At 65.4% G+C, this 57,671-nt stretch carries 50 protein-coding genes, 1 tRNA gene and 1 pseudogene (2 of these 52 running past the window's edge); 19 read left to right on the forward strand and 33 right to left on the reverse strand.

Features of this window, described 5'->3' with window-relative positions; all coding sequences use genetic code 11:
* The 3 genes from argS to ASE13_RS10260 form a co-directional block, all read right to left on the reverse strand.
* Window positions 1-1,676, reverse strand: partial view of an arginine--tRNA ligase gene (gene argS, locus ASE13_RS10250; protein ID WP_056614252.1) — the 5' portion only. 49 nt of this gene lie to the left of the window's left edge; only the first 1,676 of its 1,725 coding nucleotides appear in the window; it begins with the start codon at window positions 1,674-1,676; its stop codon lies off the left edge, out of view.
* Window positions 1,677-2,206: 530 nt separating this feature from the next.
* On the reverse strand, window positions 2,207-3,358 hold the full coding sequence (locus tag ASE13_RS10255) for a DUF1501 domain-containing protein (RefSeq protein WP_056614255.1): 1,152 nt from the start codon (window positions 3,356-3,358) through the stop codon (window positions 2,207-2,209).
* Window positions 3,359-3,361: 3 nt separating this feature from the next.
* On the reverse strand, window positions 3,362-4,846 hold the full coding sequence (locus tag ASE13_RS10260) for a DUF1800 domain-containing protein (RefSeq protein ID WP_056614257.1): 1,485 nt from the start codon (window positions 4,844-4,846) through the stop codon (window positions 3,362-3,364).
* A 220-nt stretch (window positions 4,847-5,066) separates the two neighbouring features.
* Here ASE13_RS10260 and ASE13_RS10265 point away from each other — a divergent pair, with 220 nt between their 5' ends.
* Window positions 5,067-5,345: a hypothetical protein gene (locus ASE13_RS10265; protein WP_056614260.1), complete on the forward strand. Its 279-nt coding sequence runs from the start codon at window positions 5,067-5,069 to the stop codon at window positions 5,343-5,345.
* Window positions 5,346-5,394: 49 nt separating this feature from the next.
* On the opposite strand, the gene ASE13_RS10270 is transcribed toward ASE13_RS10265, so the two are convergent.
* Window positions 5,395-6,561 (reverse strand): deoxyguanosinetriphosphate triphosphohydrolase, encoded by a 1,167-nt coding sequence (locus ASE13_RS10270; protein ID WP_056614262.1) that lies wholly within the window; start codon window positions 6,559-6,561, stop codon window positions 5,395-5,397.
* Between the two features lie 139 nt (window positions 6,562-6,700).
* Between ASE13_RS10270 and ASE13_RS10275 the strand changes: the two genes are divergently transcribed.
* Together ASE13_RS10275 and ASE13_RS10280 are read left to right on the forward strand one after the other, a co-directional pair.
* Entirely contained in the window at window positions 6,701-6,907 is a 207-nt protein-coding gene (locus tag ASE13_RS10275; protein ID WP_056614265.1) for a helix-turn-helix transcriptional regulator, read from the forward strand.
* 5 nt (window positions 6,908-6,912) lie between these two features.
* A complete protein-coding gene (locus ASE13_RS10280) occupies window positions 6,913-7,746 on the forward strand; it encodes a hypothetical protein (RefSeq protein ID WP_235536911.1) in 834 nt (277 codons plus the stop codon).
* A gap of 40 nt (window positions 7,747-7,786) precedes the next feature.
* Here the strand turns inward: ASE13_RS10280 and ASE13_RS10285 are convergent, their stop codons facing one another.
* The 20 genes from ASE13_RS10285 to ASE13_RS10380 all read right to left on the reverse strand — a co-directional run bounded on the left by ASE13_RS10285 (window position 7,787) and on the right by ASE13_RS10380 (window position 30,320).
* Window positions 7,787-9,721, reverse strand: a complete 1,935-nt coding sequence (locus tag ASE13_RS10285; protein WP_056614271.1) for an SPOR domain-containing protein — start codon at window positions 9,719-9,721, stop codon at window positions 7,787-7,789.
* Between the two features lie 91 nt (window positions 9,722-9,812).
* Window positions 9,813-11,288: a cell division protein FtsZ gene (gene ftsZ / locus ASE13_RS10290; protein WP_056614273.1), complete on the reverse strand. Its 1,476-nt coding sequence runs from the start codon at window positions 11,286-11,288 to the stop codon at window positions 9,813-9,815.
* 111 nt (window positions 11,289-11,399) lie between these two features.
* Window positions 11,400-12,662 (reverse strand): cell division protein FtsA, encoded by a 1,263-nt coding sequence (gene ftsA, locus ASE13_RS10295; RefSeq protein ID WP_056614276.1) that lies wholly within the window; start codon window positions 12,660-12,662, stop codon window positions 11,400-11,402.
* 4 nt (window positions 12,663-12,666) lie between these two features.
* Entirely contained in the window at window positions 12,667-13,563 is an 897-nt protein-coding gene (locus ASE13_RS10300; RefSeq protein WP_056614279.1) for a cell division protein FtsQ/DivIB, read from the reverse strand.
* Window positions 13,560-14,468 carry a D-alanine--D-alanine ligase gene (locus ASE13_RS10305; protein ID WP_056615095.1) on the reverse strand — a complete coding sequence of 303 codons (909 nt, stop codon included), beginning with the start codon at window positions 14,466-14,468 and terminating at the stop codon, window positions 13,560-13,562. Before ASE13_RS10305 ends, ASE13_RS10300 begins: the two co-directional genes overlap by 4 nt.
* A 5-nt stretch (window positions 14,469-14,473) precedes the next feature.
* Window positions 14,474-15,409 (reverse strand): UDP-N-acetylmuramate dehydrogenase, encoded by a 936-nt coding sequence (gene murB / locus ASE13_RS10310; protein WP_056614282.1) that lies wholly within the window; start codon window positions 15,407-15,409, stop codon window positions 14,474-14,476.
* Window positions 15,410-16,828, reverse strand: coding sequence for a UDP-N-acetylmuramate--L-alanine ligase (gene murC, locus ASE13_RS10315; RefSeq protein WP_056614287.1), 1,419 nt, complete (start codon window positions 16,826-16,828; stop codon window positions 15,410-15,412). It abuts the gene before it with no gap.
* Window positions 16,829-16,841: 13 nt separating this feature from the next.
* Window positions 16,842-17,993, reverse strand: coding sequence for an undecaprenyldiphospho-muramoylpentapeptide beta-N-acetylglucosaminyltransferase (murG, locus tag ASE13_RS10320; RefSeq protein ID WP_056614291.1), 1,152 nt, complete (start codon window positions 17,991-17,993; stop codon window positions 16,842-16,844).
* Complete coding sequence (locus ASE13_RS10325; RefSeq protein WP_056614295.1) at window positions 17,990-19,219, reverse strand: FtsW/RodA/SpoVE family cell cycle protein; 1,230 nt, start codon at window positions 19,217-19,219, stop codon at window positions 17,990-17,992. The genes murG and ASE13_RS10325 overlap by 4 nt, the downstream gene beginning before the upstream one ends.
* Window positions 19,216-20,628, reverse strand: a complete 1,413-nt coding sequence (gene murD, locus ASE13_RS10330; RefSeq protein WP_056614298.1) for a UDP-N-acetylmuramoyl-L-alanine--D-glutamate ligase — start codon at window positions 20,626-20,628, stop codon at window positions 19,216-19,218. Before murD ends, ASE13_RS10325 begins: the two co-directional genes overlap by 4 nt.
* Window positions 20,625-21,695: a phospho-N-acetylmuramoyl-pentapeptide-transferase gene (gene mraY, locus ASE13_RS10335; RefSeq protein ID WP_056614303.1), complete on the reverse strand. Its 1,071-nt coding sequence runs from the start codon at window positions 21,693-21,695 to the stop codon at window positions 20,625-20,627. Before mraY ends, murD begins: the two co-directional genes overlap by 4 nt.
* A complete protein-coding gene (locus ASE13_RS10340; RefSeq protein ID WP_056614306.1) occupies window positions 21,695-23,077 on the reverse strand; it encodes a UDP-N-acetylmuramoyl-tripeptide--D-alanyl-D-alanine ligase in 1,383 nt (460 codons plus the stop codon). The genes mraY and ASE13_RS10340 overlap by 1 nt, the downstream gene beginning before the upstream one ends.
* Entirely contained in the window at window positions 23,065-24,480 is a 1,416-nt protein-coding gene (locus tag ASE13_RS10345; protein WP_056614308.1) for a UDP-N-acetylmuramoyl-L-alanyl-D-glutamate--2,6-diaminopimelate ligase, read from the reverse strand. Before ASE13_RS10345 ends, ASE13_RS10340 begins: the two co-directional genes overlap by 13 nt.
* Entirely contained in the window at window positions 24,477-26,186 is a 1,710-nt protein-coding gene (locus ASE13_RS10350) for a peptidoglycan D,D-transpeptidase FtsI family protein (protein ID WP_056614311.1), read from the reverse strand. Before ASE13_RS10350 ends, ASE13_RS10345 begins: the two co-directional genes overlap by 4 nt.
* Window positions 26,183-26,746: a hypothetical protein gene (locus ASE13_RS10355; protein ID WP_056614313.1), complete on the reverse strand. Its 564-nt coding sequence runs from the start codon at window positions 26,744-26,746 to the stop codon at window positions 26,183-26,185. The genes ASE13_RS10350 and ASE13_RS10355 overlap by 4 nt, the downstream gene beginning before the upstream one ends.
* A complete protein-coding gene (rsmH, locus tag ASE13_RS10360; protein ID WP_235536912.1) occupies window positions 26,746-27,690 on the reverse strand; it encodes a 16S rRNA (cytosine(1402)-N(4))-methyltransferase RsmH in 945 nt (314 codons plus the stop codon). Before rsmH ends, ASE13_RS10355 begins: the two co-directional genes overlap by 1 nt.
* Entirely contained in the window at window positions 27,687-28,172 is a 486-nt protein-coding gene (locus tag ASE13_RS19830; RefSeq protein WP_056615100.1) for a division/cell wall cluster transcriptional repressor MraZ, read from the reverse strand. The genes rsmH and ASE13_RS19830 overlap by 4 nt, the downstream gene beginning before the upstream one ends.
* A gap of 435 nt (window positions 28,173-28,607) precedes the next feature.
* Entirely contained in the window at window positions 28,608-28,925 is a 318-nt protein-coding gene (locus ASE13_RS10370; RefSeq protein WP_235536913.1) for a hypothetical protein, read from the reverse strand.
* Between the two features lie 26 nt (window positions 28,926-28,951).
* Window positions 28,952-29,944, reverse strand: coding sequence for a cysteine synthase A (locus tag ASE13_RS10375; protein ID WP_056614315.1), 993 nt, complete (start codon window positions 29,942-29,944; stop codon window positions 28,952-28,954).
* 46 nt (window positions 29,945-29,990) lie between these two features.
* Window positions 29,991-30,320 carry a DUF962 domain-containing protein gene (locus ASE13_RS10380; RefSeq protein ID WP_056614317.1) on the reverse strand — a complete coding sequence of 110 codons (330 nt, stop codon included), beginning with the start codon at window positions 30,318-30,320 and terminating at the stop codon, window positions 29,991-29,993.
* 68 nt (window positions 30,321-30,388) lie between these two features.
* Between ASE13_RS10380 and ASE13_RS10385 the strand changes: the two genes are divergently transcribed.
* From ASE13_RS10385 to ASE13_RS10405, 5 genes are all read left to right on the forward strand, one after another.
* A complete protein-coding gene (locus ASE13_RS10385; RefSeq protein ID WP_056614318.1) occupies window positions 30,389-30,658 on the forward strand; it encodes a type II toxin-antitoxin system VapB family antitoxin in 270 nt (89 codons plus the stop codon).
* Window positions 30,655-31,044, forward strand: coding sequence for a type II toxin-antitoxin system VapC family toxin (locus ASE13_RS10390; protein WP_056614321.1), 390 nt, complete (start codon window positions 30,655-30,657; stop codon window positions 31,042-31,044). Before ASE13_RS10385 ends, ASE13_RS10390 begins: the two co-directional genes overlap by 4 nt.
* Window positions 31,041-31,571, forward strand: a complete 531-nt coding sequence (locus ASE13_RS10395) for a DNA-deoxyinosine glycosylase (RefSeq protein ID WP_056614324.1) — start codon at window positions 31,041-31,043, stop codon at window positions 31,569-31,571. Before ASE13_RS10390 ends, ASE13_RS10395 begins: the two co-directional genes overlap by 4 nt.
* Before the next feature lie 117 nt (window positions 31,572-31,688).
* Window positions 31,689-34,187: a TonB-dependent receptor gene (locus ASE13_RS10400; RefSeq protein ID WP_082596543.1), complete on the forward strand. Its 2,499-nt coding sequence runs from the start codon at window positions 31,689-31,691 to the stop codon at window positions 34,185-34,187.
* Complete coding sequence (locus ASE13_RS10405) at window positions 34,187-35,629, forward strand: CehA/McbA family metallohydrolase (protein WP_082596545.1); 1,443 nt, start codon at window positions 34,187-34,189, stop codon at window positions 35,627-35,629. Before ASE13_RS10400 ends, ASE13_RS10405 begins: the two co-directional genes overlap by 1 nt.
* A 202-nt stretch (window positions 35,630-35,831) precedes the next feature.
* Here the strand turns inward: ASE13_RS10405 and ASE13_RS10410 are convergent, their stop codons facing one another.
* Complete coding sequence (locus ASE13_RS10410; protein WP_056614326.1) at window positions 35,832-36,326, reverse strand: hypothetical protein; 495 nt, start codon at window positions 36,324-36,326, stop codon at window positions 35,832-35,834.
* Window positions 36,327-36,575: 249 nt separating this feature from the next.
* Between ASE13_RS10410 and ASE13_RS10415 the strand changes: the two genes are divergently transcribed.
* The 4 genes from ASE13_RS10415 to aat all read left to right on the forward strand — a co-directional run bounded on the left by ASE13_RS10415 (window position 36,576) and on the right by aat (window position 39,898).
* Window positions 36,576-37,820 (forward strand): Y-family DNA polymerase, encoded by a 1,245-nt coding sequence (locus ASE13_RS10415; protein ID WP_235536914.1) that lies wholly within the window; start codon window positions 36,576-36,578, stop codon window positions 37,818-37,820.
* Window positions 37,821-37,934: 114 nt separating this feature from the next.
* Window positions 37,935-38,321, forward strand: a complete 387-nt coding sequence (locus ASE13_RS10420) for a hypothetical protein (RefSeq protein WP_056614329.1) — start codon at window positions 37,935-37,937, stop codon at window positions 38,319-38,321.
* 91 nt (window positions 38,322-38,412) lie between these two features.
* Window positions 38,413-39,138: a ParA family protein gene (locus ASE13_RS10425; protein ID WP_056614332.1), complete on the forward strand. Its 726-nt coding sequence runs from the start codon at window positions 38,413-38,415 to the stop codon at window positions 39,136-39,138.
* Window positions 39,139-39,145: 7 nt separating this feature from the next.
* A complete protein-coding gene (gene aat / locus ASE13_RS10430; RefSeq protein ID WP_056614337.1) occupies window positions 39,146-39,898 on the forward strand; it encodes a leucyl/phenylalanyl-tRNA--protein transferase in 753 nt (250 codons plus the stop codon).
* A gap of 35 nt (window positions 39,899-39,933) precedes the next feature.
* On the opposite strand, the pseudogene ASE13_RS20410 reads toward aat, so the two are convergent.
* The 5 genes and pseudogenes from ASE13_RS20410 to ASE13_RS10455 form a co-directional block, all read right to left on the reverse strand.
* Window positions 39,934-40,365 (reverse strand): annotated as a pseudogene (locus tag ASE13_RS20410) (DUF2155 domain-containing protein); the annotation flags it as partial.
* Window positions 40,362-40,754, reverse strand: a complete 393-nt coding sequence (locus tag ASE13_RS10440; RefSeq protein WP_056614339.1) for an NADH:ubiquinone oxidoreductase subunit NDUFA12 — start codon at window positions 40,752-40,754, stop codon at window positions 40,362-40,364. The pseudogene ASE13_RS20410 and the gene ASE13_RS10440, both read right to left, overlap by 4 nt.
* Window positions 40,755-40,813: 59 nt before the next feature.
* Window positions 40,814-41,293 (reverse strand): DUF192 domain-containing protein, encoded by a 480-nt coding sequence (locus tag ASE13_RS10445; protein ID WP_056614341.1) that lies wholly within the window; start codon window positions 41,291-41,293, stop codon window positions 40,814-40,816.
* A gap of 22 nt (window positions 41,294-41,315) precedes the next feature.
* On the reverse strand, window positions 41,316-41,900 hold the full coding sequence (locus ASE13_RS10450; protein ID WP_056614343.1) for a cold-shock protein: 585 nt from the start codon (window positions 41,898-41,900) through the stop codon (window positions 41,316-41,318).
* An 80-nt stretch (window positions 41,901-41,980) separates the two neighbouring features.
* Window positions 41,981-42,532, reverse strand: a complete 552-nt coding sequence (locus ASE13_RS10455; protein WP_056614345.1) for a regulatory protein RecX — start codon at window positions 42,530-42,532, stop codon at window positions 41,981-41,983.
* A gap of 121 nt (window positions 42,533-42,653) precedes the next feature.
* Here ASE13_RS10455 and ASE13_RS10460 point away from each other — a divergent pair, with 121 nt between their 5' ends.
* From ASE13_RS10460 to ASE13_RS10470, 3 genes are all read left to right on the forward strand, one after another.
* Window positions 42,654-44,426 carry a fatty acyl-AMP ligase gene (locus ASE13_RS10460; protein ID WP_056614348.1) on the forward strand — a complete coding sequence of 591 codons (1,773 nt, stop codon included), beginning with the start codon at window positions 42,654-42,656 and terminating at the stop codon, window positions 44,424-44,426.
* A gap of 138 nt (window positions 44,427-44,564) precedes the next feature.
* Window positions 44,565-46,922 (forward strand): putative bifunctional diguanylate cyclase/phosphodiesterase, encoded by a 2,358-nt coding sequence (locus ASE13_RS10465; RefSeq protein WP_056614353.1) that lies wholly within the window; start codon window positions 44,565-44,567, stop codon window positions 46,920-46,922.
* Between the two features lie 47 nt (window positions 46,923-46,969).
* Window positions 46,970-47,046, forward strand: a tRNA-Trp gene (locus ASE13_RS10470).
* Between the two features lie 440 nt (window positions 47,047-47,486).
* On the opposite strand, the gene ASE13_RS20340 is transcribed toward ASE13_RS10470, so the two are convergent.
* The 3 genes from ASE13_RS20340 to ASE13_RS10480 all read right to left on the reverse strand — a co-directional run bounded on the left by ASE13_RS20340 (window position 47,487) and on the right by ASE13_RS10480 (window position 52,725).
* Window positions 47,487-47,609 (reverse strand): hypothetical protein, encoded by a 123-nt coding sequence (locus tag ASE13_RS20340; RefSeq protein ID WP_268801292.1) that lies wholly within the window; start codon window positions 47,607-47,609, stop codon window positions 47,487-47,489.
* Window positions 47,606-49,153: a tryptophan halogenase family protein gene (locus tag ASE13_RS10475; protein WP_056614356.1), complete on the reverse strand. Its 1,548-nt coding sequence runs from the start codon at window positions 49,151-49,153 to the stop codon at window positions 47,606-47,608. Before ASE13_RS10475 ends, ASE13_RS20340 begins: the two co-directional genes overlap by 4 nt.
* Before the next feature lie 194 nt (window positions 49,154-49,347).
* On the reverse strand, window positions 49,348-52,725 hold the full coding sequence (locus tag ASE13_RS10480) for a TonB-dependent receptor (RefSeq protein WP_200955625.1): 3,378 nt from the start codon (window positions 52,723-52,725) through the stop codon (window positions 49,348-49,350).
* Window positions 52,726-53,616: 891 nt separating this feature from the next.
* Between ASE13_RS10480 and ASE13_RS10485 the strand changes: the two genes are divergently transcribed.
* From ASE13_RS10485 to ASE13_RS19460, 4 genes are all read left to right on the forward strand, one after another.
* Window positions 53,617-54,768, forward strand: coding sequence for a sensor histidine kinase (locus ASE13_RS10485; RefSeq protein WP_082596547.1), 1,152 nt, complete (start codon window positions 53,617-53,619; stop codon window positions 54,766-54,768).
* Window positions 54,765-55,565 carry a LytR/AlgR family response regulator transcription factor gene (locus ASE13_RS10490; RefSeq protein WP_056614358.1) on the forward strand — a complete coding sequence of 267 codons (801 nt, stop codon included), beginning with the start codon at window positions 54,765-54,767 and terminating at the stop codon, window positions 55,563-55,565. Before ASE13_RS10485 ends, ASE13_RS10490 begins: the two co-directional genes overlap by 4 nt.
* A gap of 218 nt (window positions 55,566-55,783) precedes the next feature.
* On the forward strand, window positions 55,784-56,965 hold the full coding sequence (locus ASE13_RS10495) for a glycoside hydrolase family 5 protein (RefSeq protein WP_200955627.1): 1,182 nt from the start codon (window positions 55,784-55,786) through the stop codon (window positions 56,963-56,965).
* Window positions 56,966-57,671, forward strand: the beginning of a protein-coding gene (locus ASE13_RS19460; RefSeq protein WP_235536916.1) for a glycoside hydrolase family 43 protein. The gene runs 1,073 nt beyond the window's last position; only the first 706 of its 1,779 coding nucleotides appear in the window; the start codon lies at window positions 56,966-56,968; its stop codon lies beyond the right edge, outside the window.

A 57,671-nucleotide genomic window follows, 5' to 3' on the forward strand; every position in this document is an offset into this window, starting at 1 on the left:
CGGATAATCTGTCCGACGCCGCGCGCCAAGAAGAGCCGCGCGCAGGTCAGGCCCGGTTGGTCGGCAAGCAGGAAACGGCGCTCGGGGCGGTCGTTGCCGACGTTCCACAAGGCATGCAGAGCAGCCGACAAATCATAGAGATAAAAAGCAATTCTATGCGGTTCGCGCGCCAGTGCGGCACCTTCCACGACCCGCGGAAACTGCGCCGCCAGCTTCACCAGCGCCAGCTCTTCCGTATCAAGCAGGGACAGATCGGCGTTCGGGCATTCGATCCCCGCCTCCGCCGCCTTGCGATGGAGCGAGGCGATCCGGGCATGGGCATAGTTCACATAGAAGACCGGATTGTCCTTCGAAGCCTCCACCACCTTGGCGAAATCGAAGTCCATCTGCGCATCGGCTTTCCGCGTCAGCATGGTGAACCGCACCACGTCCTTGCCGACCTCATTCACGACATCGGCAAGCGTCACGAAATTACCGGAACGCTTGGACATTTTCACCGGTTCGCCGGCGCGAAGCAGGCGGACCATCTGCACCAGCTTCACATCGAACCGCGTCTTGCCGCCGGTCAGCGCCTGTACCGCCGCGACGATCCGCTTGACCGTCCCGGCATGGTCGGCACCCCAGATGTCGATCAGCTGGTCCGCCGATTGCGCCTTCTGGAAATGATAAGCGAGATCGGCGCCGAAATAGGTCCATTGCCCGTTCGACTTCTTGATCGGGCGGTCCTGATCGTCCCCGAACTGCGTCGCGCGGAACAGCGGCAGCTCGACCGGTTCCCAATCCTCGGGCGTCTCGCCCTTGGGCGCTTCGAGCACGCCGTCATAGACGAGGCCGCGCTCGCGCAGCCACGCCTCGGCCGCCTCGGGCTTGCCCGCCGCCTGCAGCTCGGCTTCGGACGAGAACAGGTCGTGATGGATGCCGAGCAAGGCGAGATCGGCCTTGATCATCACCAGCATCGACGCGACGGCTTCCTTGCGGAACAGGTCGAGCCATTCGCTCTCCGGCTTGCCGACGAACCTGTCGCCATATTCGGCGGCGAGCTTCTCGCCCACCGGCTTCAGATATTCGCCCGGATAAAGGCCCTCGGGAATCTCGATCGTCTCGCCCAGCGCCTCGCGGTAGCGCAGGTGCGCCGAGCGCGCGAGCACGTCGACCTGCCCGCCCGCGTCGTTGACATAATATTCGCGCACGACCTTATGCCCCGCGAACTCGAGCAGCGAAGCGAGCGCATCGCCCACCACCGCCCCGCGGCAATGCCCCATATGCATCGGCCCGGTGGGGTTGGCGGAGACATACTCGACATTGACCGTCGCGCCCGCGCCGATCGTCGAGCGGCCGTAATCGCCCTCGGTCTTGAGGATCTCGTCCAGCTCGCCGCGCCAGGTGTCGTCGGTTAGCGTCAGGTTGATGAAGCCGGGTCCGGCGACCGAGACGGCGGAAACCTCGTCCAGCTTCCCCAGCTCAGCCGCGATCTTTTCCGCCAGAGCGCGCGGATTGGTCCCCGCAGGCTTGGCGAGCACCATCGCCGCATTGGTCGCAAGGTCGCCATGCGTGACGTCGCGCGGCGGCTCGACCGTGACCGCGCGTCGCTCCAGCCCCGCAGGCAGGTCGCCGGCGGCGACGAGCGCGTCGAGAGCGGCATCAAGGTGCGCGGCAAAACGGACGTAAAGAGTCATTGCGGTTCCAACAGTGAACGAGAGCGCGCGCCTTAGCGGATGGGGCGCGTGGGGACAATTGGCGCTTGGGGCTGGGATTGCGGCCCGCGGGCGGCGGCGATTGGTGGGTAGCGGCGAAAGGTCACACTAGGGTCACACTGCCTGCATGGTTCTGGCCTGCCGTGTTTCTGCGCAGGCAATCCAGGACGGTGTGGGCCAAACAGCTATATTCCCGCTTTCGCACGAGCACGGGCCCGAGGAGAGGGCATTACGATGTCAAAGAGCTGGATGAGGCTGTCAGGCGAAATCCTACATTGCAAGCATGTCTGCTACGGGTGGGTGGCAGACATTCCGTTCCTCCCCGGCACGGGGAGGGGGACCGCCGCCGAAGGCGGTGGTGGAGGGGGAGCGCCACAAGGGGATTCGCTGGTGGAGAGCCCCCTCCACCAGCCTGCGGCTGGTCCCCCTCCCCGTGCCGCACTAGTGGGCGAAATCCGTCGGCACAATCCGTGTCTAGCCGAGTAAACCAGGCAGCGCCGCGCCATCCCGGCTCAGGCGCGCACCAGATCCTTCAGCACGCCCGCGCTCTTCATGTCGGGGAACAGCTGCTGCGCCGTCCGCGTCGGCGCCAGGTCGAAGTGCGACGCCACAGCGCTGTTGATCAGCGTATCCAGCCCCGTCGTCGGCCGCAAATCGCGCCCTTCGTACAAGGCCGCGTCGCCCAGCCCCGGCCAATCGGCGACAACCCGGCCGCCCTGCACCGCGCCGCCCATCAGCATCGCCAGCGAACCAGTGCCGTGATCGGTGCCCTGGGTGCCGTTGACCTTCACCGTCCGCCCGAATTCGGTGGCGACAACCACCATCGTATCCGCCCAGAGCGGCCCCAACCCATCCCGGATCGCGCCCACCATCGCGTCGAGCCCCTTCAGCTGCCCGGTCAGGCGGCCGCGCTGCTGGGCATGCGTGTCCCAGCCGCCGGTCTCGATCATCGCGATCCGCGCTCCGCCCTCGGCGGTGAGCAGCTTGGCGGCCAGCGCGCCGGTCGCGGCGGCGTTGCGGCCATTGTCCTGGGCGAGATCGCTGGTCAGCATCCGCGTCGCGGTCGCCTGCTCCCAGATCGCGTGGAGTTGGGGATCGTCGCGGTACATGGTCGTGACGCGCGCGAGCAGATCGTCCGATGCGTCGGGCAGCGCAGACGGCGCATAGCTCGCCACTTCGACCGGACCGCGCAACGCCATCGGGATCGTCGCCGCGAGCGCGATCGCGCGATCGTCGGCGGGGAGCAGCGACAGCAGCCGGTTGAGCCAGCCGTCCTTGAGCGCATAGGCGCTGCTGCCGCCGGTCTCGAGCACGTTCTGCCCGTCGAAATGCGAGCGCTCGCGATAGGGCGAGGCGACCGCATGGACGAACAGCGCCTGCTTCGCCTGCCACAGGCCAAGGGTGTTGGTCATCGCCGGATGCAGCGCGAACGTGGAATCGAGCTTGGGCGCCGAGGCGAAATCCTGTGCCAGCACGCCGCGCTGCGCCGCAAAGGCGGGATCGCCGATCGGGGCCAGCGTGCCCAGCCCATCCGCCGCACCGCGCTGGATGATGAAGACGAAACGGCGTTCGGTTGCCGCCCGGGCGAGCGCCATCCGCGTCCCGAAGGCGGAGGTGAGGACCGCGGAGGCGCCGAGTGCCACGAAGCTGCGACGGTTGAGCATGGCCTATCTCCGCATGAATTCGGGGGCGACGAGCATCAGCGCAACGCCCTGCCCCGGGCTTTCGGCCCGCGCGATCGACTGCGCGGTGCTCTCGCTCAGCGCATCGGGAAAGAGTTCGGCGGCGCGCTGGCGGGCATCCACCGTATCGCGGGTGCGCTGCGCCAGCCGCTCGGCCGCCTCGACGCGGCGCATGATCGCGTCGGGCCCGGCCCAGCTCCCGGCGACATCGTCCCAGCCGGCAGGCGAGCCCGGCTTCCACACCGGCTGGCCGAGCTGAGTCATCAGCCCGTTCATCGCCATCGGGGGAAGCTGCTGCGCGCCGAGCCCACGGAGCGCCGAAATCGTCCACTCCCAGGGCGACTTGAACTTGACCGGCTGCGCCACCCAGCATTCGGGCGCCTCGACCAATGCACGATAGACAGTGGGCAAATCGCCGCCCGAACGCAGAAACGCGGTCTCGAGCTTGCCGACCAAAGCCGGCGGCGGCTCGTCCCCGGCGAAATGGCGCGCGAGCTTGGTGGCGAGGTGCCGCGCGGTGGCGGGATGTGTCGCGAGCAGGTCGAGCACCGCGGCCGCTTGCGCCTCGCCTTGCTGCGGCCAGCTCTTGCCGAGGATCGTCCGCGCACCCGGTTCGTGCAGCCGCGGGGCGAATACGAAGCTGCCCGGCTGGCCCTCGCCGCCGGCATAGGCCGCCCCCCTGCCGCGCCCCAGCCCCGCAACCGTCCAGCCGGTCATCGCCCGGGCGAATTCGGTGACGTCGGCCTGGCTGTAGCCGGTGCGGACGCCGAGCGTGTGGAGCTCGAGGATCTCGCGGGCGAGATTCTCGTTGAGCCCCAGCTTCCGGCCGCGCCTTCCCGTAACCTGTCCCAATGCGCTGTTGGGCCCGACCGACTGCGCCTGATCGAGATAGATCAGCATCGCCGGATGCCGCTCGACCGCGTGGAGCATGTCGCCGAACTTGCCGAGCACATGCGGCCGCACCGCTTCGAACTCCAGGCTGCCGGCGAGCCCCACCATCTCCAGCTTGTCCGCGGACACCGCGAAGTGATTGGCCCAGAAATGCACCAGCCGCTCGGCGAAGGGCGCCGGGGAATTGAGCGCGACGAGCGCCCGCGCCGAGATCGCGCCGGCATAATGGTCGCGCGCCTGCAGCCGCGCGGCGCGGCGCGCCTGCGCTACGGGATCGTCCGCCTTTTCCTGCTCGGGCATCGGTTGCATCGCCGAGCCCCGCATCGCCGGATCGGTCTCCATCTCGGGCTTCATGGGGGCAGCATTGCGCTTTTCGCGCTGGAGCAGGCGCACTTCGCGCAGATATTCGGTGAGTTCGCTCGCGATGCTGCTGCTCGGTGCGAGCGCCGCGATCGCCTGCGGCCGGGCCTCGTAACGATCGAACTGGTCGAGCACCCACCGCGCCGGATCGGGCCCCGGCGCGTCGCCCGGACGGCCGCCAAGGCCGAACCGGTTGAGTGCAATGCTTGCCTTGGCCATGGCGATCACCCTCGTTGCCCCGTCAAGGTGATACCCGCAACCTGTCGCAGAAGTTTGTCAGCCCAACGGTTCGTCGCGATTCATGCACGGATTGCAATCATGCCTGCCGCGCTTTGCGATTGCCGGTCTTGTTGCGTTGCAGCATTTTGATTTCGAGAACAGAACAAGACACAACAGGGATGCCGGTCTGGCTCTTTCGAGTTTTTGAAGGAGATAGATCGTGACCAAGCTTCTTATCGCCGCCGCCGCCGCCGTAATCGCTTTTGCGGCCCCCGCCACTGCCAAGGAACGCGTGTTCACCCACGAAGGCGTGACCTATGCCTATACCGCGCAGCCCCAGGGCGACGCGCTCGTCCTCGAGGGCAAGGCCTCGAAGGGCGGCAAGTTCCGCCTCGTCGTCAAGGGCGACTGGGTGAGCGGCTATGCCGGTGGTGCACGCGTCTCGTTCCGCGCACCGAAGCGCGAAGAGGCCGACGCGATCCTCGTCGCGCAGCGCTAAATCGAAACGGGGGCCTTCGCATCTGGCGGAGGCCCCTTTTTTTTGCGCGTCAGAACCCCTCGGGCAGCGCGATCGGCCCGACGACTTCCTCGTAGCGCGCGATCGCGTAGCGATCGGTCATCCCGGCGATGAAGTCGGCGATGTGCCGGCTCCGCCACGGCTCCTCCGCCGGCAACGCCTCGCGCCACTCCGCCGGCATTTGCGCCGGATCGGCAGCATAGGCCGCGAACAGCCCCGCCACCACGCCATGCGCCGCCTCGGCCGCCGCCATCTGGCCCGGATGGTGATAAAGATTGGCGTACATGAAGCGCTTGAGCCCGCGCTCGGCCTCGCGCATCGCATCCGAGAACGTCACGAGGCAGCGGCCCGCCGCGCGCACGTCGGCCAGCGTCTCGATCCCGCCCTCGGCCAGACGCGCCTGGGTCGATGCGATCAGGTCGTTGACCATCTCGCCGATCTGGGAACGGATCAGCTCGCCGACCAGCCGCCGCGCCGGCACGCCCGGAAACCTCGCTTCGACGCGGCGCCACCCTTCCGCGATCATCGGCACCTGCATCAGCTGGTCGAGGCTCAACAGCCCGGCACGCAGGCCATCGTCGATGTCGTGATTGTCATAGGCGATGTCGTCGGCCAGCGCCGCGACCTGCGCCTCGAGCGACGGCCAATGGTCGAGCTCGAGCGGAAATTGCGCGTCTGCCGCCGCCAGCGCCCATTGGGGCGCAGCGATCGGGCCATTGTGCTTGGCGAGCCCTTCGAGCGTCTCCCAGGTGAGGTTGAGCCCGTTCCAACTGGGATAGGGCCGGTCGAGCTCGGTCAGCGTGCGCAGCGTATGGCCGTTGTGATCGAACCCGCCCTGCCCGGCCAGCGCCGCCTCCAGCGCGTCCTCTCCGGCATGGCCGAAGGGCGGATGGCCGATATCGTGCGCCAGGCACAAAGCCTCGGTCAGGTCCTCGTTGAGCCCCAGCGTGCGCGCGATCGTCCGCCCGATTTGCGCGACTTCGAGGCTGTGGGTCAGCCGCACCCGGAAATGATCGCCGTCGGGCGCCATGAAGACCTGGGTCTTGTGGCGGAGACGCCGGAAGCTGATCGAATGGATGATCCGGTCGCGATCGCGCTGAAAGGCGTCGCGCGGGCCGCGGACAGTCCCGCTTTGTTCTTCGTGGATGCGCCCGCGGCTCTGGTCCGGTGTGCTCGCCCAGGAGGAAGTCGCTCTCACGCTGGCGGCACTAGCGGGTCGGCGCGCGCTTGTCGAAGGTTGATGCGAGTGTACGTCGGTCTCGCCTCCATGGTTGTAAAGAGCTCTTGACACTCAGGCTGACGTCTGTAAAGAACTCTTTACAGGCAGGAGAGTCGTCTTGGAAAACCGCTTGAAGGCGATGCGCGAGGGATACGGATGGAGCCAAGGCGAACTCGCCCGGCGGCTCGGGGTCTCGCGGCAGACGATCAACGCGGTTGAAACCGACAAATACGATCCCAGCCTCCCGCTGGCTCTGCGCATGGCAAAGTTGTTCGGCGTCGCCGTGCCCGAGCTGTTCATCGACCACTGGGAACCGGGGGAATGATCGAAATGGCGAATGACAAGTCTGCGCCCAGCTGGCGCAACTTTGCGGCATGGAGCGCAGTGGGTGCGGTATTCTACGTCCTCGCCCTCTGGGTCGCCATGCTGTTCCTGCATCAGGACATCATGGACGCGGTCGTCCGGCCGACCCGGGTCACTGCGCAGCTGGGGCTGGCGATGCTGTTCTCGATAGCGGTCGTCGGCTTCACCAGCCGCAAGCGATCGCTCAATCTCGGAACGCTCCGCAATTTCCTGATCCAGAACGCAGTGGCCATCCTAGCTTTCCTGCTCGTCATCTGGGGCTTCAGCGCGCTCGCTCGCACCGAGGTGGGCGCCTCGGAGTGGATCGCCGCCGTGACGGGCGCGACGCTTGTCGTCATCGCCATCCTCGGCGGCCTCGCCACCGCGAGCGTCCACACGGGCCTCCACCTCGTCGATGACGAAATGACTGCCGAGGACCTGCGCGAACGCGGCCGGCTGATGCTTTGCAGCTTCACCTGGATAGCGTGCTACGGCCTGTTGCTGATCGCGCTGGGCCTCGCTGGCGCTGGCATCCTTTCCCCGGCAGCGGCCCTGGCGGGCGCACTGGTACTCATCGCCATCCTGACGCTGCTGGCGATCGCGGCGTGGCGGCTGTCGGACGAGTTGGGGCGCACGCTGTCGCACGAGACCGGCAATATGGCCTTCTACCTGATCCTGGTGCTCGGCGGCGGCTGGGCGATGCTGGCACATCTCGGCTTCGTCGCCGCGCCCGCGCCGCTCGATTGGCTGACGATATTCACCGTGCTCCTGTTCGTGGCGAGCTTCATCGTGCTGGGGCGGAGGAAGTTGCTGACGCACTGAATGGCGAACCGGACCTCTGGCAGTGGGCTGAGGAGACAGTTCAGTCCGCCCCGAGCCTAGTCACCTTCTGTCCGGCCTCGCTGGTGAAGACGAAGCCCGAAACGCCCGACTTGCCGAGCGTGTTGACGAAGGCCTGCGCCTCGGCGGCGGTCTTGAACGGCCCCGTCAGCACGCGATTGGTGGCGCGCAGCGGCGTCCACCAGCCGGTCTTGCCTTTCAGCGCGGGTGCCTTGGCCACGACTGCCTTCCATGCCTTGGACAGGCTCGCTTGGTTTGCGCCGCCGGCGACCTGGACCCAGACGCGCGCCGGCTCGGCCTTGGTCTTCGGGTCGGGCTTCTTCGCCTTGGGATCCGGCTTGGCGAGTTCCGCCTTCTTCACATCCTTGCTTTTGGCCGGTTCGGGCTTGGCTGGTTCAGGCTTGGGCTTTGCCAGGGCGGGCTTGGCAGCCCCGGGTGTGGCCGCAGCGACGCGCGCGGGTTCGGGCGGAAGATCGACCGGAGTCGCATTGACGATCTGGAGTTCCTCGCCGGGAATGGTGATGCCCGCGACGATCGCGGCGAGCACCGAATCCTCCTGCCCCACGCGCGCCGGACCCGGCGGCGCCGGCTCGCGAGCCGCAACGGCGATAGGCTGCGGTTCGGGCCCACCTGTGGCCGGGCGCGCGCTGTCGGGTAGCGTGGTGACGGGTTGTTGCGCAGGTGTCGCGGCGACTGTGGCCGGCGCAGGCGTGGGCGACGAAGGCTCGGGTGCGGGCGCAACGGCGGCGCGCGCGGTGTCGCCGCTCGATACCGCCGCGGGGACGCCTTGTCCGGGTGCCGTGATGGCGCTGCGTTCGGGCGAGGGACTCTCGTTGCGTGCGACCCGCGTCGGCTCGGCCGCCTCGCGGATCGGGGCGTCGATCTCGTCGGCGCGCGGCGCGGGGAGCGGCTGGACCAGCGGCGTCTCCTGCCGGGGTGCAGGCGGCGGGCCGGGCAGCGGCGCGGCGGCCGCGGCATGCACCGGCGTGGCAGCGGCGGTCTGCACCGGGACGGTGCGCCGCGCGGGCGGGGCGACTTGGCGTGCATCGCGCTCACGCTCGCGGCGCGATCTGCGGTCTCTATCCTGCGGTGCCTCGGTTACCGGCGTTCGAGCCGGCTGCGCCTGCGCCGTCTGGACAGGACGCGCCGCAGGGACATAGCGCGGCAGCGGGGGCGCCAGGCGCGCATCGGCGAGCCGTGCCGCGCTGGGCGAGAATTGGCCGAAATGCACGGCGAAGGCACGATCGGCAGGCGCGAGATTGGCGAGCCGACGGAAGAAGGGCGCAAGCGACGACCCCATATTCCCCGGCATCATGCTCGTCGCGATCCGTTCGGCGCCGGGGATATCGTCGTTCATCGCGAGGATGAAGGCGCGTGCGCGCCACGCCGCGCGATCGCTCTTGCGGAGCAGCGGGTCGAGTTGACGCATCGCCTCCTCGACATCGCCCGTAATGCCCAGCGACAGCGCATAGCGGCGCACCGTCTCGTCATCGCGTTCGCTTTGCAGCGCCAGCTTGTAATCGGCTTGCGCCAGCACCGGCTGCCCGAGCAGGTCATAAGCGAAACCGCGATCGGCGGCATATTCGCGCACCGGCAGTCCGCGCGCCTCAGCCGTCTGGAACAGGCGCAGCGCCTCGCCCGGCCGCTCCATCCGGACGAGCGTCGAGCCGCGGCCGGAAAGCACGCCTGGATTGGTGGGATCAATCGCCTCGGCACGCGCAAAAAAGGCGAGCGCTGCGGCGGTGTCACCGAGGCGCGCACTCAGATTGCCGGCCTCCAGCAACGCGCGCACGTCGCGCGGATTCGCCGCAAGCACGCGCATCTCCTGCGCAAGGCTATCGGCGTCGGGATTGGTTGCGGGGACGAACCCGGTCTGGGCGAGCGCCGGCACGGCGCCCGAGCCCGCGACAAGGGTTAACGCCAGCGCGATACTGCGCAGGGAGCGAATCTGCTTCATTCGGGATCAGCTAAAGGCGCGATTGGCTGAACCGCCAATGACGCGTCGCCGGCAGCTCGCCGAAGCGAGAGCCGCCGGCGACGAACGCCCCTTACTGGTTGTTCTGGCTGCGCAGGAACCGCGGAATGTCGAGCGGATCCTTGTCATCGTCATCGGTGGGTTTGGAGGCACCACGCGAGGCCATGCGCTCGAACAGCGTGCCGCCGGCGCGGCGTGCGGGCTTGGCCTCGGGTGCGGCTTCCTCCTCGCTGCCGCCGGTCAGCCAGCGGCGGCGGCTGGTCAGCTCGGGCGCCGGCTCCTCTACGGGCTCCTCGATGGGCATTGCGCTGCCCTCGCCAAGCAACAGCTCGTCGGAATTGCCGGCATCGTCATAGCTCGCTGTCGGCTCTTCCTGGGGCTCGACTTCCGGCGCTTCCGGAGCTTCGAGAACCAGTGCCTCTTCCTCCGGCTCCTGCGCTTCCGCCTCGTAGCCGGGATCGGAGAGGCCGGCCTCCGGAGCAGCCTCGGCGGCAACGGGTTCGGCGGCAGCCGCGCTGCGGCGCGGAGTCGAGAAGGAGAAGACGCGCGGCTGTTCGGCGGCGGGCGCCGCACGCGCCTGCGCATCGGCATCGATGCCGGTCGCGACGACCGAGACGCGGATCTTGCCTTCGAGATCGGGATTGAATGCCGAGCCCCAGATGATGTTGGCGTCCTCGTCGACCAGCTCGCGGATATGGTTCGCGGCTTCGTCGACTTCGAGCAGGCGCATGTCCTCGCCGCCGGTGATCGAGACGATCACGCCCTTGGCGCCATTCATCGAGACGCCGTCGAGCAGCGGGTTGGCGATAGCCTTCTGCGCCGCGATCAGAGCGCGATCATCGCCCTCGGCCTCGCCGGTGCCCATCATCGCCTTGCCCATCTCCTGCATCACCGAGCGGACGTCGGCGAAGTCGAGGTTGATCAGGCCCGGCATGACCATCAGGTCGGTGATGCCGCGAACGCCCTGCTGGAGGACCTCGTCGGCCATCTCGAACGCCTGCTTGAAGGTCGTGTTGGCATTGGCGATCAGGAACAGGTTCTGATTGGGGATGACGATGAGCGTATCGACATATTTCTGAAGCTCTTCGATACCCGATTCCGCCGATTGCGCGCGGCGGCGGCCTTCGAAGGCGAACGGCTTGGTGACCACGCCGACGGTCAGGATGCCCATGTCGCGCGCTGCCTTCGCGATCACCGGCGCTGCGCCGGTGCCGGTGCCGCCGCCCATGCCGGCGGCGATGAAGCACATATGCGCGCCCTCGAGCGCCTTCTGGACCTGGTCGATCGTCTCTTCGGCGGCGGCACGCCCGATTTCGGGGCGCGACCCGGCACCCAGGCCCTGCGTGATCTTCGCGCCCAGCTGGATGCGATGCCCGGCAGACGACTGCTTGAGTGCCTGGGCGTCGGTGTTCGCCACGAGGAACTCGACTCCCAGCACATCGGCGCGGATCATGTTCGCGATCGCGTTGCCGCCCGCGCCGCCGACGCCGATCACCGTGATCTTGGGCGTCAGCTCATCGACGTCAGCCGGAAGAAATTCGATGCTCATTCTAGTATCTCCCCTGGCGCCGCCATCGCGCTGGGGCGGCACCGTCGAACGCTTTGATGCACTATGGATGCAACCGACTCTAGTGGAAACAGGGTCGCCGGTCGTATTTCTTTAATAATTGGACCGAAATGCCGCCATCAGGCGCTGAAGAATCGCTCCGGGGCTGGCCTTGGTGACCATCTGGTGCCCGGCGGGCTCGAGTGCGCGCAGATCGATCGGATCGGTCGCGGCGAAGCGTGCGAGTCCCGCCAGCGTGGCAAAGGCCGGGCCGGCATGCGCCTCGGGAAGCGCGATCAGGCCCTTGGGGCGGCCGACGCGAACCGCATTGCCCAGCGATTGCTGCGCATAATCGGCGATGCCCTTCAGCTCCGCGCCACCGCCGGTGAGGACGATCTGGCGGCCGATCGGATCCTGGAAGCCGAGCTTCCGCAGCTCCTTCTGGATCTCGGTCATCAGCCGTTCGAGCCGCTGGCGGATCGTCGCGTTGAGCTGTGCCTTAGTGATGCGCGGCCCTTCGGCACCCTCGTCGGGGATGGCGGGCTGGACGTCGATCATCTCATGATTGTCGCGCGGGCTGAGATTGGCCGAGCCGTGGAAGCATTTGGTGCGCTCGGCCCAGGTCCGCGCGGTGCCGAATGCCGAGGCGATGTCGTCGGTAATATCGGCAGAACCCATCGGAATCGAGGCGAGCCCGGCGAGCACGCCGCCCGCGAATACCGAAACGTTGGTGACACCCGCACCGATCTCCACCAGCGCAACGCCGAGTTCGCGCTCCTCGTCGGTGAGGCAGGCGAGGCCGGTCGCGACCGGCGCGGCAATGATCGAGCGAACCTCGAGATGCGCCGAGCGGACGCATAGATCGAGATTGCGGACCGGCGAGCCTTCGGTCGAGACGACATGGATGTCGATGCCGAGCCGATCGGCGTGCAGGCCCAGGGGGCGCTTGATCCCGGCGAGACCGTCGATCGTGTAACAGGTCGGCTGGGCATGGAGCACCATCTTGCCCTGCGGATCGATCGCGTCGCGGCCGGCCTTGAGAAGCTCGTCGATATCGGCCTGCTCGACACGATGGCCCCCGAGATCGGCTTCGAGCTTGACCACATCGGAGAGCAGGCCGCCCGCCGAAAAGCTGACCCAGACGTCCTCGATATTGGTCCCGGCGATGCGCTCCGCCTGCTCGACCGCCTCGCGGATCGCCAGCTCGGTGGCGTGCATATCGGCGACATAGCCGCGCTTGACGCCGCGGCTCTCGCGCTGGCCGGTGCCGAGCACGACGAGTTGTCCATCGTCCATCCGCTGTGCGATCAGCGCCGAGACCTTGGACGATCCCACGTCGAGCGCGGTGATCAGTCCTTCAGCTACTGCCTTGGCCATCGTCTTATTCCCCCGTCACAACGCTGGTCGCCGCCGCTTGCCCGGGCGGCCGCTGCATCACCATATTCCCCGGCACGCGCATGTCGAAGCGGATTGTGCCCTTCCGTAGCAGACCCTGCGCCGCATCCAACTCTGCGAATTTGCGTAAGGACTTGGCCGCTTCCTCCTCGCCTTCGGGAAGCTGGAGCTTCTCCCCGCTGGTGAAGGTCAGGTCCCAGCGGCGATTGCCGACCCACGTCGCCGCCTTGATCAAGGGCTTGATCGCCGGCGCCTCGTCGAGCAGCTTCTTCCGCGCGGGCTCCTGTGCGTTGGCGCCCTCGCCGATCAGCAGCGGCAGATCGGGCATCGCATCGGTCGATACGGGCTCGAGCGGCACACCGGTGGGATCGACCAGCATCAGCTGGCCATGGCTCTGCCAGATCGCCGCGGGCTCGCGCTCGATGATGAAGATGCGCAGCGTGTTGGGCAGCCGGCGCGAGACGCGCGCGTCCTTGACCCAGGGATATTTGAGCAGCCGCTCGCGGACCAGAGCGAGATCGACCAGAGGCATTGCGCGCGAATCCTGGTCGAGGGCCTGGGTGTAGACGGTCATCTTGTCCATGCGCTTGATGCCGTCGATCTGGATCTCGTCGACCTTCAGCCCGGCATCGCCCACCACATTGGCGACGGCGACCCCGGCCATCGCCGGCACGCCGAACCATGTCGCCACGCCGAGCGCGACCGCGCCGACGGTGCCGACGATGCTCCAGGTCGCGATCCGGGTGAGCGTCGCCTGGCTGAACGGCAGCGCGGCGACCGCCTGGTCGAGCAGACTCGGCCGCTTCGGCCGGCGCGAATTCGCCTTCTTCTTGGGCGCTGCGCCGCGCCGCGTAGCGGTGCGCTGGGTGGGCCTTCGACTCAAAGCGCTTCGTCCACGATGCGCTGGACGAGCTCGGCATAGGAGATGCCGAGATGCCGCGCCTGCTCGGGCACGAGGCTGAGCAGCGTCATCCCCGGCTGGGTGTTGACCTCAAGCAGGAACAGCCCATCGACGCCCTGATTGTCGTCCCAGCGGAAGTCCGAGCGCGAACATCCCTTGCAGCCAAGCAGCCGATGCGCATCGAGCGCGATCCGCTTGCAGGCGTCGGCGACGTCCTCGGGGATATCGGCGGGGAAGACGTGCTCGGTCAGCCCATCGGTGTACTTCGCGTCGTAATCGTAGAAGCCGCTCTTGGGCTTGAGTTCGGTCACGCCGAGCGCCTGATCGCCGAGCACCGCGGTGGTCAGTTCGCGCCCGCGGATGAAGGGTTCGGCGAGCAGTTCGTCGAACTCCTGCCACGGCCCCTTCGCGCCGCGCGCGATCGGATTGCCGTAATTGCCTTCATGGGTGACGATCGCCACACCCACCGACGAGCCTTCGTTGACGGGTTTCAGCACATAAGGCCGTGGTAGCGGATCGCGCTCGTACAGTTCCTCACTGTGCACCATCCGCCCACCTGGCATCGGGATGCCGTGCGGCACCAAAGCCTGCTTGGTGAGCTGCTTGTCGATTGCGATCACCGACGTGACGAGGCCGGAGTGCGTGTACTTCAGCCCCATCAGGTCGAGCGTGCCCTGCACCGTCCCGTCCTCGCCGGGCGTGCCGTGCAGCGCATTGAACACGATATCGGGCCTGAGCTCCGCGAGCTTCACCGCGACGTCGCGGTCCATGTCCACACGGCTGACGCGGTGACCAAGCTCCTCGAGCGCATCCGCGATGCCGTTGCCCGACATCAGCGAGACCTCGCGCTCGGCGGACCATCCGCCCATCAGAACGGCGACGTGCAACTTGCTCACTTCTCGACCCCGATACGCTCTTCGACGGCGGCGCCGGCAAACATGCCGACACGCTGGATTTCCCATTCCAGCGCGACGCCGGACTGTGCCTTCACCTTCGCGCGGACGTCCTCGCCCAGCGCCTCGATGTCGGCCGAGGAAGCATTGCCCAGATTGAGCAGGAAATTGCAGTGTTTTTCGCTGACCTGCGCATCGCCCCGCCGCAATCCGCGACAGCCCGCCGCATCGATCAGCGCCCAGGCCTTGTGCGCCTCCGGATTCTTGAAGGTCGAGCCGCCGGTCCTGGAGCGCAGCGGCTGCGATTCCTCGCGGGCGGCAGCGATGCGGTCCATCTCGGCCTGAATCGCCGCCGGCTCGCCGGCATGCCCGCGAAAAGTAGCACTCACCACGATCGCGTCACGCGGAAGCTCGCTGTGGCGGTAGGTATAGCCGAGCGCGTCCAGCGGAAGGACCTTGCGCTCTCCGGAACGCAGCACGACTTCGCATTCGATCAGCACGTCGCTGGTCTCGCGGCCATAGGCGCCGCCATTCATCCGCACGAACCCGCCGACGGTGCCCGGGATCGAGCGCAGGAACTCGACGCCGCCGATCCCGGCATCGCGCGCCTTCGACGAGACCAGGATGCCCGACGCACCGCCGCCGCATTTGAGCGTCGTCGAATCCAGCTGCTCCACGGCCGCAAAGGGCTTGCCCAGCCGCACCACGACGCCCGGCACACCGCCATCGCGAACGATCATGTTCGAGCCCAGCCCCAGCCCCATGACGGGCACCGAGGGATCGAGCGCGAAGAGGAAATCGCTGAGATCATCGGCATCGGCGGGCTCGAACAGCCACTCCGCGGCGCCGCCGCTCTTGAACCACACCAGCGGCGCAAGCGGCGCGCCGTGCGTCAGTTTTCCGCGGACAGGTGGAAGGGCATAGCAGACGCTCACTTAAGCCGCGACCTCCTGCCGCGCCGCCTCGATCGCCGGAGCGAGGCCAGCGGCCCATTTGGTGATGTCGCCCGCGCCGAGGCACACGACCATGTCGCCCGGCACGGTCACTTCGGCGAGCGCCCGCGCCAGCGCCTCGACATCGGCTACCGCCGCCGCCGAGCGATGCCCGCGCCGCCGAATCCCATCGACCAGCGCATCGGAGTTGACGCCTTCGACCGGCTCCTCGCCGGCTGCGTACACGGGCGTCACCAGCACCATGTCGGCGTCGTTGAAGGCCTGGGCGAAGTCGTCCATCAGATTGCCGAGCCGCGAATAGCGGTGCGGCTGGACCACCGCGATCACCCTGCCCTCGGCGCTCTCGCGCGCCGCAGCGAGCACGGCGCGGATCTCGACCGGGTGATGGCCGTAATCGTCAATCACGGTGACGCCCTGCGTCTCACCTACCTTGGTGAAGCGCCGCTTGACCCCGCCGAAGCGCGCAAAACCCTTCTGGATCGTCACATCGGGAATGCCGAGCTCGAGCGCGACCCCGATCGCGGCGAGCGCGTTCTGGACATTGTGCCTGCCCGGCATCGGCAGCTCGATATTCTCGATCGAGCGGACAGTGCCGTCGCGGTTGCGAATGATCGCCTCGAAGCGATTGCCCCCCGAATGCGGGGTGACGTTCACCCCGCGCACATCGGCGCTGGCGGCGAAACCATAAGTGATAATCCGGCGATCGCGGACGCGTGGGATGATTGCCTGCACTTCGGGATGATCGAGGCAGAGCAGAGCCGCGCCGTAGAAGGGCACGTTCTCGACGAACTCGACATAGGCGTCCTTGGCGCGGTCGAAGCTGCCGTAATGGTCGAGATGCTCGGGATCGATGTTGGTCACCACCGCGATCGTGCCGTCCAATCGTAGGAAGCTGCCGTCGCTCTCGTCGGCCTCGACGACCATCCAGTCGCTGTCGCCGAGCCGAGCATTCGAGCCGTACTGGTTGATGATGCCGCCGTTGATCACGGTGGGATCGACCCCGCCCGCATCGAGCAACGCCGCGACCATCGACGTCGTCGTCGTCTTGCCGTGCGTTCCCGCCACCGCGACGGTGGACTTCAACCGCATCAGTTCGGCGAGCATCTCGGCGCGGCGCACCACCGGCACGCGGCGCGCATAGGCGGCCTCGACCTCCGGATTGGTCCGCACGATCGCAGTCGAGACCACAACCACCGCCGCCTCGCCGATATTCTCGGCCTTGTGGCCGATTTCGATCGGGATGCCGCGATCACGCAGGCCCTGCACGACATAGCCTTCGGCGACATCCGAGCCCTGCACCTTGTAGCCGAGATTGTGCATCACCTCGGCGATGCCCGACATGCCGATGCCGCCGATCCCGACGAAATGGATCGTGCCGATATCGGTTGCGACACCCCTCATGCGCCAAAAAACCTCATGCGTGGGCGAGCCTTCCCTGGATTGCCGCGCGGCGCACCTTGATCGGTGCGGTCGGGGCGTGAATCGATTCGACGAGATCGGCGAGGTCGCTCGCCGCGTGCGGGCGGCCGACGCTCTTGGCGCGCGCCGCGGCATTCTCCAGCGCCTGTCCGTCGAGCCCGAGCTTCTGGATCTGCTTGGCGAGTTCGGTCGCATTGAAGGCGCGCTGCGAGATCGTTCGCGCGCCGCCGGCATTGGTGATCTCGCGCGCATTGGCGGTCTGGTGATCGTCGGTCGCGCTGGGCAGCGGCACGAGGATCGCCGGGCGGCCCGCCGCGGTCAGCTCGGCGATCGTCGATGCGCCCGCGCGGGCGATGACGATATGCGCCCAGGCGAGCGCCTCGGGCATGTCGGTGATATAGGTCGAGACGTCGGCGGGGATGCCGTGCGCCTGATATTTGGCGCGCACCGCGTCGATATTCTCGATCCGCGCCTGATGCGTGACCTGCAGCCGGCGGCGGAAATGCACCGGGAGCAAGGCGAGGCCGTCGGGCACCACTCGGCTGAGCACCGTAGCGCCCTGGCTGCCGCCGGTGACGAGCACGCGGAAAATTCCCTCCTCGTCGACGATCGGATAGGGCCGATCGCGCAATGCCAGCACCGCTTCGCGCACCGGATTGCCGATCAGGTGCGTCTTGCGCGTCCAGCGCGGTTTCATTCGCTCGACTTCGTCATAGGAAGTCGCGATCGCGTTGACCCGGCCCGCGACGAAGCGATTGACCCGGCCCAGCACTGCGTTCTGCTCATGGATCACCGTCGGCACGCCAGCACGGAACGCAGCTAGCAAGGTCGGCAGAGCGGGATAGCCCCCGAACCCGATCACCGCCGACGGCTTCAGTTCCTTGAACAACCGCAGCGCCATCGAGCGTCCCGCCATGATACGCCCAGCCGCGCGGATATAGCCGAGCGGTCCGCCGCCCAATCGTCCGGCGGGCAGCACATGCGTGTCGATTCCATCGAACAGTCCCGGAAAGCGCACCCCGCGATCGTCGCTGACCAGCGAAACCTTGTGCCCCCGGTTCGCCAGTTCGGCCGCGAGCGCCGCGGCGGGCACCATGTGCCCTCCGGTGCCGCCTGCTGCCAGAACATAGCTGCGCGAATTCGTCATCCCTTGCTCCACCGACCCGTATATGGCGAGCGCTTCAGATACGGGTTTCGACGCGTGAAGGCGAGCAGCAACCCGTATCCGATCGACAGCGCGATCATCGACGATCCGCCATAGCTGATGAACGGCAAGGTCATGCCCTTGGACGGTGCGATGCCGGTGTTCACCGCCATGTTGATCAGTGCCTGCACTCCGAATTGCGCCGCCAGCCCCGACGCGGCGAGCAGCCGGAACGCGTCTTCCTCGTCGAGCATCTTCATGAACACCCGGATCACGATCGCAGCATAGAGCATGACGATCACCGCGCAGGAGATCAGCCCGAACTCCTCACCGATCACCGAGAAGATATAGTCGGTATGCGCTTCGGGCAGCTTGAACTTGACCTGCCCGCTGCCCGGCCCCGTCCCCGTCAGGCCGCCCGCACTCAACGTCTGGTGCGCCATGTCGACCTGATAGCGATCGGCGAGCGCGGCTTCCTTGGTGGGGAACAGGAAGTTGTTTATCCGCGTGTGCGCCGTGTCGTAGAACAGATAGGCCGCGACCACGCCTGCGATCGCCGTGCCGATCAGCCCGCCGATCGCCACGGCCGAGATCCCCGAGATCGTCAGCAGGATCAGCCAGACCGTACCGAACACGATGGTCTGGCCGAAATCGGGCTGGAGCATCAGCAGCACTGCGATCACCGCGGTCAGCCCGCCGGTGATGAACAGCACCGGCAGTTCGGGATCCTTGGCGCGGAACGACAGCATCCACGCGGTCGCGACGATGAAGAAGGGTTTGAGGAATTCGGAAGGCTGAAGATCGGAAACGCCGAAGTCGATCCAGCGTCGCGCGCCGTTCGCCTCCGAACCGATGAACGGCACCAAAGCGAGCAACAGCAGGAACAACCCCGCCCCGAACAAGGCGAAGCGCCGCGCAACGGTGACCGGCAGCATCGATACGCCGATCAGCACCGGCACCGACAGGCAAACCCACATCAACTGGCGCCAGAAATAATGCATCGCCGGCATGATGTGCGTCGCGTCCGAATAGCGCCGCGCGGTGGCGGGCGAGGCGGCGGCGACGGCGACGAGCCCGATCGCGATCAGCAGCATCGCGAGCAGCAGCAGGACGCGATCCACTTCCCAGAACCACATGCCGGCCCGCGTCGTGTTGGCGCGGCCGAGCTGCTTGCTCACCCGGCGGCGGACGTCGCCATTGGGTCGTTCGGTGTCGGCAGCTTCGCTCATCCGAGCGCAGCCACGGCATCGCGGAACGCCTGGCCGCGCGCCTCATAATCCTTGAACTGGTCGAACGAGGCGCAGGCGGGGGAAAGCAACACGGTATCGCCCGGCTGGGCCTGCGCGGCGGCGCTCTTCACCGCGGTTTCGAGCGTGCCCGAACGCTCAACCGGCATCTCGCCTTCGAGAAGGCCCGCGAACAGCTCGCCCGCCTCGCCGATAGTATAGGCCTTGACGACATGGCCGAAGCCCGGCCGGCACGCCTCGAGGCTGTCGGTCTTGGCACGCCCGCCGAGGATCCAGTGCACGCGCGGATAGGCCGAGAGCGCCGGCGTGGTGGAATCGGCATTGGTCGCCTTGCTGTCGTTGACGTACAGCACGCCGTTTTTCGTCGCGACCCGCTCCATTCGGTGCGGCAGGCCGGGAAATGTCTCGAGCCCCTTGTCGATCGAAGGATTGTCGATGCCCAAAGCCTCGCATGCGGCGATCGCGGCGAGCGCGTTCTGGGCGTTGTGCGGCCCCTGCAGTGCCGGCCAGCGCGACTGGTCCATGCACACGCCCGGCGCGATCTTGTGGAGGTCCTCGCTGCGGCCCGACACCGCGACTTGCCGCGCAATGGCGGCGGAAGGCACGTCGCCGATGCCGATCACCGCGGCATGCCCCCTCGACTGCATCTCGAACAGCCGCGCCTTGGAGGCGGCATAGCCCTCGAACCCGTCATAGCGGTCGAGATGATCGGGGGTGAGATTGAGCAACACCGCGACATCGCAATCGAGGCTGAAGGTCAGGTCGATCTGATAGCTCGAAAGTTCCAACACATAGACGCCGCCCTCTGGGAGAGGATCGCGCCCGAGGATCGGCAGCCCGATATTGCCGCCGGCGAGGCTGGGCAGACCGGCAGTGCGGCAGATATGGTCGATCAGCGCAGTGGTGGTCGATTTGCCGTTGGTACCGGTGATCCCGACCACCTTGTGGGGCGGGAGCTCGGCGCGCGTCTGTGCGAACAGCTCTATATCGCCGATGACCGGCACGCCCGCGTCGCGCGCCTTGGCGGCGATCGGGTGCTTGTTGAGGGGAACGCCGGGAGAAACCACGACCCCTGCGAAACCGGTGAGATCGAGTTCCAAGGGATCCGCGAGCACCAGATCCTCCCCGGCACGGGGAGGGGGACCAGCCGCAGGCTGGTGGAGGGGGCTCTCCTCATCGGGAGTTGCTTGCGGCGCTCCCCCTCCACCAACGACTTCGTCGGCGGTCCCCCTCCCCGTTCCGGGGAGGATCAAAGAACGCGCCGCCTCGTTCGAATCCCACGCGACCACCTCCGCCCCTGACGCCAGCAGCGCATGCACCGTCGCCAGCCCCGACCGCGCAAGTCCGAGCACTGCATAGCGTTTGCCGCGCCAGGCCGTGCTCGTGATCACCTGAGCTTCAGCGTCGAGAGCCCCGCCAGCGCCAGCACGAACGCGATGATCCAGAAGCGGATCACCACCGTCGGCTCCGACCAGCCGAGCTGTTCGAAATGGTGGTGGATCGGCGCCATCTTGAAGACGCGCTTGCCGGTACGCTTGAAGAAGAACACCTGGATGATGACCGAAAGCGCCTCGACGACGAACAGTCCGCCGATGATCCCGAGCACCAGCTCGTGCTGCGCCGACACCGCGATCGCGCCGAGCGCGCCGCCGAGTGCCAGGCTGCCGGTATCGCCCATGAACACCGCGGCCGGGGGCGCGTTGAACCAGAGGAACGCCAGCCCGGCACCGACGATCGCGCCGCAGAAGATCGCGAGATCGCCCGCGCCCGGCACGTGCGGGATGCCCAGATAGGTCGCGAATACCTTGTTGCCCGCGATATAGGCGATCAGCATGAACGCCATGCTGGCGATCACCACCGGCATCGTCGCGAGCCCGTCGAGCCCGTCGGTCAGGTTCACTGCATTGCCGAACGCGACGATCGTGAAGGCGGCGAAGGGGATATAGAACCAGCCGAGATCGGGATGGATCCAGCTGAAGAACGGCACGTAGAGCTGCGTGCCCGTCTGCGCGATGATCACCCAGCTCGCCATGCCAGCGATCGCGAACTCGCCGAGCAGCCGTACCCTGCCCGATACGCCGGCGGTGCTCGCCTTGCGCACCTTGTCGTAGTCATCGAGGAAGCCGATCGCACCGAAGCCGAAGGTCACGAACATGCACGCCCAGACCAAAGGGTTGGCGAGGTTCATCCAAAGGAACAGCGCGATCATCAGGCTGGTCAGGATCATCAGCCCGCCCATCGTCGGCGTGCCGCGCTTAGCGAGGTGACTCTGCGGCCCGTCGCTGCGGATCGGCTGTCCCTTGCCCTGGCGGACGCGCAGCCAGCCGATGAACTTCGGCCCGATGATCAGCCCGATCAGCAGCGCGGTCGCCACCGCCGCGCCGGTACGGAACGAGAGATAGCGGATCAGATTGAGGATACCGGGGAAGCCCAGCTGTTCGGCGATCCAGTAAAGCATCAGGCCATCGCCCTTTCCGCCAATGCCGCCACGACCGTCGAGAGACGCACGCCGTTCGAGCCTTTCACGAGGACCGCATCGCCCGGCGCCAGCACGGCATGAAGCCGTTCGCGCGCGGTTGCGGCGTCGGGCACATGGACGAATTCCACTTTGCCCTCAAGCGCATTCGCCAGCGCGCCCATCGCCCCGCCGACGAGGATGGCATAGCCGACCCCCGCCGCCGCGATCGGCTCGGCGAGCCCCGCGTGAAACGTGTCCGAATGTTCTCCCAGCTCGCGCATCTCGCCGAGCACCGCGATTTTCCGGCCCGGCTCGTTGGCGAGGACGGCGAGCGTCGCACGCATCGAGGCGGGGTTGGCATTGTAGCTCTCGTCGATCACCAGCGCTTCGCCGTCCGGCAATTCGGCCATGAAGCGCGCGCCGCGCCCCGCGAGCCCGCCCATCTCGGCGAGCGCGAGGCCCGCCATTTCGAGGTCGCCGCCCGCTGCGTCGACCGCCGCGAGGATCGCCATCGCGTTCGACACCCAATGCTCGCCCGGCTGTGCGATGGTGAAGCTCAACTCGCGCGCATCGAAGCGCGCCGTGACGAAGGTCCCGCCGGTGCGCGTCCGCATCCGCTCGACCGCGCGGAAATCGGCGCCGTCGTTCAGCCCGAAGGTGACGATCTTCGCCGCAAAGGGTCTGGCCGCCGCGACCAGCCGGTCGCGATGCGGGCTGTCGAACGGCACGATCGCGGTTCCGCCGGGCTCGAGCCCCTGGAATATCTCGCCTTTGGCGTCGGCGATCGCCTCTTCGCTGGCGAAGAAGCCCATATGCGCCGGCGCTATCGTTGTGATCATCGCGACATGCGGCCGCACCAGCCGGGTGAGCTGCGCCAGCTCGCCCGCGTGGTTCATCCCCATCTCGAACACGCCGAACCGCGCGTCGCGCGGCATGCGGGCGAGGCTCAAGGGCACGCCGGTATGGTTGTTGTAGCTTTTCACCGAACGATGCGCGCAGCCTGGGTCAACCCGGTCGAGCGCGGCGAACAAAGCTTCCTTGGTGCCGGTCTTGCCCACCGATCCCGTGACGCCGATCACCTTGCCGTTCATGCGGGCGCGGGCCGCGGTGCCGAGCGCGTCGAGCGCGGCGGTCGTGTCGGCGACGCGGACATGCGGGTGCGGAGTCGGCTCGGACACCACGGCCCCGGCCGCGCCCTGCGCAAACGCCTGGTCGAGAAAGCGATGCCCGTCGGTGGTCTCGCCCTGCAAGGCGAGGAACAGGTCGCCGGGGCCCACTTCGCGGGAGTCGAAGGTCACGCCCGAAACGTCGAATGCCACCGAGGGCTGGCCGCCGGTGGCGCTGGCGATTTCGTCGGAGGTCCAGAGCGTCACGTCGCGCATTCCCGGGCAACGCTCACGTCGTCGAAAGGAAGCACGCGATCGCCGACGATCTGGCCCTGTTCGTGCCCCTTGCCCGCGATCAACACGATATCCGCGGCTTCCGCCATCGTGACCGCCGCCGCGATCGCCTCGCGCCGGCCCCCGATCTCGGTCGCGTCCGGCGCCCCCTCGAGCACTTCGGCGCGGATCGCCGCCGGATCCTCGCCGCGCGGATTGTCGTCGGTGACGATCACCACGTCCGCACCCGCCGCCGCGGCCTGCCCCATCGGCTCGCGCTTGCCGGTGTCGCGGTCGCCGCCGGCGCCGAAGACGAGGATCAGCCGGCCGCTGGTATGCGGCTTGAGCGCCGCGATCGCCGCCTCCAGCGCATCCGGCGTATGCGCGTAATCGACGTAAACCGGTGCGCCGCTGCGCGTGATCACCGCGCGCTCGAGCCGTCCGCGGACCGGCTGCAGCCGCGCGAGATTGGCCAGCGTCGCGGCCACGTCGCCGCCCGTCGCGATCACCAGCCCCGCCGCGGTCAGCGCGTTTGCTGCCTGATAGTCGCCGATCAGCGGCAGCATCACCTTGTGTGTCGCGCCTCCCGCCTCGATCGTCAGCCCCTGCCCCAGCAAGGTCGGATCGCGTGCCACCAGCTTGAGCGTCTCGCCATGCTCGCCCACCGTGATCAGCTTGTTGCCACGCATCCGGGCGAGCTCTTCCACGCGCATCGCATGCGGATCGTCGGCCCAGACCACCGCGGCGCCGTCCATGTCGAGCACATCGGCGAACAGCCGGAGCTTGGCATGGAAATAGGCCGCCATGTCGCCATGATAATCGAGATGGTCGCGGCTTAGATTGGTGAACGCCGCCGCGCGCACCGGCAGCCCTTCGGTGCGATATTGCGAGAGCCCGTGCGACGACGCCTCGAACGCGACGTGCGTCACCCCTTCGCGGGCGAGCCCGGCGACGTTGGCGAGAAAGGTGACGACGTCGGGCGTGGTCAGGCCCGTCGAAACGGTATCATCGGACGTGGTCACGCCCAACGTCCCGATCGATGCCGCGTGCTGCCCCGCCATTCGCCACAGCTGGCGCGTCATCTCGACGGTCGAGGTTTTGCCGTTTGTGCCGGTCACCGCCACGGCGGTCTCGGGGAACGGCGCGAAGAACCTGGCTGCCAGCCGCGCGAAGCGCTCGCGCGGGTTCACATCGGCGATGTGCAGCGCACCTTCGACCACTGCCTCGGGCCGCGCGACGATCGCCACCGCACCGGCCTTCACCGCTGCGGGAATGAAGTCCTCGCCATTGACCCGCGCGCCCTCGAACGCACCGAACACGGTTCCCGGAGCGACCTTGCGGTGATCGATCGCGAACCCGGTGACGACGGCGCTTTCCTCTCCGCCGGTCAGCGCGCCGAGTCTCATTCGGCGCCCAGCTTGGGATCGGGTCCCGTCCAGATCAGCGGGAGCAATTCGCGCTCGTCGATGTCGCGGCCGGCGTTGGGCGTGACGCCGAGCAGCGTCCCGGTGCGGCTGACCACACGGGATACGACGGGAGCGGCGGTCCACGCGGCGGTGGTGCGGTACACTCCCTTTTGGGGATTTGCCTTGGGCGAATCGAGCATGGCGACCATCACATAGCGCGGTGCGTCGATCGGGAAAGCCGCCGCGAAGGTCGAGACGTTGCGATGCTTGTCATAGCCGCCACCCGAAGCCGCCTCGGCGGTGCCGGTCTTGCCCGCGATCCGGAAGCCGGGTGCCTCGCCCTTGCGGCCGGTGCCCTTGAGCACGATCAGCCGTAGCAACTGGCGCATCCGCGCGCTGGTCGATTCCTGCAGCGCGCGTTCCCCGGCCGGAACCTTGTTCGGATCGATCTTGAGCAACGTCGTCGGGCGCAGGATGCCGCCGTTGACCAGAGTCGCATAGGCATTGGCGAGATGGAGCGGCGTCACTGCGATGCCATGGCCGTACGCCGTGGTCATCACCGTTATCCGGCCCCAGTAACTCGGCCAGAGCGGCTTTGCGCCGCCCACTTCGATGCCGGGGCGGCGATCGAAGCCCAGCCGGCGGAACATATTCTGCAGCTTTTCGGCGCCGAGCTCGTCCGCGATCCGCGCGGTGGCGATGTTCGACGAATAGACCAGGGTCTCCGGGATGTTCAGCCAGCGAAACTGTTCGTCGCCCGGATCGTCGTGGATCATGAAGCGCCCGACCTGGAGCGGCCGTGTCGCGTCGAAGCGCCGCGCCATGTTGGTGATCGTCCCCGAATCGATCGCCGCCGCCACGGCGAGCGGTTTGAAGGTCGAGCCGAGCTCATAGACGCTCTGCGTCACGTTGTTCGGCGGCGCCGCGCCTCCGAGTGCATTGGGGTTGAAGCTCGGCAGCGACGTCATCGCGAGCACTTCGCCGGTGTGCACGTCGAGAATCACGCCTGCCGCGCCGCGCGCCTGCAGGTCGGTCATCGCCCGGCCGAGTTCGTTCTCGAGCGCCGCCTGCACCCGCGTGTCGATCGACAGCGCCACCGGCGCGCCGCGTTTCGCCGGATCGGTCAGTTGGCGGTCGAGTACCTTCTCCATTCCCGACACGCCCGCGCCTTTGGCGTCGAGAAAGCCGAGAATGTGCGCGGCCATCGTCGATTGCGGATAGAGCCGGTCCGGCTCGCGCTGGAATTCCATGCCCGGCTCGCCGAGCGCGTTCACGGCCGTCACCAGCTCGGGCATCGCCCGGCGCTTCAGATAGGCGAAGCTGCCGCCCGAATTGAGCAAGGCGTAATAATGGGAGGCACTCTGCTCGGGGATCAGCTCCGCGAGCTTCTGCGCCAGCGCGGCCTTGTCGCCGATGACCTGGTTGGGGTGCACGGCAATGGACCATGCGTCGATGCTGCGCGCGAGCGGCGCGCCGTTACGGTCGACGATGTCGCCGCGCGGCGGGATCAATGCCAGTCCGATGTCGCGCGCGACGGCGGGTTCGGCCCACAGCGCCAGTAGCGCCAGCTTGCCGATCACCACCAGCATGCCGAAGCCGAACAGCAGCGAAAGCACCATCAGTCGCAGCTGGGCAATGGCGACGAGCGCCTGACGGGCACCGCCCGTACGACCCTGCCGGGTCGGCGGGGCGACGACGACGATCAACGCAGCGCCAATTTCTCGCGCTTCGCCAGCTTCCGCAGATCGTCCATCGTCGAAGCGCTCAATACGCCGCGATCCACCGAGGCGATCGCCTGGCGGTCTGCCTTCTTCATCAGCTTGCGAAGCTCCGTGTCCTGCTGCGCGACGCTCTTCGTGGCGGCAGCCTGCGGGGCCTCCTGCACCGGATTGGTCACTTGCGCCACTGCCACGGCGGCGACCTGCGCGGCGGGTGCGCCAGCCGGCACCACCAATGCGGCGGTCTGAATGTCGGCCGGCTGGCCGAGGCTCGCCAGTGCGGTCTCGCTCGCCAGATACTGCTGCGCCACCGGCGCGGCCAGCGCCAGCACTTCGCCGTTCCAGCGCTCGAGCTGGGCGAGGTTGGCGCGCGTGTTGAACTCGGTCTCGAGGCCGCGGATGTCGCGCTGCGCCCGGACGATCGCCAGCTTGGTCGCTTCGAGTTTCGCCCGTTCGGCCGCGCCATGCGAATTGACGAGGTAGCATGCCGGCGCCACGACAACGCCGCACAGGAACCACCCCAGCCCCTTGAAGCCCTGCACTGCCATCAGTTCACTCCCTCACTGCCCCATGGCGCCGCGGCCGTCCGACGCGCCACGCGCAGCGTCGCAGACCGGGCGCGCGGGTTACGCGCTACTTCCGCCTCGCCGGGCCGGACGGCCTTGGCGGGGGTCTCAAAACTCGGCGCAGCCCTGGGGCCTGCCATCGGACGATGCCGCGAACCGGCGGGCTCGCTGCCGCTACGCTCGCGCAGGAACCGCTTCACCATGCGGTCCTCGAGCGAGTGGAAAGTGACCACCGCCAGTCGGCCTCCAGGCTTGAGCACGCGCTCGGCCGCAGCCAGCCCTTCCGCGAGCTCGTCGAGTTCGCGGTTGAGGTGGATTCGGATCGCCTGAAAGGTCCGGGTGGCCGGGTCCTTCTTGTCGTAGTGTTTATGGTTTAATGATTTTCTAACCACGTTGGCGAGTTCGGAAGTCCGCTTAAGGGGTCGTGCGGAGACGATCGCACGCGCGACTCGGCGGGACTTCGGCTCCTCGCCAAAGTTAAATAAAACGTTAGCGATCTCTTCTTCTTCGGCGGTGTTCAGCCACTCCTCGGCAGTCATCCCCGACTGGCTCATCCGCATGTCGAGCGGCCCGTCGGTCTGGAAGCTGAAACCGCGATCGGCCTGGTCGAGCTGCATCGACGAGACGCCGATATCCATCGTCACACCGTCGACCGGCACCAGCCCGCGGCGTGTCAATTCGCCTTCCATCTGGCTGAACGGCGCCTCGATCAGGATCAGTCTTCCGTCCGCCTTCGTAACGAGGGTTTGGCCGCCCTCGATCGCCTGGGGGTCGCGATCGAAGGCGGCCACCTCGGCACCCCGCTCGAGGATGGCTTCGGTGTAGCCGCCCGCGCCGAACGTCGCGTCGACATGGCGCTCGCCGGGCACGACGGCGAGGCTCTCGACCACTTCGTCGAGCAGCACGGGAATGTGGGGCGCGCTCACAGCTTCACGCCCTTTGATTGGCAAAGATATTCGCAGATCTCGCGAAGGCCGGGATCGGCATTGTCGTCGGCGAGCAGCACTTCGGGCGCCCAGACGTCGAACGTCTCGCCGCTGCCGTTGAAGAACGCCCATTTGCCGATCTTCGCCTTCATCCGGAAAAAGGGCGGAATCACGAACCGGCCGCTGTCGTCGAAAGGCGCCTTCTCGACGAGACCGAAGGCGCGGCGCTTGGCGCGCGTATCGGCATCCTCGCCGCGATCCGCCGCAAGCTGCTCCTTGCGATCGAGCCGGTCGTATTTCTCCTTCGACCAGCTCAGATCGTGCGCGGAGAGGCACGGATCCTCCGGGTGGAGGCCCACAACGATCTGGCGGATGTCGGAATTGCGCTCGGCGGCGGCGCGCAGGTCTGCGGGAATGGCGACGCGACCCTTCAGGTCCACCGCCTGGAGCGCAAATCCTTCGAAGAGCTCCCTATCCGCCACGCCCAAACCCCTTTTGGGCACGCCTTCCCCGTGTCCGGAATCGCGGTTTCCCGGCTGGTCCTCCGGTGTTCGATCTCACGGTGAAAAGGGACGTGCCCCCTTAGCCGTCATGTTTGATCACAAAAGCGGCCGGGACACAACGGGTAAAGTGGGGATTAGACGGGAATTTCCCCCACTTTGCCCCTAAAAACACAGTTGTTTTTCCTATAGGCGCTATATGTTCTTTATTTGTACTTACAGCGACATGCTGCGCGACCGGGCAAGCGCGCAAATGTGCCCACAAGCGGAGGATTTCGGATTTTCTATTGGATTACAGGCTATTGATCGGAAATAGCGCAGGGGAATTGCGCGATCGCGCGTCTAATCGGGCCAAATCACATTCGACTGGCGACTCATGCGCAAGGCAGTCTTCCCCGCGCTGCCCGCTATATCCCGTCAGTTCGCCGGGGTGTCGTCCGGCGCATCGGTAGAGGAGGTGCTCGGCGCGACGCCCAGCTCGGCGAGCGGCTCGTCCTTTTCCTTCTCGCCCGCAAGGTTGACGGGTTCCACAACCATATTGGCGACCACTGCCGAATTAGGGGCTCCGACGGCCGACACCGGCTCGTCACGATTGGCGGAGGAAAAGATCGCGGTGGCCAATCCGATCAACACAAGAACCATCGCCAGCCCGGTCATACCGACCCGGACACGCTGCATCGCCTGCTGTGAGTCTTGCGATCCCGACTTCATAGCTGTGGCATAAATGTAACGCATCGCCACGCCCGTGTCGAGGCGGACGGTCAGGCGGCGTCGAGCCACTCCGGCACGGGCAGCCCCTTCGAACGCAACCAGGCGCCATTGTACAGGGTCGAGAGGTAGCGGAAGCCGGTGTCGCACAGGATCGTCGCGATCCGCTTGCCCGGCCCCAGCTGCTTCGCCAGCCGCACCGCGCCGGCGACGTTGATCCCCGAGGAGAGCCCGAGGCACAGCCCCTCCTCCTTGAGCAGCCGCTCGACCCATTCGAGCCCTTCCTCGTCGGAGATGCGGAATTGGGTGTCGACCGGCGCGCCTTCCAAATTGCCGGTGATCCGCCCCTGCCCAATCCCTTCAGCCACCGAAGAGCCTTCGGACCGCAGCTCGCCGCAGGCGTAATAGTCGTAGAGCGCCGCGCCATGAGGATCGCTGAGCGCGATGCAGACCTGCTCGTCCTTGGCTTTGAGCCCCAGCCCCACGCCTGCCAGCGTGCCCCCGGTGCCCACCGAGCAAGTGAACCCGTCGATCCGGCCCTCCATCTGGGTCCAGATCTCCTCGGCGGTGCCGACGATGTGCGCGCGGCGATTGGCGATATTGTCGAACTGGTTGGCCCAGATCGCGTTGGGCGTCTCCTCGGCGATGCGGCGCGAGGTGTGCACGAAATGCCCCGGGTTCGAATAAGGCGCCGCCGGGACCAGCACGAGCTCCGCGCCGAGCGCGCGCAGCGTATCCATCTTCTCGCGGCTCTGCGTCTCGGGCATGACGATGATCGTCTTGTAGCCCTTGGCATTGGCGACCAGCGCAAGCCCGATCCCGGTATTGCCCGCGGTGCCCTCGACGATCGTCCCGCCGGGCGCGATCGCCTCGCGCTCCTCGGCATCCTGGACGATGAACAAGGCCGCCCGGTCCTTCACCGACGCCCCCGGATTGGCGAATTCGCATTTGCCGAAGATGTCGCAGCCGGTCGCCTCGCTAGGCCCCTTCAGCCGCACCAGCGGAGTGTTGCCGATCAGGGCCAGCGTATCGGATGTCACATGCATAACGACTAGATAGGGGCGTCCGGCCCCGCACCGCAAGCAAGCGAAACTATACGGATACGCCGGCCTGCTTGAGATGCGGCTCCAGCCGCCCGCTCAGCCACAGGAAGAACATCCGGTAATCCGAGAAAAGCGACCAGAGCGGATAGGTGAAAGTCGCCGGCCGGTTCTTCTCGACTCCGAAATGCGCGCCCCAGGCGAAGCCGTAGCCCGCCAGCGGTACCAGCACCCACCACCAGCCGCCCTGCATCAGCGCGATGGCGAGGAACACGAAGGTCAGCGCGGTCCCGATATAATGCAGCCGCCGCGTCTCGGGCTTCGCATGCTCGCGCAGATAATAAGGCCAGAAATCGCCATAGCGGGTGATCGTGCGCGCCATGGCCGTGATGCTACGCTTGTTTCGCGCCGGCGCAAGCTATGGTAGAGTGTCACGCAACGGAGGTAGAAATGGGTGTGCAGCTGAACATCAAGGATGCCGAGACGATCCGCCTCGCCCGCGCGCTGGCGGAGATGACCGGCCAACCGATCACCCAAGCGATCCGCGTAGCGCTCGAACGCGAGCTGCAAGAGCTCGACCGCGCGAAGGAGGAACGGCTCACGAAGTTGCGCAGCATCGTCAAGGAGGCGCGCGCGCTCTGGAAGCCGGAATTTGAAGGCGAAGAGCTATCGATCACCCATGCCGACCATCTCTACGACGAGCGCGGCCTGCCCAAGTGATCGTCGACACGTCGGCCATCGTGGCGATCCTGCGTGCCGAAAAGGAAGCGGATGACTTTCTCCTCGCACTCGACGCGAGCCGGCCCGCAAAAATCTCGGCCGGCTCCTGGATCGAGCTGGGAGCAGTGCTTTCGGGCTTCGGCATATCCAGTCTCGAAGCGCAGTTGCTCGAGCTCAAGAAAACCGCCGGCATCCAGATCATGCCAGTGACCGAGGAACAGGCCGAAATCGGGCGCCGCGCCTATGCAATTTTCGGCAAGGGAAACCACCCTGCCCGCCTCAACTTCGGCGATTGTTTTGCCTACGCGCTCGCCAAGGCTACCGGCGAGTCCTTGCTCTTCAAGGGCAAGGACTTCGCCCACACAGACATAACGCCGGCCGCGTGAACGAACGCAAGCACAGCTTTCCTCCCGTCGTCGACCCACAAGTCCGCCTGCTCGTCCTCGGCTCGCTCCCCGGCGAACGTTCGCTCGCCGAGCGGCGTTATTATGCGCATCCGCAGAACCAGTTCTGGCGGCTGATCTCCCCCGCCGCCGGAGTCGACTTGCCCTCCCTGCCCTATGATGCCCGTCTCGAAGCGCTCCTCGCCGCGCATATCGGCCTGTGGGACGTCGTCGCCAGCGCCACCCGGCCGGGAAGCACCGACGCGGCGATGCGCGACATCGAAGGGCATGACATTGCCGCGCTCGCCGCGACCCTGCCCGATCTGCGCGCGATCGCCTTCAACGGCGGCACTGCGCTGCGCCACGGCCTGAAGCAACTCGGCGCCGCTGCGGTCCGCTACGAAATCGTCGCGCTCCCTTCGAGCAGCCCGCTCCACACCATCGGATTCCATGCCAAGTTGCCGGCATGGCATGCGCTGTCGGCATGGCTGAAGGCGGATTCAGGACCTTTTCCGCACCGTCCGTCATGATGACACACACTGACATCGCACTGTCACCGCACTGCAGCAACGCCGCCACCGACCGGTCATGACCCCCGCCTAAGCCCCCGCTCGCCGCACTCAGCGGTCTGTCGGGGAACAATCAAAATGAAGGTCGCATATCCTGTCCGTGCCGGGCTTTTCGCATTGCTCGCCACCTGCAGCACCGCTGCACTCGCGCAAACCAGCACCGAAAGCGCCGCGCCCGAAGCCGAGACGCAGGATTCGGAAATCGTCGTAACCGGCCGCGCCGGCGCGGGCGAGCGCACGCGGGTCGAGACCAGCTACGCCCTCACTTCGATCGACAACGACGCGCTGCGCTCGCGCGCCGCGTCGAGCGTCACCGAAACGCTCAAGTCGGTTCCCGGCTTCTGGGTCGAGGCCTCGGGCGGCGAAGGCAGCGGCAATGTCCGCGCGCGCGGCATTCCGGTCGACGGCTTCGGCTCGATCAACCTGCTCGAGGACGGACTGCCGGTGCAGCACGATCCCTCGCTCGGCTATCTCAATGCCGACCAGGCGTTCCGCGTCGATGAATCGATCGAGCGCGTCGAAGTCGTCCGCGGCGGACCTTCGTCGATCTTCTATCCGAACGCCCCGGGCGGCGTAGTCAATTTCATCACCCGCAAGCCCGGGGATTCGATCTCGGGCGTCGCGCGCGTGCTCTATGGCCCGACCGCCGAGCTCTATCGCTTCGACGGCTGGGTGGGCGCGCCGATCGGCGGCGGCTGGGGCCTGAGCGTCGGCGGCTTCTATCGCAGCGAGCAGGGCGTGCGCGATCCCGGCTTCACCGGCAACAAGGGCGGCCAGATCCGCGCCGACCTGCATGGCGATTTCGGCAATGGCAGCACCACCTTCAGCTACAAGCACCTCGACGACCATGCGATCTTCTACACCGGCATCCCGCTGACCAAGGACAGCGAAGGCGACATCGTCGGCCTGCCCGGCTTCGATCCGCATTACGGCACCACCGCGAGCCGCGCGGTCGCGCGCATGACGCTCAAGAGCGCCACCGGTCCGGTCGATTTCCGCGAATCCGACGGCACCAGCATCCGGCTCGATCAGCTGAGCTGGCTGAGCGACTGGGAATTCGGCGACGGCTGGAAGATCTCGAACAACCTGCGCTACCGGGATTCGCGCACGGTGCGCAACGGCGTCTATCCGGCGTCGGTGAGCACGGCGACGGCGCTGCTCAACACCTATCGCAACCAGGTGCTCGCCGCCTATCCGGGCGCGACCAGCGTCCAGCTGCGCTATGTGGATGGCGGCACGCCGTTCGACGTGACCGGGCAGAACGGCAATGGCGACGTGTTCATCAACGCTGCGCGCCCGGTGACGGTCGAGGAAAGCGAGCTTCTCGACGATCTGCGCTTAGCGCGCAGCTTCGCGATGGGCAGCACCACGCATGATTTCGCGATCGGCGCCTATTACGCCTACATCAAGGAGACCTTCACCCGCTATTCGGCCTCGACCCTCCAGGACGTGTCGGGCAATTCGCGCCTGCTCGATCTGGTCGCGCTCAACGCCGCGGGCCAGGTCGTCGGCGCGCTCACCGACAAGGGCGTCGCGCGCTACGGTTCCGAATTCGCCAACGGCTATGGCTCGTCGAACACGATCGCGCTCTATGCCTCCGACGAGTGGCAGCTCACGCCGGCGCTGCGCATCGACGGCGGCGTGCGCTGGGAGAAAGTGAGCACGCGCGGCGCGCAGGAGGGCAACCGCAGCGTCGACCTCGGCGACGCGACGACGCTCGCCGACAACAATGTGCTCACCGGCAACGGCGTATTCACGCCCTATAGCCGCGATTTCGACCAGACCGGCTGGACGCTCGGCGCCAATTGGCAGTTCGCCCGCGGCGCGGGCCTGTTCGCGCGCTACACCTCGGCCTTCCGCCTGCCGAGCGTCGGCAGCTTCATCACCAACGCCACTGCACAGCCGGTGACGCAGGGGATCAAGATGTGGGAGGCCGGGCTCAAATACGCCTCGCCTCTGGTCAGCCTCTACGCCACGGCGTTCCTGACCGACTTCGATTCCTATTCGATCGGCAACACCCAGTTCAATCCGGCGACCAACGGCTATACCCAGCAGACGGTCTATACCGACACCCGGGCCTACGGCGTGGAATTCGAGGGCGTCGTGCGCCCGGCCACCTGGTTCGACTTCACGCTCAACGGCACGTGGCAGAACCCGACCTTCCGCAACCTCGTGTACAACGAATTGTCGGGCACCACGCTGATCCCGCGGGATTACAGCGGCAACCAGCTCCTCCGCGTGCCCCGCCTCGCGCTGCGTGCTACTCCTGCGGTCACCTTGTTCGACAACCGCTTCCGCGCCCAGCTCGATGTCGAGCATTACACCAAACGCTACGCCGATGCCGCGAACACCTCGGAGCTACCGGCCTATACCGTGCTCAACGCCAGCGTCCGCCTCGGGCTGACCGATCAGATCAGCCTCTGGGCCTATGGCGACAATCTGACCAACACGATCGGCCTCACCGAGGGCAATCCGCGCGCCGGCGAGCTGACCAGCGGCCAGGCCAACGACCTATTGTTCATCGGCCGCCCGATCGTGGGCCGGAACTTCCGCTTCGCAGTGGATTTCAAGTTCTGATGCGTGTCCTCGCGCCTGCGCTCCTCGCCGTCCTCGCGCCCGCGGCGGCGATGGCGCAGGACGCGGTCTTCACCGGCGAGATCACCGGTGCCGACCACCAGCATTACAAGCCGGTTCCGTTCGACGTCCCCACGGGCGTCGAGCGGATCACCGTCACCCTGACCTACGACAAGGTCGACAAGACCGTCGTCGACATGGGGGTGTGGGATCCCGAGCGATTCCGCGGCTGGAGCGGCGGCACGCGCGACCGCTTCACGCTTTCTCCCAGCGACGCCACGCCCGGCTACCTCCCGGGCACGCTCCCTGCGGGCCGCTGGCAGCTGATGCTCGGCGTCCCCAACGCACGCGCAAACAGCCACGCGGCGTATCGCGTGACGGTGGACTTCGATCGGGCCGGCTCGACCCACGCGAGCGATCGGATCGCCGACGCGCCGCTCAATCCCGCCCCCGGCTGGTATCGCGGCGATCTCCACATGCACGATGCCAACAGCGACGGCAGTTGCGCGAGCCAGAGCGGCAAGCGCGTCCCCTGCCCGCTGTTCCGCACCGTGGAAGCGGCGGCCAGAGCCGGACTCGATTTCGCCGCGGTCACCGATCACAACACCGTCGCGCATTTCGGCGGCCTGCGCGAACTCCAGCCCTGGTTCGATCGCACCTTGCTGATCCCCGGCACCGAGATCACCACCTTCGGCGGCCACGCCAACATCTTCGGCGAGCGCCGCTTCGTCGATTTCCGTGTCGGCGCCGCCGTGCCCGACATCGCCGCGCTGACTCGCGATGTCGCGGCGGCGGGCGCTATCCTCTCGATCAACCATCCCGCGCTGCCTTCGGGCGAGGCGTGCATGGGCTGCGGCTGGACCTGGCCGGACACCGACTGGAGCCGCGTCACGGCGATCGAGGCCGTCAACGGCACGATCGCGAGCGGCCCGTTGGCCGGCATCGGCTTCTGGTACGCCCGCCTCAACGAAGGCCGTCGCCTGACCGGGATCGCGGGGAGCGACAATCACGATCCCGATGCGCCGCAGGGCAAGGCGCCGATCGGCCGGCCCACCACGGTCGTCCACGCACCCGAACTCTCGATGGCCGGCATCCTGGCGGGGATACGCGCCGGCAATGTCTTCATCGACGTGACCGGCACGCGCAACCGCCTCCTCGAAGTGACTGCGACGGCGGGCAAGGCTCAGGCGGTGGTGGGCGGGACGATCGCCGGCGATGCCGGGCTGCGCATCCGCGCGCATGTCGTCGGCGTCGCCGGCGCCAGCGCCGAGCTCGTGGTCAACGGCGCGGTAGCGGGCCGCTCGCCGGTCGCCGGCGACGACGCGCATGTCGAATTCCCGCTCGCGCCGCGAAGCTGCGGCTGGACGGCGGTGAATGTGCGGGACGGCCAGGGCAATCCGCTGCTGATCGGAAACCCGCTCTATCTGACCTGCCGGCGATCGTAGATACAGCCCAGGTTTGAGGACCCATTCAAGCGGTTGATTTGACTAACGGACTACCTCCCACACTCGTCATCCCCGCGAAAGCGGGGACCCATCTCCTGAGCGAGCGGCAAAATGCACCGGCGCGCTCGTGGATAATGCTGGAGATGGGTCCCCGCTTTCGCGGGGATGACGCGTTTGAATATGAGACCTCAAGCTAGCCCGCCTATTTCGCCTTCGCTGGCGACGGCGTCGGCGACGGCGACGGCTTGCGCGCCGCCCAGTCATAGGCGCCCGGTCCCGCGCATCCCTTCAGCGTCCGGCTACCGATACGCACTTCGGCGCCCAGCGGCAGCGTCTCCTTGCCCGCCGTACACGCCTTGGCGATGAGCGTGATCGTCACCGCTTCGGCGTCGGGCGTCTGCGTCTCGAAGCGCGCCGTGTCGCCCTCTAGTTTGGGCGATATCGGGTAGAAATCCGTAGGGCTCGCCGCGGGGGCGTCCGCAAAGGCGATCGTGCCCGGCGCGATGTAGATCGCCCAGTAAGGCGCACTGCCCGTCGCGCGGATCGGCTTGTCGAGATCAACGCCGCCCAGCATCGGCCCCGGCGTGGGAGTCGGGGTCGGCGCGGCGCTGTTGTTCGCCACCTCCTCGCCCCCGCCGCATCCGGCGAGCGCCAGCGCAAGTCCCATCGTCAGCAACGGCCGCATGCGTTTCTCCATCGCCGCAGTCCTGCGAACCGGAGCGGCACGGGTCAAGTAGGTTTCCTACAATGCGACGTTCTGCTATTGTTCCGCATCATGAGTCGCGCTGTTCCCGCCTCGGCCTCGGGCGTCGTTTCGCGCAGCGCAACAATCGATCCTCGCGTTGAAACTTTTGTTCACAATCCGCGGGCAAAGTGCGAAGTTAAAGCCGGCATTTCCAACATTCTGGCATTCCCTCCCCGCCCGCTGCGCTGGCTGTTCCTCGACTTGAACAGCTATTTCGCCAGCGTCGAGCAGCAGCTCGATCCGGCGCTCCGCGGCAAGCCGGTGATCGTCGCGCCGGTCGATGCCGACACCACCGTGGCGATCGCCGCGTCGGTCGAGGCCAAGCGCTTCGGCATCTCGACCGGCACGCCGGTATGGGAGGCGAAGCGCAAGTGCCGCGACATCCTGATCGCCCCCGCCCGGCACGAGAAATATGTCGAGTTCCACGATGCGATCATCGCAGAAGTCTGGAAGCATATTCCGGTCACCCATGTCTGCAGCATCGACGAAGTGGCATGCCGGCTGCTCGACAATGAGAATTCGCGCGAAGCCGCAGTCGCGCTGGCGAAGCGGATCAAGGCGGGCATCCGCATTAATGTCGGCGAATGCCTGACTAGCTCGATCGGCATCGCCCCCAATCGCCTGCTCGCCAAGCTCGCCTCGGACCTGCAGAAGCCCGACGGGCTGATCGTCCTCACCGCCGATCAGCTTCCGCACAGTCTCTACGACCTCAAGCTGCGCGAGATCGCCGGGATCGGCGCCAAGATGGAGCGCCGGCTGGCGCAGGACGGCATCCTCGACATCCGCCAGCTCTGCGAGCGCCGCCCGCGCGACGCGGGCACCGCCTGGGGCGGCACCAATGGCGATCGACTCTGGTACCTGCTCCACGGCGTCGAATTGCCCGAAAAGCCGACGCAGAGCCGCACGATCGGCCACAGCCATGTCCTGTCGCCGGCCAAGCGCGGGCTCGAGCCAACCCGGCTCACTGCCCGCCGTCTCGCGCTCAAGGCGGCGAGCCGGCTGCGGCGGAAGGGCTATCGCAGCCGCCTGCTCGTGCTCCACGGCAAGTTCGAGGACGACAAATCCAACTGGCGCGCCTCGTGTCGGCTGCCAAACACGCAGGACAGCTTCGTCATCCTGTCGGCGCTGGACTCGCTCTTCCCCCGCCTCGCCGAGGCCGGTCGCGCGCGCGCCGGCGGCTTTCGCCTCCGCATGGTCGGGGTGACTTTGTGCGAAATCGAGACAGTCGAAGGCGAGCAGGGTTCGCTGTTCGCCGCGCTGGATCCCGATGATCCGCTGGCGCGCGAGACGCGCACCTTGTCGCTCAGCCGCGCGATGGACCGGATCAACGAGAAGTTCGGGCGGCATGCCGTCAGCGTCGGCCCGCTGAACGGCGGGCGCATCGACGCGGTGGGAACGAAAATCGCCTTCGGGAGAATCCCGGATCTGGACGAGTTCCATGAATAGGGTTCACACGGGAGAAACAATCGGCGTGTTACGTTGCGGCGCAGCACAATAATGTGACCTTGTATCACGAATCGCTTGACGATTCTTGCCACCTGTCCGAAAGCATCTCTCGCTATGAAGAACCCCTCCCTTATTGCCGCCGCCGCCGTTGCGCTTCTGTCCCTTGCCGCGTGCGGCAGCCAGACTCCTGAAGAAGTCACCAGCACCGCGCCCGATCCGATGGCGTCACAGCTCGCCAACGCTGCGCCCATCGAGCTTCCGCCCGCGATCGCCGAGAGCGTTACGCTGCGCTGCGGCGATAACAGCCTGATCTACGTCGACTTCTTCCAAGGCAACAAGCAGGTCCAGCTGAAGACCGAGAAGGGCGGCCCCGCCACCATGCTCAAGGCGCCCGAAGCCGGCCAGCCGTTCGAAGCCGCCGGCGGCTTCAAGCTCACCGGCACGTCGAAGAATGTCAGCGTCACGGTTCCCGGCAAGCCCGCCAAGACCTGCCACGCCTGAAACGCGACCGATTCGTCATTTTCAAGGGCCGGCGGGGCTTCCCCGCCGGCCCTTTTTCATGCCAGCTTGACGCGCGCGACGGAGGACACGCTTGGCTACGATCGCAGTGTACAGCCTGAAGGGCGGCGTCGGTAAGACCACGCTGGCGGTCAACCTCGCCTGGGCTGCCGCCCGCTCGGGGCGCCGGACCTTGCTGTGGGACTTAGATCCCCAGGCCGCCTCGACCTTCCTGCTCGAAGGCCATGCCAGCGGCCGCAACGAGGCGCAGGCGATCTTCACGCGCGATGTCGAGCCCGCCAAGCTCGCGCGCAATACCGGGATCGACCGGCTCGACCTGATCGCGGCCGACACGTCGCTGCGATCGCTCGACCGGACCTTCCACGAACTCGACAAGAAGAAGCGACTCGCCAAGTTGCTCGGCGCGCTGACCGAATCCTATGATCGCGTGCTGCTCGATTGCCCGCCAGGGCTCACCGAAACCAGCGAACAGGTAATGCGCGCCGCCGACCTGATCGTCGTGCCCGTCATTCCCTCGCCGCTCTCGATGCGCGCGCTGGCCGAGGTCGAGAGCCATCTCGGGCGGCGCGGCAAGGTGCCGCTGATGCCGGTCCATTCGATGGTCGATCGGCGTCGCAAGCTGCACGGCGAGGCGCTCGCGGCACATCCGGACTGGCCGGTGATCCCGATGGCGAGCGTGGTCGAGACGATGACCGTGCACCGTCGGCCGCTCGGCAGCTTCGCGCCGCGAAGCCCCGCCGCACAGGCATTCGCGGCGCTTTGGCAGGCGATCGAACGCCGGCTGGCGTCCGCGCGTTGAGGCCGCGATGACCCGCGCGCTACCGCCCCAACTGGACCTTGATCCCGATCTCGTGCTGCGCGCCTATGCGATGGGCGTCTTCCCGATGGCCGATCACCGCGCGGCCTCGAGCGTCTATTGGGTCGAGCCGAAGCTGCGCGGGATCCTCCCGCTCGACGGCTTCCATCTCTCGCGGTCGCTCCGCAAGACGATCCTCGCCGATCGATTTCGTGTCACGCTCGATCAGGATTTCGAAAGGATGATCCGGCTCTGCGCCGAATCCGCGACCGATCGGCCCGATACCTGGATCAACGGCCCGATCGAGCGTGTCTTCCTCGAACTCCACCGCCGCGGCTTCGCGCATTCGATCGAGTGCTGGGACGGCCAACAGCTGGCCGGCGGACTCTATGGCCTCGCGCTCGGCAAGGCATTCTTCGGCGAATCGATGGTCACTCGGGTACGCGATGCCTCCAAGGTCGCCTTCGCGCATCTGGTGGCGCGGCTGAAGGCAGGCGGCTTCACTTTGCTCGATTGCCAATTCCAGACCGACCATCTCGCCACGCTCGGCGCAGTCGAAGTGCCGCGCGACGATTACGTCGCGTTGCTGGGCGCCGCGCTCGGCGATTCGACGGCGGGGCTTTCGGTCGGTGCGCCTTCGGTCGACGGCGATTTCTCCGCACTGGACCGGTTGCCCGATCCGCCGCCGCCCGAAGGCGCGGGTACCGTGTCCGGCCCGCTGTCGCGGAAGGTCATCGCGCAGCTCTTGGGCCACACGTCGTAGATCGGGTGCTGGACGACGTTGAGCGCCGGTCGCTCCTTGTAGAGCCAGCCCGAGAAGACCCGGCGCCAGCTCTTGTCGAGCTGCTGCACGTCGACCTGCACGAAGGCGCCGGTGAGCTGGTCGGCTTCCCAGGGCGCGGTCTTGTCGCAGGCGCGCAGTCGCACGATGACGTCGTCGATCCGCGCCGCCTGGCCGGGCTTGAGCTTGAATTCGCGCGCGACGCCGTTGCGCTTGTTGAGCAGGCCGAGCACTGCCTCGCGCTGGTTCATCGGCGTGGCCGCGGCATTCAGCACGCTGGTATCGGGTCCGACCGCCACGACTTCCGCGCCGCCCGCGGCGTTGCCCGGCCCGGTGGTGATGATCAGGTCCTCGGCGCTGTTGTTGCCCGCCTGCTCGCCGCCCTTGCACGCGCCAAGGCCGAGCAGCAGCAGCATCGCTGCCGCCGCAGTTGCGGCGCCATATCTCATGCGTCGGGAGTCCAGGCCTCGTAATCGCCGGTGGAGCGCGCCCGCTGCCCGCCCGCCTCGAGCGCGCCGGGCGGGCGATAGGCCAATCGGGTGCCGGTCTGGTTCGGCTCCGCCGCCTTTTCCCACACGCGCGGCGCAGGCAGCGCCTGATCGGGCGCGGCATCGATCTGATGGTGGAGCCAGCTGAACCATTCGGGCGGCACGCGGCTGGCGTCGTTCGCGCCGCTATAGATCACCCAGCGGCGCGTGATCCCGTTCGGATCCTTGCCGCCTGCCCAATAGACGTTGCCCAGCGAGTCCTCGCCTACCTTCGTCTTGCCACGAAGGCCGAACCACGTGCCGAGGGTGGCGCCGTTCCACCAGGTGAAGGGATTCCGATTCAGGCTCATCCGCGCCGATTAGCTCCCGCGACGGACAGAGGCAATCGAATCCGCAGCGCAATTCGCCGCTAGCGGCCGGTCCAAGTCACCTTGTCGCCCACGGCGATCCCCAGTTCGGCCGATTTGCCGCCGTTGATCTCGAGAACCGCGCTCACCGGCTCGCCCGATTTCAGCGGCTGTTCCGAATAGGGAACGGCATTCTCGGCGATCGCCGCGATCGTGCCGTCGGGGCGGATGAAGAGGATGTCGAGCGCGCTCGGCGTGTTCTTCATCCAGAAGCTCGCCTCGCGCGGGCCGCCGCCCTCCGCGGGATAGGGTGCAAAGAGCATGCCGCCGTCCGCAGGCAGATTGGTGCGGAACATCAGCCCCCGTTCCTGCTCGGCGGCGGTGCGAGCGACCTCGACATTGAATTGCCGGGGCCCGGCCTTGGCATGAACCGTCACCTGGACCTTGGCAGCGACGTTCTGCTGCGAATCGGCGTTTGCGCCCGCATCGACCTTGCATGCCGTGGATACGAACAACGCCGCGGCGGCAAACGCCACCTTCATTCCACGCCTGCGAATCATGGTCTCAGCCGGTCCTTTCGACCGCTACAGCCAGCGGCCCCTTGTCACCCTCGACGATGCGTGCGCTGAGGGGTTGGCCGGGTTCGACTTCCTCGATTTCGGCACGACGCAGCGTCTCCATATGGACGAATATATCGGCCGAGTCCGTATCGCGCACCAGAAATCCATAGCCCTTGAGGCGATTGAACCATTTGACGGTCACTGCCTCGAACGGTCCGGCATCGTCGATCAGCTTGACCCGGTCGGTGCGTTCGCATTGCCGCTTGGGCGGCTCGACCGCTTCGCTCAGATCGATCGAGCGTATTTCCTTCGCCTGGAGCCCGCGCTGGCGCTGCACCGCGACGCATTCGACTCGTGCGCCTTCGGGCAAGCTCCGCCTTCCATGCTCCTGCAGCACGGTGAAATGAATCAGGATGTCGCCCACTGCGGCGTCATCGGCAACGAGAAACCCAAACCCCCGGGTTACGTCGAACCATTTGACGACACCGCAATAAACCTTGTCTTCCAACGCCGTTTCCGCCCCGAAACCCTCTTCCCCTGGCGGCGCGACCGATTCGTCGCGAGGCGCAAGCTGTTGTTCAGCACGCATTATCTTGGCCCCCCAAGCGAGCGGTTTTAACACAGCCTTTTCCAAATGTGGAATTGCTTTGTTAGATTCACTCTTCAGGTTTAATTAGAATGGTCCCACGAAGGGACGATCAGCGCCTCCACGTCTTCGCCGGGCGCCATCCGGACGATCTTTCGCGAGAGGTCCAGCGCATGGCCTGCGCGCAGCATCGCGGCCAGATGCTTCTCCTGCTGCGGCCGGTCTACGGCCTCGCGCGCAAAGGGCCCGATCCGCTTCCGCCGGGCAAAGGCGATCGCGCTGGTGGGGGCGTCGGCCTCTACCGCCGGTGCCACCGCGTCGGCATCCTCGTCCTTGATCCCGGCATGACGCAGCGCCTGGCTCACGCGCCGGGCACCCAGACCGCGGCGCCCCATCGCGCTTGCCTTGGATTCGGCGAAGAGCCGATCGTTGACATAGCCGAGATCGGCCATGCGTTGCGCCAGCCCGGTCAGGTCCGGCGCCGCGTCGCCGCTCCAGCCGCGCTCGCGAATCTTCCGCCTCAAATAGTCCGCCAGCCGCCCTCGCGTGGTAGCGTAGCGCTCGACATAGCGCAGCGCGAAACGCTCCAGATCGGCGGGGTTCAAGGGAGTGAGCGGGCGCCTCGGGCGGGTCATGCGCCATGATTGTGCCACAGTAGCAACCGATTTTGAACGCCAGTGCGTAGCAGAGCCGTCCGCATAGTATGCGTTGTGGGGGCACAACGGTCTGTCAGCTCACAGGGGCACGAGACAAAGAATGGTATTGGACGAAACGGGACCGCACCAGGGTATCATGGAGACGGGAAAACCCGATCCTACCCCGACCGACGATAGTCACCCCCGCCGCCTCGCGGACTTCGCCACGCTCGGCGAAGCGCTGGATTATGCGGCGGAGGGCGTGCGCGGTCTGAACTTCCACGATGCCCGCGGCAACCTGACACGGCCCTATCCTTTTTCGGAGCTGCGCCGCGACGCGCTGGCGCAGGCCAGCCGCCTGATCGCCGCCGGCGTGAAACCCAAGGACCGGATCGCGCTGATCGCCGAGACCGGCACCGAGTTCGCCTCCTTGTTCTTCGGCGTGGTCTACGCCGGCGCCTGGCCGGTGCCGCTGCCGCTGCCGACCAGCTTCGGCGGCGCGCAATCCTATATCGATCAGCTCCGTGTCCAGCTCGAAAGCTGCGACCCGTCGATGCTGATCTTCCCGCCCGAGATCGGCGCGATGTGCGCCGAGGCAGCGCGGATCACCGGCGTCGAGGGCGTGGACTGGTCTGAGTTCGGAAAACGCGACGCACCCGAGGTGGCGCTACCGCAAGCGAGCACCAACGACATCGCCTATCTGCAATATTCCAGCGGCTCGACCCGGTTTCCACACGGCGTCGCGATCACGCACCACGCGCTGCTCAACAATCTCTCGGCGCACAGCCACGGCATGCAGCTTCAGGATCGCGACCGCTGCGTCTCCTGGCTACCCTGGTATCATGACATGGGGCTGGTCGGCTGTTTCCTCTCGGTCGTCGCCAACCAGGTCTCGACGGATTACCTGAAGACCGAAGATTTCGCCCGGCGGCCGCTGGCATGGCTCGACCTGATCAGCCGCAATCAGGGTACCACTCTCTCTTATTCGCCGACCTTCGGCTACGACATCTGCGCGCGCCGCATGTCTTCGCAGACCAAGGCGAGCGACCGCTTCGATCTGTCGCGCTGGCGCGTGGCGGGCAACGGCGCCGACATGATCCGCCCCGACGTGATGCAGTCGTTCGTCGACGCCTTCGCCGATGCCGGTTTCAAGGCCAGCGCGTTCCTGCCCAGCTACGGCCTCGCCGAGGCGACGCTGGCGGTGTCGATCATGCCCCCGGGTGAAGGCATCGTCGTCGAGCTGGTCGAGGAGACCCAGCTCTCGGGCGGCGACGTGGCGCGCGAGGATCGTCCGCAGCGCTTTCGTGCAATCGTCAATTGCGGCAAGCCGGTGAAGGACATGGAAGTCCAGATCCGTGAAGAGGATGGCACGCCCCTGCCTGAAAAGGCGATCGGCAAGGTCTGGTGCCGCGGCCCTTCGGTGATGGTCGGTTATTTCCGCGATCCCGAATCGACCGCTGCGTGCATGGCCGATGGCTGGCTCGACACCGGCGACATGGGCTATATTTCAGAAGGTTACGTCTATATCGTCGGCCGGGCGAAGGACATGATCATCGTCAACGGCCGCAACCACTGGCCGCAGGATATCGAATGGGCGGTCGAGCAGCTTCCCGGCTTCAAGCAGGGCGATATCGCAGCTTTCGCGATCACCACACCGGGCGGTGAAGAAACCCCCGCGGTACTCGTCCAGTGTCGCACCTCGGACGAGAAGGAGCGCATTCGCCTGCGTGACGAAATTCGCGAGCGGGTCCGTTCGGTCACCGGCATGAACTGCGTGATCGAGCTCGTGCCGCCGCGCACGCTGCCGCGCACCAGCTCGGGCAAGCTCAGCCGCGCCAAGGCACGCAACCTCTATCTCAACGGCGAGATCAAGCCCTACGATCTCGCGGCCTGAAACGCGCTTCGGGCGGGCCGGCGAGTCGGCCCGCTCGGCGCGTCCGGCTTGCGATAAGCTGGTCGGAGCATGCAAATTTCCTCCGTTTCGCCGGCAAATCTAACCTCTCGCTAACCCTCTCTCGGCTATTCCCGTCCGGTGACCAGCCAGACGACTTCTCAATTTGCCCGGCCGCGCATCGACGCGCGTGCGCTTCTTGGTCTCTACGATCCCGCCGATGCCATCGATTGGGGCCCGATTCGCGCCGCGCAGCTCCACGCCGGCAGCCAGCTTGCATTGTTCATGCTCGCCGCAAATCTCGTCGGCGCATCGCTCGTTACGATGCTGCTCGCGCCGCGCATGCCGCTGTGGCAGCTCGCGAGTTGGGGCGCGCTGGTCGCGGCAGTAGGCTGTGCGATCGCTTTTCGTCGCCTTTCCAGGCGCCACCGTACCGCGGTCACTGCCCCGCTCAAGGATGTTCGCGATACCCTGCTCGACGGGATCGCGCTGGGGGCAGTCTGGTCGATCCCGCCGCTGGCGTTCGGCCATGCCGCCGATGCCGATTCGGCGCTCGGCCTGTGGATCATCATTTCGCTGCTGATGACCGCATCCGCAGTCGCCATGGCGGCACTTCCGCTGGCGACAATCGCCTTCGTCTCGATCGTCGGCGCCGCGATCACCACGATGCTCGCATTGGTCGCCGCACCCGTGCTCGCCGCCGCCGCCTCATTGTTCACGGTGCTGCTGGTGATCGCCACCTTCGGGCGCGGCAAAGCTTTGGTGGTCATCCGCGCCAACGAGCTGGCACTCGCCGAGCGCGACGAGACGGTGAGCCTGTTGCTGCGCGAATTCGAGGATTCGGGCTCCGACTGGCTATGGGAGATCGATGCGCAACGCCGCGTCGCCCGCGCCAATCCGCGCTTCGCGGTCTCGCTCGGTGCCGATCCCAAGACGATCAACGGCACGCCGTTCCTCCAGTTGCTCGCCGGTCCCACATGGGAATCGGGTAATTTCGCGCCCGCGCTGCGCGATCTTGCCGAGAAGCTCAAGGGGCGCGAGGCGTTCCGCGATCTGCTGCTCCCGGTTTACGTCAATCAGGAAGAGCGTTGGTGGGAGATGTCGGCGAGCCCGCGCTATGACGAGCGCGGCGCTTTCATCGGTTTCCGCGGCGTCGGCTCGGACGTCACCGAGGCGCGCAAGTCGGCCGACAAGATCAATCACATGGCGCGTTACGACACGCTGACCGGGCTGCCCAATCGGCTGCTGATCAACGAGTCGCTGGCGCGCGCGATGGCCGATGCCGAAAAATGGGGATCGCGCTGCGCCTTCATGATGATCGATCTCGATCGGTTCAAGGCCGTCAATGACACGCTCGGCCACCCGGTCGGCGACCGCCTGCTCGGGCGGGTCTCCGAACGCCTCAAGCTGCTGATGACCGAAAACGAGATGATCGGCCGACTCGGCGGCGACGAGTTCGCGGTGGTGGTCCGCGACGCGACCGATACCCATCGCATCGAACAGCTTGCCCAGACGATCATCGATTCGCTGTCATGCCCCTATGAGGTGGACCAGCACACGCTCTATATCGGCGCTTCGATCGGTCTCGCGGTCGGCCCGCGCGACGGACGCAGCGCCGAGATGCTGATCCGCTCGGCCGACCTCGCCCTCTATCGTTCCAAGGACGCCGGCGGTGGCGCGTTCCACTCCTATGAGCCCCAGCTCCACATGGCGGCCGAGGAGCGCCGCGTACTCGAGATCGCGCTGCGCAACGCCGTCGAGCAGGGCCAGATGCATCTGAACTACCAGCCGGTAGTCAACGCCGAAACCGGCCAGCTCACCGGCTTCGAAGCGCTGCTGCGTTGGACTCACCCCGAGTTCGGCAATGTCTCGCCGGCGAAATTCGTGCCGCTCGCCGAGGAAGCTCGGCTGATCGCCCCGATCGGCGAATGGGTGTTGCGCACTGCGTGCGATGAGGCAGCACGCTGGGATATCCCTGCGCGAATTGCAGTCAACGTCAGCCCCGAGCAGCTCCACAATCCCGCCTTTGTCGGTGTCGTCGCGCAGGCGCTGGCCCAGTCCGGCCTTCCGTCCGAACGGCTCGAGCTCGAAGTCACCGAGAGCGTGTTCATGCGCGAAGGGACAGTGGCGATCGAAGTCCTCGAAAAGATCCTCGATTTGGGTGTTCGGCTGAGCCTCGACGATTTCGGGACCGGCTATTCGTCGCTGGGCTATCTCGCGCACACGCGCTTCAGCTCGATCAAGATCGATCGCAGCTTCGTGCAGGGTGCATCGAAGGGCACCAAGGAAGCGATCGCCATCATTCGCGCCGTGGTGGCGCTCGCCGACAGCCTCGGCATGGCCACGACTGCCGAGGGCGTCGAAACCGAGGAAGAGCACCAGATGGTCCAGCAACTGGGCTGTACGAAGGTCCAGGGCTATTATTTCGGCCGCCCCCTTCCGGTCCACGAAGCGCGTGCGCTTGCGATGCGCCCGATGGGCGACAGCGCTGCAGCGTGACAAGTCTTGCTAGCGCCGCAACGGCCCGCTAAGGGCTGCGGCCGCACAGGGGCGTAGCTCAGCTGGTTAGAGCGTCGGTCTCCAAAACCGAAGGCCCTCGGTTCGAATCCGAGCGCCCCTGCCATTTCGGACTCCCGCCGTTTTCCGCGGCTTTTTCGACATCCGCGCCGTCTCCGGCGGTCGCATTTTCCACAAGAATATCAAAGGATTTGCGGTAGGTCGCCGAAAGCTTTCGGTCCCGAAACGGGCAGTTCCAAAGTACCCCCGAGATCATGTGTTTTTTGGTGCCCAAGTCGGCATCCAGGAACCTCCGGCGCGCTCCCGTCGCGATCGACATGAGGGACCGCATGATCTCGTGCACACTGCTGGAGCTGATCGGTTTGGTGCTGCCACGGAAGGTCATGTCTTCAGAGCGGGCCATCTTCGCCGCTTGTTGAGCGAATAGCGCCCGGTCGAATACCATTCGAAGAGCCTGGTGACAGCCGCCGCGCTCCCGAGATCCGCCTCTATGACGCGCTTGCCATTGGGGACCATGACTGCAGTAACCGAGGGTGCAACGGAGGGCTAGGTGCCCTGATCCGCCTTCTCCAGCATGCCCTTGCGCACCTCCTCGGAAAGATTGTCGATATAGTTCTTGGCCGTCAGCACCGCGTCCGTGGCGGGGTGGCTGCGCAGATAGGCGATCACTCGTTGAAATGGGTCCGCCCGCTGACCTTGGCGGTCTCGATGGCTGGTGCCGTTTGGGGAGCCTTGCAGTGACGATCGATGAAATCTTGATGCGAAGTGACCTCCTGCGCCGAACGTATGATCTCTTCGCGGCGCAATTCCATACCCGTGCGGATCTGCTCCAACGGATAGAGATCAGCCGATACATTGTAGCGCGCTGGAACGGCACCGTTGCCGAGCAGGATGGCGAGCCAGCTCGGCTCCATATAGGATTCCGAATCCCCCAGCGCGATTTGTCCGCTGGCGTTCCAGACATCCAGCTTGTGCCGAAGGCTGTCGGGTATCTCCATGTCGCGACACGCCGACCATAGAGGCTCGGGACGGCGCGAGAGATAATAATGGGCAATGATGAAGTCGCGGATGCGCTCGATCTCGCTGGTAGAGAGCCGGTTATATTCGTCGCGCAGAACGGGGTCGATGGTCCGTTCGGGGAAATATTTGAGCAGTTTCAAGATCCCCATGACGATCAGCTGTATTCCTGTTGACTCCAGGGGTTCGAGAAAGCTGGAGGCGAAACCGATCCCCACACAATTGCGGCTCCAAAAGTGCTTGCGGTGGCCAGAGGTAAAGCGGAACAGGCGTGGCTCGGCAATCGGTTCGCCGTCGATATTGCCCAGCAAGGCCTCGCGCGCCGCATCGTCGCTCCACAGATCCGAATTATAGACCATGCCGTTGCCGCTGCGATGTTGTAGCGGGATGGTCCAGCGCCAGCCCCCGGTGTGTGCGGTGGACCGCGTAAACGGCGTTGGCGCGCCGGTGCGTTTGGATGGCACCGCGATGGCGCTGTTGCAAAGCAACCAGCGCGACCAGTCGACGAAAGGCGTGTTCAACGCCGTTCCCAGCAATTCGGACGCAAAGCCGGAACAATCCAGGAAGAAATCGCCGGGAACCTTAAGGCCATTGGCAAGATGGATGGCGGCAATATCGCCGGACTCGCCATCCAGATCGAAATGCGTCATCTTGCCTTCGATACGCTGCACGCCCAGCGCGATCGCCACGTCCCGCAGATAGCGGGCGTAAAGTCCGGCATCAAAATGATAGGCATGGTGATAGCGCGGATTCTGCGGATCGCCCGGGACGAAATTGTTGTTTTTCGCAACGGCATAGGCGAACGAATAATCATCGATCGGACGATCTTCGCCCGATTGCCGCATTCTCAGCCAATAATGGTGGGTCGACACCCCTTCGACCGGATGACCATAATCGCTGAAGGCATGGAAATGCCGGTTTCCGACGGTTCCCCAGTCGCAGAATTCAATGCCCAGCTTGAACGTACCCTGGGTGCTGCGAACAAAGTCGAATTCGTCGATGCCGAGCAGGGCGTTGCACTGCGCCAATATCGGGATCGTCGCCTCCCCGACACCGATGATGCCGATCTCCTCCGATTCAACCAGAGTGATGCGCGCTCGATGAGGGTCAAGCCTCTTGGCCAGCAGCGCAGCCGCTATCCACCCCGCCGCACCGCCACCCAGAATGACGATATCCTGTTGATGGCCGCTGTTCATAAACTACCTCGCCACGAACGTACCCGATGCCGTGCCTGCCGAATGGGTCTCAGGCGTATGTGGCGCTGGATGCCGGTAAAGGCATGCGCACAACCGGCTGTGCCTGTGACATGCAACCGGGCATCAACCGGCCACAATACTGTAATCGAAAATGGGAAGGGCGCTCGATGGAGCGCCCTTCCCCGTTCAGATCATCAGAAGCGCACCCGCATGGTGAGCTCGTAGCGCCGATCGCTGACGTAGTAGTCGTACGGCTGGAACACGCCAGGCACAGGCTCCTGAAGAGTTCGCGAAATTGTGTTGAGAAGGTTGTTCGCGTTGAACGAGACGGAAACCTCGTCGCTCAACTTGTAGTCGAGACCCAAATCCAAGTAGCCGGCCGCCGCCGTGTAGGCCGGAACCATGTTGTATACGGGATAGGAATGATCCGAGTCAAAGTTGGTCGAACTGGTGTTGAGCGTGTAAGGATTGCCACCGCTCGTCGCATAGGACAGCGGGTTGACATTGGTCGACAGCAACGCCTTGTCGCGCCAGTTGTATGCCAGGCGGACATTGATCCTGCCGCGGCTGTACAGCAACTGGATGTTGTAGGCCCACTTCGACAGTCCGGCGTAGGGAAGGTTCGGATAAGTCTGCGGTATCGTGCCGTCCGGATTGAGGCCCCCGTTTGGCGGCGGGGTGGGACCCAACACGCTGTTGGCCTGCTGAGCAGGGTTGCGGCTGTCGATATAGGTCAGGTTGCCCTCAATACCCAGTCCCCTGAGCAATCCCGGCAATTGGTCGAAGAACTTGCGGCCCCCGATCTCAAAACCCTTGATATAGGCCTTCTGCGGCGACGACTTGTTCTGCAGGTAGAGCCACGGAAGATCCAGATTTGTCGGCGTCCCCGTCCCGGTCGGCGGGGTCGCACCATCGGCGTATGCCAGGGCCGGAACAGGAAGATTGTTGGCGATGAACGAATAGAACAGCGGTTCATCCTTGATCTGCTTGGCGAACAGATCGATGTAGAGGAAGCTGGATGACGACGGATAGTATTCGAACGTCAGGTCTTCACTGGTGATCATGGTCGGCTTCAGATTCGCGCCCGCGTCGCGGGCGGCAAAACCCGTGAGAATCCTGGGTGCCAGCGAATTCGTGGGGTTGGGAAGTGACCTGACGTCGATCCAGCCGCCCGCGCGAATGTCATTGAGACTCGGCGGAGAAGTCGACATCGATGCCGCACCACGAATGATGAACTTGTCGGATACATCGAACTTGATGTTGAACGAAGGCAGAACACGCGTGTACGCATAGCTGCGGGTCTGCATGGTATAAGCTTTGGTAAACCCATAGAGCGTCGGGTACGCGTTCGATGATCCCGGCAGACCCTGCTGCGCGTTGAAGTATGCCGTGCTGTCCGCTTCGGACAGAGCGAGGTTCGCAACGTCCGGCGTTTGCAGCAGACCGCTCGCCCGCAGAGAATCGTGAAATACACGCACGCCGATATTACCCGAAAACGCCGGAATGAACCCGATACGATCATGCGCGAACCTGGCCTGGACATAGGCGGCCATGTTGGTGATGCGGCTCTCGGTCTTGTTCAGGCCCTGATCGATGGATTTCGTCCAATACTGATCCGCGGTCCCGTCCGGGATTTCACCGTTGTAGGTCTTGAGCAAATGATACCAGTCGTAGCTCTGCATGAGCGATTGGCTGGCGACGAAAAGCTGTCCCGGAACCGGCCCGGCGCCGCCGAAGAAATTCGGGAATGTGGCAACTTGATAATCCGACTGCGGGACATTTGGGTTATTGAGATATTGAATGTTCCCCGGCCCGTACGTCGGGTCCCCGGGATGATTGCCGAAGTTATGACCCATCCAGGGCTGACCCAGCGGTGCCCAATACGTCCCCACGAAGTTGTCGTTTTCGGTGCGCCTTGCGGCACGAGCGCCAACAGTGATGGAGCGCAGGAATCCACCGTCGCTGACCTTGTATTCAAGGTCGAGATGGCCAGCCAGCATCTTCCCCACATTCTTGGGTTCGTGATAGCCCATCGCGGCCAAGTAGGCCGTACTCTTATCGAGCAAGCCGGCAGAGGGCATGCCAGACAAGGCGGGCAGCGACCCCGTCAGATCGACGTCCACCGAATCAACCAGCGGGCTGGCCTGAGAGAGGGCGACATACATGCTCTGCCCGGTCGAGCGGGAACTGACATATTGAGCGCCTCCACGCACAGCCACCCGGTCCCCAGGGGTCCAGACGAAGCTCTGCGAAATATCCAGCGTCGAATTCTTGTTGTGCGATGCCGACGCACCGCTGGTGGGGTTCAGCGTGGCAGCGGGGCCGCACTGCGCCAGACGGGGTGCACCCGCAGGAAGAGTCGCCGGATCCACACCCCCGTCAACCGACCAGTCCCACTGAATCGACGATGCCGGAGCGCCGTAGGAAGCACCGCAATCGATCTGGTACCAGGCGGGCAGCCAGCTGGTGCTGGTGGTCGTGTTGGTAAACTCCACCGACTTGCCGGTGGACGCGAACATCAGGCTTCCCTTGCGGAAGGCGCCATTGGCATCATATTCAACCGGACTGCCGATCACGGGCATAACTGTAGTCGACGCGGATGGAATCCCTCCTATGGTGCCGCTGTTCTCCTGACTATTCTCGACATATTGCGAGAAGAATATGGTGTTGGTCAGCGTTAGGTTCGAAGCCGGCCTCCACTGAAGCGCCTGATACGCACCGTACCTGTCGCGCCTGTTCTGATTGTTGTTCCACTTGAACTGGCTGGGAACAAAAGCCAGATGATCGGCGCGCTTGGAGGTCGGCACATATTCGGCAAACATCGCGCCAACCTGCAGATCGCTGCTCTGCTGGTACAGGCGGCTGTAGGCCAAATCCCACAACACGCCAATTTCGCCGATGCCTGTATCGAAACGCTTGGAGAACATGGCGGAAATGCGGGGCGAAGCCTTTCGCGCCTGGGTGCCATAGCTGCCGCCTGCGGTGACGTTGAACTGAGTATCCTTGAAATCGAACGGCAGATGCGTTCGAAGATTGATCGCGGAGGCACCCCCTTCGATGAGGTCGGCGCGCGTCGCTTTGTAAACATCGACCCCGGCCATCAGTTCAGGCGTGATTTCGTTCCAGCTAAAGGAGCTTGCGCCGTTGGCGCTGAACAACTGCTGCCCATTGAGCATGCTCGAATTGAAGGGAAGACCCCGCACGGTAAGGCCCGTACCCTCGATCTGGAACGCGCTGCTGCCGCCGTTGCTCCCAGCGAAACGCGAGATCGACACACCCGGCACGCGCTGAAGAACTTCGGTAATCGAATTGTCGGGAAGCCTGCCAGCCTCGTCCGCGGTCACCGAGTCGACGATCGTGTCGGCGTTCTTCTTGATGGAAATTGCATCCGCCAGCGCCCTGCGCCGCGCGGTGACGATGATTTCCTCTTCGGAGACGTTGCTGCCATCCTGCGTTGCATCGTCGGTGCTAGTCGTTCCCGCATCCTGCGCCCATGCCGGCGTCGCCACGCTCAGGGTGGCAAGGATGAGCGCTGAGGCACTGGCATTCAGCATCGAGTTTCGCATCTTCATTCATACTCCCCCAAATTGGATATATTTTTCAAATGCGCGTCGTATTTTTATACGTGCACGATATCGGCTATGATCGACTGTGAATGCTGCTGAGCAGCTGCTGTTGGATGGCCGCGATATTGACGATGGACCGACATGGGTTGCGCCACGCGCGCACCGCATTGAACACCAGTGGCGGCAGCTCGGTCGTGGTCATTTTCCGTGAAGAAGATCGTCGCCCATCGAGATTGGACTTCGGCTGCCTTGCACCGGGCGACCTGGAATCGCCTTCGCCAATACCTCCGCAGTAGCGCAAGGCATGCCGTGACCAATGGCCATGGTAAACCCTCCATTCTTATAGCAAATGGAGGGCATTTGCCGTCACCAGCATCCCCTCTCCCTAGAGTCTATTTTATCACCAACCCTAAAATGGTCGGTGCTACTTCTGCGGTAGGCCTCTTTAGTCACACAAGCCGGAGCAATCGTCCACCTTTAGCATGCGCTAAACTCGCCAAAACACGCAAAAAGCGTAGCGAATATTGTGCGCGGAATCCGCACTACGGATTGAGAAGCCGGAAAGCGACGCAGAAGTCCGTTTCGGAACATTTTTGGAAAATTCCAACCCGCGAGGCTTGGCCGAGCCCACCGCTTGACCGTAACAAGGTCAAGAAGCCGCCCGTTGGGTAGGCTAGCCCGAATCGTCTCGAGGCCACGTTTATTGTCCCGGGTGTGGCCAGCCGATCCTCTTGTTCAAGGAGCGGGAAGGGCAGGAGAGGCTATGAAGCTCGTCCGTCGTTCGGCAGCGGCAATTGCCAGTCTGGGCCTTGTTCGGGATGCCGAACGGGGTGTGAGCGCCCCTGATTGGAAGACGCAAGCGTTCTGGCCAGGCATGGCTATCGACAGCAGCCAGCCATGAGTTCCGATGCCACAATCTTGGCGAGCGAGGCACGAGCCCATCCCGAGACCAGCGATGCAGACGGCCGTTCGGATCCCAGCTGGCTGGCTCTGGTCCGATCGGCGATCTTCATCTTTCTGGCCTGGACCTGCGTCGGCGTGTTCCTCGCAGTGCCGGATACGTTCACGGGCTTCCATTGGCCCATGCTCGTATCGAAGATCATCGATGCCTGGGCATGGGCCTTGTTGACTCCGGCCCTTTTACTGATCGACCGCAAGCTCTCGTCAATCGAGCAGAATATCGTTCGCCTGGCGCTCCTGCTGCTCCTGCTGAGCATTCCCTTCAGCCTCGCCCATACCTTCCTCACCGGTCTGCTTCTGTATGCGATCCCCCAGATATGGTGGAATCCATTGCTCAGACCCGATTTTGCCGTCTATTTTTTCCTTGGGGCCTGGCAGACATTTTCCGCGCTCGTCGGGATAATATATGCGTTCAAGCATTATAACCGGTTCCTGACCAGCCGCCTTCAGTTGGAGCGTGTTGAAAAGAATTTGATCGCGTCGCGGCTGAATGCGCTGCGTCTCCAGCTTGAGCCGCATTTCCTCTTCAACACGCTCAATACGATTTCGTCGGAAGTTGTGACCAACCCCAATGTGGCGCAGGGTATGATCGGAGACCTGGGCGCATTGCTTCGGCAGTCGCTCGACTGCAGGGACAGGACGGAAATTACGCTGGCGCAAGAGCTATCACTTCTCGAGCATTATCTCTCCATTCAGCGCATGCGCTTCGGGGACAGGATGGAAATCGGGATCGATATCGAGCCGGAGACGCTGTCTATCCTGGTGCCTCCGATGCTGCTGCAGCCGCTGGTGGAAAACGCGATCCGCCATGGGATCGAGGGCCGACTTTCAGGCGGCAAGGTCATGGTTTCGGCATGGCGGGCGGGAGACCAGTTGCAGATCCGGGTCCTCGACGATGGCGTCGGCCTGCCACCCAATTGGCGGATGGACGCATCGACTGGACTTGGCGTGCGCGTCGCGCGCGAGCGGCTGGCGGCGCTTTACCCCGATTTGGGCGAGCAGGGTTTCGTGATCCGTCGACGCGAGGGAGGCGGCACTGAAGTGGCAATGAGCGTGCCCGTGCACAGCGACGGAAGCGACGAAGCGTGACAGCCTCGTCCAAGCAGATCCGTGTGCTGGTCGTCGATGACGAGGCTCCGGCCCGCAGGCGCCTGATGGACCTGCTCTCAAAGGATCGCGATATCGGAAAGATCCTCGAGGCAAAGAACGGCGTCGACGCCGTCGCGCTGATCCAGGATATGCATCCCGATATCGTATTTCTCGACGTGCAGATGCCGGGCGTGGATGGCTTTGGCGTGATCGATGCCATGGGCGCTGAAAACATGCCGCTGACGGTGTTCGTAACCGCCTACGATCAGTTCGCGCTCAAGGCATTCGAAGCGGAGGCGGTCGACTATCTGCTCAAGCCCTTTGGCAATCCGCGTTACGAAAAGATGATGGAGCGGGTCAAAGAGCGACTGAATGAGAGTCACGCGAACAGCAACGGCGACGCGAATAGCTTTGGTCCGGAGCTGCTCAAGCTGGCCGCGAGTCGTGCCAAGCCGGGCGCACTGTGGAACTGGATGGTCGTCAAGAAGAGGGATGCCACCCACTTCCTCATGGCGCGGGACATCGACTGGATCGAAGCCGCCGGAGTATATGTCAAACTCCATGCCGGGGAAGAAGAATTCCTGTACCGCGCTGCCCTTGCCAAAGTGGCAAGCCGGCTGGACCCGTTCATGTTCGTACGTATCCATCGCTCCAGCGTGGTAAACCTCAGATCGATCGCGTTCCTCGAGCGCCGTTCCCATGGCGAGTTCGAAGTCGTGCTGAAAGACGGCACGCGCCTCATGATGAGCCGCTCCTATCGCGGCGAGGTTGAAGCAATGCTGGGGCAGAATCTCTAACAGTCCTATGATTCGGCCGCGCCGGCGGTCGCCGCAGCCAGTCCGCTGTCGCCCTGTCCATTTCGCGGCCATCATCCTCCGGCCCGAAACAATTCCCGACGGCCCTATTTTTGGCGGCGTATAGCCCTCGCAAGAAGTCGGCGGCAGCGCGCAAAGGCTAGCGGTCGACATGTTTTGGGGGAGATGAAATGAAATTATGTGGGCGAGTACGCCGGCGAGTGCTGCTGTCGGGTCTGATTGCGCTCGGCCTGACTGCATGCGGGGGCGGAGCTGCAGCCGGAGGCGGAACGCCGACACTCACGCCGACGCCGACGCCGACGCCGGCCCCCACCCCCACCCCACCGCCGACCCAGGCGCTTGCGGCGGTCAGCACGGCTCAGCTCGGCAAGGGGTGGAACATCGGCAACACGCTTGAGTCGTTAAATGATTACGGCAAACCCCATACGACCTCGCAGGAGACCGTTTACGGCAATCCCGCGGTAAACCAGAGGTTGCTGAACGCAGTCGCAGCCGCCGGCTTCAAGAGCGTGCGCATTCCCGTTGAGTGGGCACAATATATCGACGGCACCGGGAACGTCGCTCCGTTCTGGCTCGCCAGGGTCAAAGAAGTAGTCGATATGGCACGCAGCGCCGGGCTGTACGTCATCATCAACCAGCATAAGAGCGACTGGTACAACCCGACGGCTGCGAGCCAGGCTGCCGGCAACGCCGCGTACAAGAAATTGTGGACGCAAATCGCGAACAATTTCAAGGATTACGACAACCATCTGCTGTTCGCTGGCACCAACGAAATCCACGTCGACTATGGCGTGCCGTCGCCGGAAAATTGCTCGGTTCAGGCCGGCTTCAACCAGGTGTTTGTCGACGCGGTGCGCGCGACCGGCGGCAACAATGCGTCGCGAACACTGGTGTTCCAGGGTTATAACACCGACATCAACAATACGATTGCAGCGTGCGGAGCTCCCGTCCCAACCGACACGGTCAGCGGCAGGCTGATGATGGAGTTCCATTATTACGATTCGTACAACTTCACGCTGAACGACAAGAGCGCCATCTGGCAGTGGGGATCGATCGCGACCGATCCCGCAGCAACGGAAGCGTGGGACAACGAGGCGCATGTCGACGTCCAATTCGACAAGGCGAAGGCGGCCTATACTGACAAGGGCATCCCCGTGATCATCGGCGAATACTGCGCCATCTCGAGGACCGAATATGATGCGTCGCTGAAATACCGAGACTATTGGACCAAATACGTCACCGGATCCGCGATCCGGCATGGCTTCGCAACCTTTTACTGGGACACCGGCGCCTTCCCCAATCACACCTGCGGGCTGTTCGACCGCAACACCGGTGCCGACTTTAATCCCTCGACGATCGCCGCGGTTTTCGCCGCGCCCTAGATGTCGGGCATCGTGCTCCGCGTCGGGGATTCTCAGTCGACGATCTCCGGTCCGCTACCGGCTACCGGCTACCGGCTACCGGCTTCCACCAACGCCAATGCCGAAGAAGGAATTCGAATGATTCCGCGCCTGTCTTCACGCACGACCCGTATCTCGCCTATAGGGGGGCAGGCGGTCCGACGTTCTTCGCTCCTGGCCTGGGTTGCCCGCAGCGCCCTGCTGCTGAGCATCGCCATGCCTGCCAGCTTGCTGGCTGCCGACCCTGCGCCGGGCAGCAACCCGCTGCTGCGCGACGTATTCACCGCCGACCCCGCGCCGTTGGTCGTAGGCGACACGGTCTATCTTTACGTCGGGCATGACGAGGCCAAGGGCGACGACTTCTTCCTCATGAAGGAGTGGCTGTGCTATTCGTCCAAGGATCTGCGCCACTGGGCCGCCCACGGCGCCGTCATGAAGCCCACTGACTTCAAGTGGGCGCTGGGCGATGCCTGGGCTGCGCAGGTAGTGCGGCGCAACGGCCACTATTACCTTTACGCCACCGTGAAGCACGGCGGCGCGCAGCCCGGCATGGCTATTGGGGTCGCGGTGGCCGACAACCCGTTGGGCCCGTTCAAGGATGCGCGCGGTTCGGCACTGGTCACCGATGCCACGACGCCCAGCCCCTATGGTTGGAACGACATCGACCCTACCGTCTTCGTCGACGACG

Source organism: Sphingomonas sp. Root241 (assembly GCF_001428865.1).
Lineage (GTDB): Bacteria > Pseudomonadota > Alphaproteobacteria > Sphingomonadales > Sphingomonadaceae > Sphingomonas.

Coding starts and splice junctions, on each gene's coding strand:
- ASE13_RS10355 (WP_056614313.1), bottom strand. CDS start 26,746: ATGGCAGTGCAGGGCTTCAAGGGGCTGGGGTGGTTCCTGTGCGGCGTT.
- ASE13_RS10280 (WP_235536911.1), top strand. CDS start 6,913: ATGGCGAATGACAAGTCTGCGCCCAGCTGGCGCAACTTTGCGGCATGG.
- ASE13_RS10325 (WP_056614295.1), bottom strand. CDS start 19,219: ATGAGCGAAGCTGCCGACACCGAACGACCCAATGGCGACGTCCGCCGC.
- ASE13_RS10455 (WP_056614345.1), bottom strand. CDS start 42,532: ATGACCCGCCCGAGGCGCCCGCTCACTCCCTTGAACCCCGCCGATCTG.
- murC (WP_056614287.1), bottom strand. CDS start 16,828: ATGAGGGGTGTCGCAACCGATATCGGCACGATCCATTTCGTCGGGATC.
- mraY (WP_056614303.1), bottom strand. CDS start 21,695: ATGCTTTACTGGATCGCCGAACAGCTGGGCTTCCCCGGTATCCTCAAT.
- ASE13_RS10370 (WP_235536913.1), bottom strand. CDS start 28,925: ATGCGTTACATTTATGCCACAGCTATGAAGTCGGGATCGCAAGACTCA.
- ASE13_RS10345 (WP_056614308.1), bottom strand. CDS start 24,480: ATGAGACTCGGCGCGCTGACCGGCGGAGAGGAAAGCGCCGTCGTCACC.
- ASE13_RS10405 (WP_082596545.1), top strand. CDS start 34,187: ATGCGTGTCCTCGCGCCTGCGCTCCTCGCCGTCCTCGCGCCCGCGGCG.
- ASE13_RS10375 (WP_056614315.1), bottom strand. CDS start 29,944: ATGCATGTGACATCCGATACGCTGGCCCTGATCGGCAACACTCCGCTG.
- ASE13_RS10450 (WP_056614343.1), bottom strand. CDS start 41,900: ATGCGTGCTGAACAACAGCTTGCGCCTCGCGACGAATCGGTCGCGCCG.
- ASE13_RS10340 (WP_056614306.1), bottom strand. CDS start 23,077: ATGCGCGACGTGACGCTCTGGACCTCCGACGAAATCGCCAGCGCCACC.
- ASE13_RS10440 (WP_056614339.1), bottom strand. CDS start 40,754: ATGAGCCTGAATCGGAATCCCTTCACCTGGTGGAACGGCGCCACCCTC.
- ASE13_RS10475 (WP_056614356.1), bottom strand. CDS start 49,153: ATGAACAGCGGCCATCAACAGGATATCGTCATTCTGGGTGGCGGTGCG.
- aat (WP_056614337.1), top strand. CDS start 39,146: ATGACCCGCGCGCTACCGCCCCAACTGGACCTTGATCCCGATCTCGTG.
- ASE13_RS10385 (WP_056614318.1), top strand. CDS start 30,389: ATGGGTGTGCAGCTGAACATCAAGGATGCCGAGACGATCCGCCTCGCC.
- ASE13_RS10480 (WP_200955625.1), bottom strand. CDS start 52,725: ATGAAGATGCGAAACTCGATGCTGAATGCCAGTGCCTCAGCGCTCATC.
- ASE13_RS10380 (WP_056614317.1), bottom strand. CDS start 30,320: ATGGCGCGCACGATCACCCGCTATGGCGATTTCTGGCCTTATTATCTG.
- ftsZ (WP_056614273.1), bottom strand. CDS start 11,288: ATGAGCATCGAATTTCTTCCGGCTGACGTCGATGAGCTGACGCCCAAG.
- ASE13_RS10485 (WP_082596547.1), top strand. CDS start 53,617: ATGAGTTCCGATGCCACAATCTTGGCGAGCGAGGCACGAGCCCATCCC.
- ASE13_RS10400 (WP_082596543.1), top strand. CDS start 31,689: ATGAAGGTCGCATATCCTGTCCGTGCCGGGCTTTTCGCATTGCTCGCC.
- ASE13_RS10420 (WP_056614329.1), top strand. CDS start 37,935: ATGAAGAACCCCTCCCTTATTGCCGCCGCCGCCGTTGCGCTTCTGTCC.
- ASE13_RS10255 (WP_056614255.1), bottom strand. CDS start 3,358: ATGCTCAACCGTCGCAGCTTCGTGGCACTCGGCGCCTCCGCGGTCCTC.
- ftsA (WP_056614276.1), bottom strand. CDS start 12,662: ATGGCCAAGGCAGTAGCTGAAGGACTGATCACCGCGCTCGACGTGGGA.
- ASE13_RS10445 (WP_056614341.1), bottom strand. CDS start 41,293: ATGAAGGTGGCGTTTGCCGCCGCGGCGTTGTTCGTATCCACGGCATGC.
- ASE13_RS10285 (WP_056614271.1), bottom strand. CDS start 9,721: ATGAAGCAGATTCGCTCCCTGCGCAGTATCGCGCTGGCGTTAACCCTT.
- ASE13_RS10410 (WP_056614326.1), bottom strand. CDS start 36,326: ATGGAGAAACGCATGCGGCCGTTGCTGACGATGGGACTTGCGCTGGCG.
- ASE13_RS10460 (WP_056614348.1), top strand. CDS start 42,654: ATGGTATTGGACGAAACGGGACCGCACCAGGGTATCATGGAGACGGGA.
- ASE13_RS10260 (WP_056614257.1), bottom strand. CDS start 4,846: ATGGCCAAGGCAAGCATTGCACTCAACCGGTTCGGCCTTGGCGGCCGT.
- murG (WP_056614291.1), bottom strand. CDS start 17,993: ATGACGAATTCGCGCAGCTATGTTCTGGCAGCAGGCGGCACCGGAGGG.